This window comes from Actinomadura sp. NPDC000929, from assembly GCF_040492065.1.
GTDB lineage: Bacteria > Actinomycetota > Actinomycetes > Streptosporangiales > Streptosporangiaceae > Spirillospora > Spirillospora verrucosospora.
Map to the genome: position 1 here is coordinate 1 of NZ_JBEUPA010000014.1, position 56277 is coordinate 56277.

The window sequence follows — 56277 nt, forward strand, 5'->3', positions numbered from 1 at the left end:
GGCCGCCAGGCCGGACTCACCTTCACCGACGCCGGCGGCAACGAGCACGACACCCACCACCTGAAGGTGCCGTGGGGGTGCGGCTTCAACGGAGCGCCGACCCGCCCCGGCCGCCGAGCCCGCGGAGGAGCCGGCCTGCCCGCGCTGCGGGACGCCGCGTTCCGGCCGCTTCTGCGAGGAGGACGGGTACGACTTCGAGACCGGCACCGTCTACACCGTCGAGTTCACCCCGGCGGGCACCGCGCGCGCGGTGCCGCTGGTGCCGCAGCAGCGGGAGGGCAGCGTGCCCGTCGTCCCGCGCCCGGCCCCGGCGCCCGGCCCGCACGCGCTGGTCATCGCCGACCGCGCCTACTTCGACTTGGTGGTCGCGGAGATGGGGCCGGACGGCGGAGGGCTCGCGTTCCCGCCGTACTGCCCCGAGCGCCGCGTCCCGCTGGCCGGCCCGCAGATCCGGATCGGGCGGCGCAGCGCCTCCCGCGCGCTGCTGCCCGAGATCGACCTCAGCGCACCGCCCGAGGACCCGGGCGTCTCGCATCTGCACGCCGTCCTGCTCGCGCGGCCGGACGGCGCCTGGCACCTGATCGACCCCGGTTCGACGAACGGCACCACGGTGAACGGCGGAACGGAGCCGATCCCGGTGAACGTGCCCGTTCCGGTCGGCGACGGCGACCGCATCCACGTGGGCGCCTGGACGACCATCACGCTGTCCCTGCAGGAGGGCACGTCATGACGATGAGTCCGGCACCCCCGGCGGCTCCCGCTCCGCGTCCGCCCGCGCCGCCCGCGCCGCCTTCGGACAGGAAGCCCGCCGACCCCGGGCGCGGCGGCCGCCTGAGGACGTTCGTGCGCGGCCGGTGGCTCAAGACGATCCCGGGCCGCATCCGGGCGCACGTCGTGCTCTGCGTGGCCGCGCTCGTGGCGCTGCTGGCCGTCCTCACCGTGGCCGTCGGCAACGCGCGCGACTCCGTCGAGACGATCGGGCACGACGCCGGTCCGCAGGTCGTCGCGACCGGCACCCTGTACTTCGCGCTCAGCGACATGGACGCGCAGGTCTCCAGCATCCTGCTGATCGGCCGCGAGCACGGCCTCGGCATCGGCTACGACGAGACCCTGCGGGTGTACGAGAAGCGCCGCGGGGAGGCCGACGCGGCGGCGGTGCAGGCCGCGCAGCTCGCCGGGCGCGACCCCGCGCTGCGGCGCACCGTCCAGGAGGTGCTGGACGGCCTCGGCAAGTACGAGCGGCTCGTCGGCCAGGCCATGCAGCTCGACGCGCAGTCGAACCACGCGCCCGGCGAGACGCCGGCGCAGGTCCTGGACGCCTACCGGCAGGCCACCGACCTGATGAAGCTGCAGCTGCTGCCGAAGGCGTACAACATCACGCTCGACACCGGCGCGAACGTCCGGCAGTCGTACGAGACGAAGCGGTCGGCGGTGCTGACCGGGCGCACCTGGGTCGCCCTCACCGGACTGATCGCGCTGCTGCTGCTGGTCGCGACGCAGCTGTACCTGGTGCGGACGTTCCGGCGGGTGCTGAACCCGGCGCTGGTGCTGGCGACGCTCGGGACCGTCGTCCTCACCGCGGTCGGGGCGGGCCTGCTCACCGCCCACGCGGGGCACATCAGGACCGCCAAGGAGGACGGCTTCGACTCGATCCTCCAGCTGTCGCGGGCCCGGGCGATCAGCCACAGCGCCTTCGGGGACGAGAGCCGCTACCTCCTCGACCCCGGCCGCGCCGACACCTACGAGCAGACCTACCTCGACAAGTCGCTGTCGGTGATCTACCCCGACCTCGGCGACAGGCCGGTGAACCTGGAGAACTACTACGCGGGCCTGGAGGAGAAGGCCGGCGCGTACCGGCCCGGCCAGACCTCCCCGTTCCTCGGCTTCTTCGGGGACGAGGCGCGGACGGTGGACAGGGGCCGCGAGGGCGACGCGCTGGCCAGGACGCTCACCGCGTACCGGACCGTCCAGCGCAACGACGCGCGGATGCGGCAGCTGGCGTCGGCGGGGAACCGGGCGGGCGCGGTCGACCTGCGGATGGGCCGCACGTCCAACGCGATCCGCGACTTCGACGCCTACGACGCGGCGCTGAGCTCGCTGACCGCCGTCCACCAGGACGCGTTCGACAAGGCCATCCGGGACGCCGACGGCGGGCTGCGCGGCTGGAACGCGGTGCCGCCCGTGGCGGCCGCCGTCATCGCCGCGCTGATCATCGCGGGGGTCCGTCCCCGGCTGGCCGAGTTCCGCTGACCGAGTTCGCCTGATCAAGGAGATCAAGCCATGCGCGCGACCCGTGCCATCGCCGCCCCGGGGGCCGTCCTCGCCGCGGCGGCGCTGCTGTCGGCCTGCGGCCTCGGCGCCGAGAAGGAGCAGTCCATCGTGGACAAGGGCTCTCTCGTCATCGGCGTGAAGGAGGACCAGCCAGCCCTCGGCGTGAAGCGCCCGGACGGCACGTACGAGGGCTTCGACGTCGACGTCGCGACCTACGTCGCGGGCAAGCTGGGCGTCCCGAAGAGCCGGCTGACGTTCAGGACGACGAACTCTTCCGTCCGTGAGGACGCGCTCGCCAAGGGCGACGTCGACATGGTGGTCGCGACGTACTCGATCACGGCGAAGCGGAAGACGAAGGTCACCTTCGGCGGGCCGTACTACGTCGCCCACCAGGACACCTTCGTCCGCGCCGACGCCGCGGCGATCAGGGACGTGCGCGACCTCAAGGGCAAGCGGATCTGCGAGGTGAAGGGGTCCAACTCCTGGCGCCGCGTGATCGAGGAGCGCAAGGTGGCCGCGCGCCCGGTCACGGTGGACACCTACGGCGCCTGCATGGACGCGCTCGCCGGCGGCCGGCTCGACGCGGTGTCGACCGACGACCTGATCCTCGCCGGGTTCGCCTCCGGCCGCCCCGGACGGATGATCAACGCGCCGTTCACCGACGAGAAGTACGGCGTCGGCCTGAAGAAGGGCGACCTCAGGGGCTGCGAGGAGGTCAACCGGGCGATCACGGACATGTACCAGGACGGCACCGCGCAGCGGCTGCTGAACAGGTGGTTCGGCGGGTCGGGGCTCAAGCTGACGACCAGCGTGCCGCAGTTCGAGGGCTGTACCTGACCCCGCCGGCCGGGCCTACGGGGTGGTGGACGGGAAGGCGACGATGGCCTCCCGCAGCGTCTCGTGGATCGGGATGAACTTGTCGATCCCGGTGATGCGGAAGACCCGCTGGACGCGCGGCGGCAGCGCCACCAGCGCGAGGTGCGTGCCGTGCTCGCCGGCGCGGCGGTTCGCGGCGACGATGGCGTTCAGGCCGGTGGAGTCGCAGAACGTGACCTCGCGCATGTCGACGACCATCGGCTCGCCCGACTCGACGACCTCGAAGAGCGCCTCCTCGAAGCGCGCGCGGGACACCACGTCGATGTCGCCCTTGACGCGGACGAGCGTGCAGCGGTCGTCCCGCATCAGGCTGATGTCGAAGTCCATCGTCACCTCACGCCCCACTCCGGTGGTGGTCCCCGGCCATCTCAGGTGACTCCTCAGGATCGCGCACGCGTGCCCGCATTCCAAGTAGTTCCCGGGTTAAGGACCAGGTCGCCCGCCCGGCTCCCGGACCGTAACGAGGGCCCGGACGCCCGTCTGCTCCCCGGTCCCGACTGTACCTGACGATGCGCCCGGGGCATCCGGGTGCCTCCCGGGAGATCCGGTAAACGGGGTAATAACTTACCGAAGAGAAACTTACTTGGCGGTAAGGAATGGCCGCGAATCTCGTCCACCCGGCGTTTGACCAGGCCTTGGACCATTTATGGCCCTCTCCGGGGCGGGAAAGGAGGATGCTGACCGGGGCCCGGATCGGTGCAGAGGTTACAGTGGCTGTGGCGAAATTCGGGAGGCTGGGTGTTCTACACGTTCATGACGCGCGTGGTGCGTCCGATCCTCTGGCTGCTTTTCCGTCCGCGGGTCGTGGGCGGCGAGAACGTGCCGAGCTACGGGCCGCTCATCGTGGCGAGCAACCACCTGTCGTTCATCGACAGCTTCATCATCCCGCTGGCGGTCCCGCGCCCGGTCACCTACATCGCCAAGGCGGCCTACTTCGAGGGCGGCGGCCTCAAGAACCGCTTCGTCCGCTGGTTCCTCACCAACCTCGGCCACGTCCCGGTGCGGCGCGGCGCCCGGCGGGCCGCCATGGGCGCCCTGGAGCAGGCCGCCGAGGTGCTCGACAACGCCGGCGCGTTCGCGATCTACCCCGAGGGCACCCGCTCCCCGGACGGGCGCCTCTACCGCGGCCGGACGGGCATCGGCTGGCTCGCGCTGGAGTCCGGCGCCCGCGTCCTGCCGGTCGCGCTGGAGGGCACCGAGAAGATCCAGCCGATCGGGGCGGCGTTCCCGCGCGTGTTCGGCCCGCGCCCCACCGTGCGGATCGGACCGCCGATGGACTTCTCCCACTACAGGGACCTGCCGCCCGCCAAGGCCCGCCGCGCCATCACCGACGAGATCGTCGAGACGATCCAGAAGATGTCCGGCCAGGAGTACGCCGCGGAGTACAACGAGCGGGCCGAAAAGGGCTGACCCGCGTGTCGTCGGGGGCGGTGCGCCCCTTTCGCGCCGTAGTGTCGCCGCCATGGCGCACAGGCTCCTCCCCGTCACGCTGCTGCTGTCGACGGCCGTCGCGGCCACCGCGTGCGGCGGCGACGCCGAGCGCGCCACCCAGGTGCGCGGCACCGCCCGCGCCGAGGTGGCGGGCATCGGCTACACCTCCGCGCAGCTCGCGCAGGCGCTGCTCCAGCAGCCGTCCGGCTACCGGCGCGCGGGCGAGCCCGACTGGGGCGAGTACGGCTCGCTGAAGGCCATCCAGAACGCCTCCAGGCTCCAGCGGGAGGCCGTCCTCGACAAGCCCTCCTGCGGGAAGTCCCGTCCGGGCGGCGACGTGGCCGGCGGCGTGCCCGCGGCGCTCGTCTCCTTCGCCGGCGAGCGCGGCCTGACCGCGACCGAGACCCTCATGAGCATGCCCGCCGCCGACGCGGAGAAGCAGGTCAACGCCCGTGTCCCTCCCGGCTGCCTGAGGTTCCGCACCAGGGTCGGCTCCGCCTGGGCCGCGCACAGGGTGGCCGAGGCGCCGAAGGGGGAGATCGGCGAGGGCTCGCGCACCGTCGGCGTCGCCACCGTCGGCGGGGGCGCGAGCACCCGCACGTGGTACGTCGTGTTCCGGGGCCGCCGCTTCCTCGCCACGATCACGGTCTTCGGGCCCGGCGCCACGCGGGCCGACGCCGAACGCCTCGCGGGCGAGGCGCTGGCCCAGGCCGACCGGGTCCTGTCCTGAGCCCCGCGGCTCGCCGTCCCCGCGGCGCAGCGGATAGCGTTCGCCTTACGCGGCGCGGAGAACGGCTCCGGGCGCACCGGGCCAGGGGGTTTCCTTGATCGGTAAGGAGGGCCGGGTGACCGGCCGGATCGGGCCCGGGCTGGTCGGCGAGGTCATGATCGCGGTTCGCGGCGGCTCGGAGGCGTTCTACGCCCATCCCGTCGACCCGCGCGACGAGATCGGCGTCGGCTCGATCGTCGTCGTGGTCGAGTACCACCCGCCGCGGACGGTGTACGTGGCGCCCGCGCTGGCCCGCTGAGGCGTCCCGCCGGGCCTGGCCTGATGCGGACGTGAACTTCCGGTTCGCAGACCGAACCGGACACGCCTCCGCCGCGTCTGATGGGAAACGCGGACGGGCCTGACACTTCGGCCGGCCGCCCGACCGGAGGAGGAGGCCCGTATGCCCGTGATCGCCGTTGCGATCGGCGTCGTCGTCGCCATCATCGTGCTGATCGTGCTGTTCAAGATGGTGTGGCGGGTGGCCGAGCCGAACGAGGCCCTGATCATCTCCGGGCTGGGCGCCAAGTCCAAGCCGATCGACGGCGTGGACAGCCTCGGCTTCAAGATCGTGACCGGCAAGGGGACGTCCGTCCTGCCCGGCTTCCAGACGGCGCGCCGCCTGCGGCTCGACAGCCGCGCCGCGAACCTGGAGGTCAACTGCGTGACGCAGCAGGGCATCCCGGTCAAGGTCCGCGGCGTGGTCATCTACAAGGTCGGCGACGACTTCGTGTCGATCGCCAACGCCGCGCGGCGCTTCCTGGAGCAGCAGAACTCGATGGACGGCGCGATCCACGAGCTGTTCACCGGCCACCTGCGCTCCATCATCGGCAACCTCACCGTCGAGGACCTGATCCTCAACCGCGAGCGCCTCACCTCCGAGACCCGCGGCTCGGCCGCCGACGAGATGAGCAAGCTCGGCCTGGTCGTCGACTCCCTCCAGATCCAGGAGATCGACGACGAGACCGGCTACATCACCAACCTCGGCCGCCCGCACGCCGCCAGGGTCGCCGCCGCCGCCCGCATCGCCGAGGCCGAGCGCAACCAGGAGGCCACCGAGCGCGAGCAGGAGACCGAGCGGCAGAACGCGGCGGTCATCCGGGACACCGAGATGAAGAAGGCCGAGTACCAGGGCCAGGTGCAGCAGGCCGCGCAGCAGGCGCGCCAGGAGGTCATCCTCAAGGAGACCCGCAACGCCGAGCTGGAGGCCGAGCGCACCGAGAAGCGGCTGGAGAGCGAGATCCGCAAGCCCGCCGACGCCCGCGCCTACGAGCAGGTCAAGCTGGCCGAGGCCGAGCGCGAGGAGCGCATCTCCTACGCCCAGGCCGCCGCGACCGAGGTCCAGCTCAAGGCGCAGCGCGAGTCCGAGGCCATCCGGCTGATCGGTGAGGCCGAGGCGGACGCGACCCGCCGCCGGGGCCTGGCCGAGGCCGAGGCGATCAAGGCCCGCGCGGAGGCGCTGGCGGAGAACACCGACGCCGTCATCGCCCAGCAGCTCGCCGAGCAGTGGCCGCAGATCGTCGAGGCGGGCGCGGGCGTGTTCGGCAACGTCGACAACATGGTCGTTCTGAACGGCGCCCAGGGCGTCGAGGACATGCTCGCCAAGGCCCTCACGCTCGGCGGCACCGGCCTCGGCGTCGCCCGCCAGCTGCTCGCCGGGCTGAACTCCCCGAGCGCCCCGGCGGGAGTCAACGGCCACAACGGGACCCCGGCCGCGACCGTCCCCGTCGAGATCCCCAAGGAAGACTAGGCGCCGATGCGCGGAAGGCCCGGCCCCGCCGGGCCTTCCTGGCGTCAGCGGGGGGCCGGTCCCGCTAAGTTCGTTGCATGCCCGTGCCCCGGCTCGCCGTCTCCGTCGACCTCGTCGTGCTCACCGTCCGGGAGCAGCGCCTGTGCGCCCTGCGGTGGCGGCGCGACCGGCCGCCGTACGAGGGGGCGTGGTCGCTGCCGGGCGGGTTCATCCAGCTCGACGAGGACCTGCCGGTGGCCGCGGCCCGGCTGATGGCCGAGCGCGCGGGGCTCGCGGACGTGCGGATCCACCTGGAGCAGCTCGCCACCTACGGGTACCCGGACCGCGACCCCCGGCAGCGGGTGGTGAGCGTCGCCTACCTGGGGCTGGCGCCGGACCTGCCCGCCTCCAGCCGCGCCCAGGTGCTGTGGACGGCCGTCGACGACCTCCTCCACCACGACCGGGCCGCGTTCGACCACCGGCGGATCCTGGGCGACGGGATGGAGCGGGCGCGGGCGAAGCTGGAGTACACCTCGCTGGCGGCGGCGTTCTGCCCGCCCGAGTTCACGGTCGCGGAGCTGCGGCGCGTCTACGAGATCGTCTGGGGCACCACCCTCGACCCGCGGAACTTCCACCGGAAGGTGACCGGCGCCGACCGGTTCCTCATCCCGACCGACCAGACCACGACCCGCGACGGAGGGCGCCCCGCGCGCCTCTACCGCCGGGGCGATGCCGAGCAGTTGCGGCCGCCCATGCTGAGGCCGCGCGGATGAGCTTTTACCTGGGGTGATGTTCCGAGCAGCGCCGGACCGTTGCTAGTTTCACCCCCTATGAACGGTGACTCGCCCGAAGTGCTCGGCCTGCTCGTCCGGGACATCGGTGAGGCGGGCGTCGCGGAGATGGCCGGTTCCCCGGGCCTCGCGGCGGCCGTCGACCAGCACGTGGCCAGCCTCCGCGACGAGCTCGGCGCGCCCGGCGAACCGCCCGGCGCCGACGAGCTGATGGGCTATCTGCACGGCTTCGCGGAGGACGCCTTCAACCGGGGCTGGTGGCCGCAGGACACCCAGGACTGGGAGTTCGTCCGGATCGTGGCCGTTTGCTGGATGATGAGGAACGCTGCGTAGGCTGGGCCCATCACCCCTGTGCAATCTGGAGGACAACGGTGTCCGAGGCACCCACACCCCGCTTCCGCTCCGTTCTCGACCGCTTCGTGGCTTACAAGCCCGGCAAGGTCGTGGTGTCGCCCGAGGGGCGCTCGTTCAAGCTGTCGTCCAACGAGTCGCCGCACGGGCCGCTGCCCTCGGTCGTCGAGGCGATCGGTGAGGCGGCGCGCAACATCAACCGCTACCCGGACAACAACGCGACCGCGCTGACCGAGGCGATCGCGTCGTTCTGCGGCGTCCCCGCCGACCACGTCGCGGTGGGCTGCGGCTCCGTCGGGATGACCCAGATGCTGCTGGAGGCGGTCGCCGAGCCGGGCGCCGAGGTCGTGTACGCGTGGCGGTCGTTCGAGGCGTACCCGCTGCTGGTGTCGCTGTCGGGCGCGACGAGCGTCCAGGTGCCCCTGCGAGACGAGACCCACGACCTGCGCGCGATGGCGGACGCCATCACCGAGAAGACGCGGCTGGTCTTCGTCTGCAACCCGAACAACCCCACCGGCACCGCCGTGGGCCGCGCCGAGATCGAGGAGCTCCTCGACCGCGTTCCCGCCGACTGCCTGGTGGTCCTGGACGAGGCGTACCGCGAGTACGTCCGCGACGACGACGTCCCGGACGGCCTCACCCTCTACGGCGACCGTCCCAACCTGGCGATCCTGCGCACGTTCTCCAAGGCCTACGGCCTGGCGGGCCTGCGCATCGGCTACCTCGTCGCGCACCCGCTCGTCGCCGGCTCCATCCGCAAGACGTTCCTGCCGTTCAGCGTGAACTCCGTCGCGCAGGCCGCCGGCATCGCGTCCCTGGACGCCACCGACGAGCTGATGGAGCGCGTCGAGGGCACGGTGAAGGAGCGCGACCGCGTCCGCGCCGCCCTCCTCGCCGACGGCTGGACGGTCCCGCCCACCGAGGCGAACTTCGTGTGGCTGCGCCTCGGCGACCGCACGATGGAGTTCTCCGCCGCCTGCGACGCCCACGGCGTGAGCGTCCGCCCCTTCGACGGCGAGGGCGCCCGCGTCTCCATCGGCTCCCCCGAGGAGAACGACGCCTTCCTCACCGTCGCCAGCTCCTTCCCCCACCGCAACTGACCGTCGGCGGCGCGCCCGGCCCGGTTCGTCGGGGCCGGGAGCACGTCCTCGCTCCGGCGTCAGCCGGGCCGGGGGCCGGGGCTCCGGGCCGCGGCCGCGGCGGTCTCGACGTCGATGCCCGTGCCCGGGGCGAGGCTCTCGGCCGTCTGGAGCGCGGTGGCGAGCGCGGCCACCGCCAGCTCGACCAGCTGCCAGCGGGGGACGTCGTGGTGCGCGAGGTGGTCGATGATGAGCTCGTCGAGGTAACCGACCCACCCGCGCATGGTGCTGCGCAGGACGGGAGGGACCGGGCCGGTCGCGCCCAGTGCGCGCAGGATCCGCTCGGCGCCCTCCCAGCGCAGTTCCTCCACGAGCGCGTGGACCTCGGGGTCGGAGCCGATCCCGCCGCGCATGAGAGCGAGGTACCCGGCGGCGTTGTCGTCGATGAAGCGGATGTGGCGGTCGATCGTGGCGCGGATCCGCTCACCGGGTGACGCGCCGCCCGCCGGAGCGTCGCGAACCGCGCGCACCCGGTCGGCGGCCGCCCGGACGGTGGCCAGGTAGAGGCCCCGCTTGTTGCCGAAATGGTGGGCGATCAGCCCGTAGGCGACGCCGGCCCGCCGGGCGATCTCGCTGGTCGTGACCTCGTCGTAGGCGCGCTCGGTGAACAGCTCACCGGCGGCCCGGATGAGCGCCGCTCTTCTGTCGATGGCCGCCTCCGGTGGTTGACGTTCCGCCCTGGCGCTGCCTACGATCCCGCATTGATTGATAATCAGTCAAGGAGGGTGCGATGATCTCCGCGGCACGGATCCTGCTCACCGGCGCGTCCAGCGGCATCGGCCGCGCCCTCGCCCTCGCGCTCGCCGCCGAGGGCGCCCGGCTCGCCGTGGCCGCGCGACGGGAGGGAGAGCTGCGGGCGCTGGCGGCGGAGATCGGCGAGCGGGGGCACCCGGTGCCGACGGTGCTGGCCTGCGACCTGTCGGTGCCCGGTGCCGCCGCGGACCTGGCGGCCCGTGCGCGGGACGCCCTCGGCGGCATCGACGTCCTCGTCAGCAACGCGGGAGTGAGCCTGGTCGAGGCCCAGGCCGACCTCGGGGACGACGAGAGCGCCCGCGCGAGCTTCGAGACGAACTTCTGGTCCCCGCTGGCGCTGGCCGCCGCCGTCCTGCCCGGGATGCGCGAGGCCGGGAGCGGCACGATCGTCAACGTCACGTCGACCGTGCAGGCCGTCCCGCTGCCGCTGCTCGGCTACTACGGCGCCGCGAAGGCGGCCCTCGCGCAGGCCACCGGCTCACTCCGGCACGAACTGCGCCATACCCCGATCCGCGTGCTGGAGGTCGTGCCGGGCTCCACCGACACGCCCCTGCGGGACGTCGACCGGCTTCCCTGGCGCGCGCCGACCAGGACACCGCCGCCGGTCCCGCCGGAGTCGGTCGCCCGGGCGACCGTCCGGGCGCTGAAGAGCGGCAGGCGGCGCGTCGTGCACCCCGCCTACTCGCTCCTCCCGCTCGAACTCCCGGTCATCGGACGTCTGGTCGCCTCCGTCGCCGCCCGGCGCATCGACACCGGCGGCGTTCTCGTACCGCGGCGGTGACGAGCGGAGGGGACCGCGATACGGCCGGACGTGCCGGTACACGCTCGCGTCGCGGTCAGCCGGCCTTGGCCGGGCCGAGTTTCTCCACGATCAGGCGGTAGAGCTGGCGGGGGCGGCCCGGCTGGGGGGTGCGGTTCGGGGGGGAGCGGCCAGGCGAGGCCCTCCTCGACCAGCGTGCGCAGGAGGCGGCGGGCGGTGCGGGGCGTGACGCCGAGCATCTTGCCGGCGTTCTCCGCGTCGACGATGAGGGGCTGCTCCTGGTCGCCGAGCTTGTCGGCGAGCCGGGCCAGGATCTCCAGGCCCTTCGGCTTGGCCTGCGGCTGGGTGCGCGGCGGCGTGCGCGGTGCCGGAACGAGCGCGCGGCCGTCGCGGTCCAGCGCGAAGCCCTGCGCCCGCTGGGAGCTCTGGGAGCGCGCCAACGCGGCGCGGGCGTGGTTCTCCGCCTCGTGGGCCGTGCGGCCCATGCCGATGCCGACCTCGATGGCCAGGCCGAGCTCCTCGCGGACGCGCTCGACGAACGGCGGCGTCCGGAAGCCCTCGGTGGACGCGGTGACCGAGCCGCGCGTGGCGATGACGAGGTAGCTGTGGTCGTCGACGGGCCACACGGAGGCGTTCATCCGGTGCGCCTCCTGGAGGAGCACCCGGTGCAGGGCCAGCTTCAGCTCGTCGCGCCAGTAGCGCGGGGTGACGCGGCGCGGGGTCTCGCGGAGGGTCGGGACGTCCACCAGCACGACGACGAGCTGCGACTCCTCCAGGCGGTGGTGGGCGCCGAGGAGCGCGGCGGTCTGCAGGGAGCTGCGGATCGCGGCGCCGGTCGGCCGGACGCGGATGGTCGGGACGCCCGCCATCTCCATGCGCTCGGCGGTCGCGTGCACGCAGGTCATCGCGACGGTGGTGGCGCCGCGCCGCCAGAGCCGCTCGTGGAACGCGGCGAGTGTGCCGGGGCCCGCGGCCTCCTCGCGCAGGTGCACCTGCTCGGTGCCGAGGCTGATCTCGGAGTAGGCCTCCTCGACCTCGGCGCGGCCGAGCACGTCGATGCTGACCCGGGACGGGTCGAAGCGCTCGTCGAGGGACGCCCGCAGCAGCGCGCCCTGCAGGGCGGCGCCGTTCAGCGGCACGTACGTGGCGGGCATCGTCAGGACGCCGGCCTTGCGCGCGAAGTCGTACGGGACGGGACTGGCGAACAGGCACACGTCCACGCCCGAGCCGAGGCGCACGACCTTGTCGGCCGCCTCCTGCTCGTCGCGGTACGCGGCGGCCACCAGCCTGCTCGGTACGGGTGTGGGGCCGTGGCCCATGAGCATGACCCGTTCGACGAGGTCGTGGGGGCCCACGACCCCGATCGTGAGGTCGGGGGTGACGGACCCCGTTCGCGCCGCCGTCATCGATGATCGCTCGCTTCCCATCCGGCCTCTCGGCGGGGGCACCGCCCCGGCCATCTGATCGCGCACGTTCCGCCCAACGGTTGACTCATGGCTTGACGCCCCTGCCTTCTGACCCAGCACCCGCACTTCCCGTGCGATTCGACTTCCCGCGAACCCGCCTCCGGAAAGTGGAGGAGGGCCGTCTTGCCCGAGCTCCCACCCGCCTCGGCGAAGCGGAGAGGATCTCCTTCTAGCTGGCAGATCGGGTCAGGGCGACGCGATGTGACACCCAGACGCGAAATCGAATCAAGAGTGCGGCGAAAAAGTAACCTACGCGACCCCCTGGTCAGTAATTTGTCACCAATCGGCCAGCCTTGATCCTGCATCTTCGGATGTCCGAAGTTGAAAAACAAGACCCGAAACCATGGCGAGGGCCCCTTCCTGACGCTCCTACGTACTGGAGGGACCCCTGCGGTGTCCGTTTGGTTTACGCGGCGGCCGAAATCAGGCGACCCGATCTCGCCTGCTCCGGAAAGACGAGTGATCCGTCCAGAGCGCGTGATCGGGGGCGGTTGGTGAATTTTTACCGCGTTACGGTCCGGTCGAATCGGACCGTTCCACGCATGACTTCGCAGGTCAGAGAGTCGGCGTTCGACCGGTAAGGAAGCTCCGTCCGAGCCGTGCGTAACCGCGCGGTAACGCACGGCTCAACGGATTTGCCGGGGACCGTTACTCGGCTCGTCAGGGATCAACCAGGAGTTGGTCAGGCCCGAGGCCACATTCGGCCGATCGACCAACGGCGACCGGACGCGCGGCGCTGAGCTTCGGACGGCGCGGCGGCGCGGTTCGGATGGCGCCGCGCCGCGACGGCGCCCGGCGCTAGCCGACTTCGCGGACGATCTCGGCGCCGAGCTGGGAGAGCCGCTCGGCCGTGTGCGCGTGCCCGCGGTCGAGGTAGTAGGCGGAGGTGATGGTGGTCTCGCCCTCGGCGGCGAGGCCGGCCAGCACCAGGGCGCTGCCGCAGCGCAGGTCGTGCGCCTCGACCTCGGCGCCGCGCAGGCCGCGCGGGCCGTTGACCTTCGCGCGGTTGCCGTCCACCTCGATGTCGGCGCCCATCTTCGCCAGCTCGCCGGCCAGCTTGAACCGGCCGTCGAAGATCCGCTCGTAGATGTAGGAGGGGCCCTCGGCCAGGCAGGACACCGCCATGATCGGCGACTGCAGGTCGGTGGCGAAGCCCGGGTACTCGTCGGTGATGACGTTGATCGGGCGGAGCGTCCGGTCGCGGCGCACCTGCAGGACGGCGCCCTGCTGGTGGAACTCCACGCCCATCTGCTCCAGCTTGTCGGCGGCGACGCCGAGGTGCTCCAGCGAGGCGCCGACGAGGCTGAGGTCGCCGCCGGTGATCGCGGCGGCCATCACGAACACGCCGGCGTCGATCCGGTCGGGCATCACGGTGTGCTCGACGGCGGTCAGCTCGTCCACGCCCTCGACCGTGATGAAGCCGGTGCCGCCGCCGCTGATCCGGGCGCCCATCGCCTGGAGGATGGCGATGTTGTCCAGCACCTCCGGCTCCAGCGCCGCGTTCTTGATCAGCGTGGTGCCGTGCGCCAGCGCCGCCGCCATGATCAGGTTCTCGGTGCCGGTGTGCGAGGGGGTGTCGCAGTAGAGCGTGCCGCCGCGCAGGTCGCCGGCCTTGATGTGGATGATGCCGTCGCCGTTGTCGGCCACGTGCTCGGTGACCGTGGCGCCCATCCGCTTGAAGCCGTTGTAGTGGAAGTCCAGGTTGCGGCTGCCGAGGTTGCAGCCGCCGACGCCCTCGATGACCGCCTCGCCGAGACGGTGCAGCAGGGCGGGGACGAACAGGAACGAGCCGCGGAACCGGGACGCGATCTCGGCGGGCAGCACGGGGCTGCTCAGCGTCGAGGCGTCGATCACCAGCGTGCGCTCGGTCTCGTGCAGCTCGGCCTTGGCGCCGATGGCCCGCGCCAGCTCCACCGCCCGCCGCACGTCCTCGATGATCGGGACGTTGCGCAGCACGGTGCGTCCCCGGGAGGCCATCAGCGAGGCGCCGATCATCGGGAGGACGGCGTTCTTCGCGCCCTGGATGAAGACCGTGCCGTGCAGCTGCCGGCCGCCGCGCATGCGGTAGCGAACCTCGTGGCCCATGCTCATGCCGCCTAACTTCCTCTCGGGTGCGGTTGCGTGTGCGATCCAGTTGGGAGCACGAGGGCCGAGCGTGCCTGACGGTGTCCCCCCGCTGCCGACGCGACCCCAGTAAACCATCGGGCCGGAGGTGTGGCGTCCGGCCCGGGCCCCGCGGGCGTCAGTCTGCTCGTTGAGACTTCCGGAACACGCCAAAGGTTCGCGTTCCCTGAGGAAATTCCCCCGGCGAGCCTAGGGGCGGCGGCCCCCCGCCGCCGGGGTTTTGAAGATCATCATTCGGTGCGGGGGGCCACGACCTCGACCGGGTCGCCCACCCTGAGCGTGCCGAGGACGCGCGGGACGCAGTTCTGGCCGAACTGGATTCCGCGGTCCCGGGTGCGGTAGGAGGCGAGCGTCCGCAGCGGCTCACGGCCGCGCTCCGCGGTCCGCTGGTCGGTGGTGGTGACGACGCAGCGGGTGCACGGCTTGACCATCTCGATGACGGCCTCGCCGACGCGCAGCAGGCGCACCTCGTCCTCGCCGTAGGGGCCGAGGCCCTCGACGACGAGAGACGGGCGGAACCGGTTCATCGGGAGGGGCTCGTCCAGCCGCGCGTTGAGGTCGGCGAGGGACTCGGCCGAGATGACCAGGAGCGGGTAGCCGTCGGCGAACATGACCTCGCCGCCGCCGCGGGCCGTCGGACGCAGGCCGGTGAAGCGCACGAGGCGGCAGCCGGCGCCGAGCAGGTCGCCGAACCAGGCCGCGGCCTCGTCGCCCTGGTCGACGCCCCGGCACTGCGACCGCTGGACGGAGACCTCCCGCACCTCGCCCTCGTCCGCGGCCTTGTGGACGAGTCGCGAGGCGCCGGGGGCGTCCACCGTGAGGACCGTCCCGTCGTAGGACGGGCGCATCAGCGCCATCCGGGCGTGGTCGCGCTGGGACAGGAAGCGGCCCTCGGGGGTGACCAGCATGAACTCGCGGTCGAACGGCAGGCCGCGCGGGGTCAGCTCCGCACTGCGCAGCGCCGTCCCGCCGCCGCCCTTGAGCGGGTAGACGTTCAGCTCGGTCAGGGTCCCCTGCACGGCCCCTCCTAACTGAGAGCGGTCAGGCGGTCGAACATCGGGCCGAGGCGCGCCACGAAGCGCTCCGGGCGGCACACCTCGTCCAGGCGCTTCTCGTCCAGCGTGAGGCCGGCCTCCGCGGCGTGCGCGCGCAGCGTCTCGCGGAACGGCGTGCCGGTCTCCCAGGTCGCCATGGCGGCCTTCTGGACGAGCGGGTACGCCTCGTCGTCGCGCGACATGCCCGCCTCGACCAGCTCCAGCAGGACGGTCGAGGTGTAGATGAGGCCGCCGGTCGAGTCCAGGTTCTCCCGCATCCGCGCCTCGTCCACCACGAGCCCGGACATGAGGCGGTTCGTCAGGTTCAGCATGTAGTCGAGCGCGATGGAGGCGTCCGGCAGCGCGATCCGCTCGGTGGAGGAGTGCGAGATGTCGCGCTCGTGCCACAGCGGGATGCCCTCCAGCACCGGGACGATCTGGGCCCGCACGATCCGCGCCATCCCCGCCAGCCGCTCGGAGATGATCGGGTTCTTCTTGTGCGGCATCGCCGACGAGCCCTTCTGGCCCTTGCCGAACGGCTCCCACAGCTCCCGGACCTCGGTGCGCTGCCCGTGCCGCACCTCCAGCGCGATGGCCTCGCACACCGTCGCCATGATCGCCAGGGACGAGACCCACTCGCTGATCCCGTCGCGCAGGACGACCTGGGTCGACACGTCCGCGGCCTTCAGGCCGAGCTTGCGCGCGACGTGCAGCTCGATCGCCGGGTCGATGTTGGAGTACGTCCCGACCGCGCCGGAGATCGCCATCACGCCCACGGCCTCGCGGGCGCGCCGCAGCCGGTCGCGGGACCGGGCCATGGCGAACGCGAAGTCGGCGACGCGGTGGCCCCACACGTCCGGCTCGCCGTGGATGCCGTGCGTGCGCCCGACCCGCAGCGTCGCCCGGTGCGCCAGCGCGTGGTCGCGCAGCGTCGCGACGAGCGCGTCCGCCTTCTCCAGCAGGATGTCGGTGGCCTCGACCAGCTGCAGCGCGAGCGCCGTGTCGAGCAGGTCGGACGACGTCATGCCGAAGTGGACGAACCGCGCGGCCTCCCGCGGCTCGGTGTTGTCCGCCCACGCCGACAGGAAGGCGATGACGTCGTGCTGCGTCACGGCCTCGATGGCGTGCACGGCCTCCGGCGTCGGCGGCGGCGCCTTGCGCACCGGCTCCACCACCTCCGGCGGGATCGTGCCGGCCTCGGCGTGGGCCTCGACGACGAGGACCTCCACCTGGCACCACAGCTCGTACTTGTGCGCGTCGCTCCAGACGCGTCCCATCTCCGGAAGGGTGTAGCGCTCAATCACCCGACGATTGTCCCAGGCCGGGAACCGCCGCGTCCGGCCGGGTCGCCGCGTGCTCCAGCGCCAGCGCGGCGGCGACCACCAGGACGAGGGCGGTGATCTCGGCGGCGGCCACCCAGAGGCCCAGCGGAGTGACGGCGAGCGCGGCCGCGGCGGCGCCGAGCCGGATGCGGGACGGTCCGATGCGCACGGCCCGGCGGAACGCCGCGTCGCCCGCCAGGTAGAGCGCGACGCCGCCGGCGAGCGCGAGCGCGGGGCCGGCGTGCAGGCCGTCCCAGGCGTGCCCGACGGCCGTCCCCATGCCGGCCGCCGCGACGATGATCCCGATGACCAGCGGGATGTGGGCGTAGAAGTAGCCGAACATCGTCATCTGCGTGCGGCGCACGTCGTCGGCGGCGGCCAGCGACTCCTCGGCGCGCTCGTCGTCCCTGGCGAAGTAGCTCCACCAGACGGCCGCCGCGAGCGCCAGCCCGAGCAGCACGGCGACGACCAGGCCCGGGTCCAGGTGGGCGTGCTCGGCGCCCGCCCCGACCGCGATCACCGACTCGCCGATGGTGATCATGACGAGGAGCCCGTGCCGCTCGACGATGTGCGCGGCCCGGATGGTGAACAGCCCGCCCGCCGGCACGATGTACGGCTGGACGATCGGGACGACGAGCGCGAGCGTCCACAGCACGTACACGGCCGGCCCGTGGTCGAGGATCCCGGCGACGATGATGAGCGCCGCCGCGAGGAGGTTGGCCGGGAGGACGCGCAGGATGTTCGGGTTGTCCTGCGCGTACAGCGTCACATGGGCGAGCACCAGCACCAGGTACCCGAGGCCCCACAGCACGCCGCCGCCCTTGAACGCCGTCGGGGTGGCCAGGGCGACCATGAAGAACCCGCCCATCCCGACCAGGAGCAGCAGGCGCCGTCCCGCCGTCGTGGGGGTGAGGGTGTTGGTCAGCCAGGCGTAGCCGCCGTACATCCACCACAGGACGCCGAACATCAGCACGACCTGGGCCAGGCCCAGCGCGTTCAGTTCCTTGACCAGGACGTGGCTGAGCTGGGTCACCGCGAAGACGAACACCAGGTCGAAGAAGAGCTCCAGCGTCGTGACGCGGTAGACCTCCTCGCCCGCGGGCGAAGGTGATGCCATGCCTGACCTGCCTTGTATCTGTGTAATCAGGTAATCATGGCAGGGAGACGGCCTTCAGCGCGATGTCGGTCCGGTGGTGGGACCCGCGCAGGCCGATCCTGGACACGGCCTCGTAGGCGGCGGCCCGGGCGGCGGCGAGGTCGGGCCCGGTGCCGACGACGTTGAGGACGCGCCCGCCGCTCGCGACCGGCCGCCCCTCGCCGCCGAGCGCGGTGCCCGCGTGCAGGACGTAGGCGCCCTCGACCGCGGCGGCCTCCTCCAGGCCGGTGATCTCGTCGCCCTTCGCCGGGGCGGCCGGGTAGCCCTCGGCGGCCACGACCACCGTCACGGCCGCGCCCGGCAGCCATTCGAGGCGCAGGCTCGGGTCGAGGCCCCCGATCGCGCAGGCCTGGAGCAGCGTGGCGACGGGGGTGGCCAGCCGGTCCAGCACGACCTGGGTCTCGGGGTCGCCGAAGCGCGCGTTGAACTCCACCACCCGCACGCCCCGGGACGTCAGCGCGAGCCCGGCGTACAGGACGCCGACGTACGGGGTCTCGCGGCGGCGCAACTCGTCCACGGTGGGCTGGACGACGGTGGCCATGACCTCGTCCACCAGTCCGGGCGGCGCCCAGGGCAGCGGTGTGTACGCGCCCATCCCGCCGGTGTTCGGACCCTCGTCGCCGTCGTAGGCGCGCTTGAAGTCCTGCGCGGGCAGCAGCGGGACGGCGTGCTGCCCGTCGCACAGCGCGAAAAGGGAGACCTCGGGACCGTCCAGGTACGCCTCGACCACGACGCGGTCGCAGGCGTCGGCGTGCCGCAGCGCCTCGTCGCGGCTCTCGGTGACGACCACGCCCTTCCCGGCCGCGAGCCCGTCGTCCTTCACCACGTACGGCGGGCCGAAGGCGTCGAGCGCCTCCTCGACCTCCCCGCTCGACTCGCAGACCCGCGAGTCGGCGGTCGGCACCCCCGCCGCGGCCATGATCTCCTTGGCGAACGCCTTGGACGCCTCGATCTTCGCGGCGGCGCGGTCCGGCCCGAAGCAGGGGATGCCCGCCCTGCGCAGGGCGTCGCCGACCCCGGCCACCAGCACCGCCTCCGGCCCGATGACGACCAGGCTCACCCGGAGCCGCGCGGCCAGTTCCACCACCGCCGTGCGGTTCGTCGGATCGAGCTGGTGATTGTCCGCGATCTCTGCCGTGCCCGGATTGCCCGGGGCGCAGTGGAGGGCGGTGACGGCAGGGTCGCGGTGCAGGGCGCGGACGAGCGCATGCTCGCGGCCACCCGATCCAAGGACGAGTACTCGCACGTCGCGAGCTTACTGGTCCCCCACCCCGCGCCGGGCGCGCGTAACCCCTGCGCGAAGGGGCATGCGGCCCGGTGAGGCGGCCGTCACACCGGGACGTGTGAACCTGACCGATACGGGCGGCGTCCTACATATCGGCTGGTAGGCTGCCACGGGCTTGACCGCCCGCTGTCGAGGTGCCCGAAAGGAGGTGGTCGGGATGAGTCCTGGTGATACTTGCAGTTCGCCGGAGAACCCTCACAGTCCGAACCGGACTGTTCCACCGTCCGCCTCCATCTGGCGCCCGGCCGACGCTCTCGCGCGCTCCCTTCGCTGACCAGCCTGGGTTGAGCGCGCGCTGCGTGCGTGGCCGGCGGGTTAGGAGCACCTCCATGGCCATGACACGAGTCCGCCCCGGCCGCGTTCTGTTCAAGACGCGCGGCCGCCCCAGCGGCGTGCAGGCTCCGAACCGCGACTCCGCCGTCATCGACTGGGCCGCCTACATCGACGGCCACCGCGTCTGCACCGACACCATCCCCGACGCCGTCCGCCTCGTCCGCGACGGCCGGCTCACCCCCGAGGGCGACAGCGCCGGCTTCGTCTGGGTCGGCCTCCACGAGCCGTCCGCCGGCGAGCTCTCCGACCTCGCCGAGGTCTTCGGCCTGCACCCCCTCGCCGTCGAGGACGCCATCCACGCCCACCAGCGCCCCAAGCTCGAACGCTACGACGACGTCCACTTCGTCGTCATGAAGACCGTCGGCTACGTCTCCAGCGGCCCCGGCGGCGCCGAAGTCGTCGAGACCGGCGAGATCATGCTGTTCTGCGGCCCCGACTTCGTCGTCACCGTCCGGCACGGCGCCCACGGCGCGCTCGGCCCCGTCCGCCGCGACCTGGAGAAGGACCCCGCCCGCCTCGCCCTCGGCCCCGCCGCCGTCCTGCACGCCGTCACCGACCGCGTCGTGGACGGCTACGTCGGCGTCGCCGACGCCGTCATGGAGGACATCGACGAGGTCGAAGAGGCCGTCTTCTCCCCCGAGCGCACCGACGAGTCCCGCCGCATCTACCGGCTAAAGCGCGAGGTCATCCAGCTCAAGCGCGCCGTCGGCCCGCTCGCCGGCCCCCTGCGCAACCTGACCGGCCGCCGCTTCGTCCCCGCCGAGATCAAGGAGTACCTCCGCGACGTCGAGGACCACCTCACCCGCGTCCGCGAGCAGGTCGAGTCCTACGACGAACTCCTCAACCCCATCCTCCAGGCGCACATGACCCAGGTCACCGTCGCCGACAACAAGGACATGCGCAAGATCTCCGCCTGGGGCGCCATCTTCATGGTCCCCACCGCCATCGCCGGCGTCTACGGCATGAACTTCGACCACATGCCCGAGACCCGCTGGCAGTACGGCTACCCCATGATCCTCAGCGTCATCTCCCTCGCCTGCTTCGCCCTCTACCGAGGCTTCCGCAGAAACGGATGGCTCTGACATCGCATTTATCTCCTCCTTCGGGCCTGGCGGCCCTCCATCGTCGATAAACGCGGGCGATCGCTGGCATCGCTCCGACTCGCCTTGCGGCTCGCTGCGCGATCAGGTTTCTCGCTCCGCTCGAACCTGCCTTCGGACGCGATCGCAACCCTTGAGGTTGTTGCGGGGTTGCGGCGGTGGCTGGGCGTTGTGCGTCAGATGGCGGGGGTTGGTGTTTGGAGGGCCAGCAGGACGTCTGGGTAGTCGGTGACTATCGCGTCTGCGCCTTCGTGGATGAAGCGGGTCATGTCCTCGGGGGTGTTGACCGTCCAGACGATGACCGGGAGGGCCAGGGAGTGGGCCTGGTCTATGAGGGCGGCAGTGGTGATCTTGTGTTCGGGGGAGACGGCGGTGGCGCCCAGGGCGAAGGCGGCGGCCATCGGGTCGGCCGGGGAGTGGCCTGCGAGCCAGGCGGTTTCCGGGGCGAGGGTCTTGCGTTCCATCAGGGCGACGCGGCCCAGGTCCGGGTAGTGGCGGCGGGCCTCGGCCAGGACGCGCCAGTCGAAGGCCAGGAGCTGGGAGCGTCCGGTGCAGCCGAAGGCCTTGAGGACGGCCGCCGCGGAGGCGGTCAGGAGCTCCACCTCCTCGTCGGTCCAGGAGGGGTCCGTCTTCAGCTCGACGGAGAGCCCGACGCCCGTGGGGGCCAGCAGGGCGCACGCCTCGGCGAGCGTGGGGACGCGGGTGCCGGGCATCGGGGCGGCCGCGCAGCTGAGGCCCGCGTCGAGCGTCCGCAGCTGGGCGAGGGACAGTTCGCGGACGGGTCTGCCGACGTAGGGGTAGGCGGGGTCGTCCGGCCAGGCGGGGCCCGTGTCGGCGAGGACGGCGGGGGAGACCACCTGGTCGTGGCCGAGGACGACCACGCCGTCCGAGGACAGGCCCACGTCCAGCTCGATCACGTCGACGCCGAGGTCGAGGGCGTGGGCGAAGCCGGGCAGGGTGTTCTCCGGACGGAGGCCGCGCGCCCCGCGATGTCCGTGCACCTCGACGGAAGAGATCACCGAACGCACGCTACCGCCCGTGACCGAACGCCCAGTGAGGAACGGGTGAGCGGGAGGGAAACGCGAGGTCAGACCAGGGGCCTGAGCGAAAGGGTCTGGTCGCGGCCGGGGCCCACGCCGATCGCGGAGATCTGGGCGCCGGACATCTGCTCCAGCGCCCGGACGTACGCCTGCGCGTTGGCGGGCAGGTCCTCGAACTTCTGGGCGCCGGTGATGTCCTCCTGCCAGCCGTCCAGGTACTCCAGGACGGGCTTGGCGTGGTGGAACTCGGTCTGCGTCGTGGGCAGCTCGTCCACCCGGACGCCGTCGATCTCGTAGGCGACGCACACCGGGACCCGGTCCAGGCCGGACAGGACGTCCAGCTTGGTCAGGAAGTAGTCGGTGATGCCGTTGACGCGGGTGGCGTAGCGGGCGATCACGGCGTCGAACCAGCCGCAGCGGCGGTCGCGGCCGGTGGTCACGCCGTACTCGCCGCCGGTCGTGCGCAGGTACTCGCCCTGCTCGTCCAGCAGCTCCGTGGGGAACGGACCGGACCCGACCCGGGTCGTGTAGGCCTTGAGGATGCCGATCACGCGGGTGATCTTGGTGGGGCCGACTCCGGAGCCCGCGCAGGCGCCGCCGGCCGTGGGGCTGGACGACGTCACGAACGGGTACGTTCCGTGGTCGATGTCCAGCAGCGTGCCCTGCGCGCCCTCCAGCAGGACGACCTTGTCGTCGTCCAGCGCCTTGTTCAGGACGAGGGTGGTGTCGGCGACGAACGGCTTGAGGCGCTCGCCGTAGGCCAGGTACTCCTGGACGATCGGCCCGGTCTCGATGCGGCGGCGGTTGTAGACCTTCGTCAGGACCTGGTTCTTCTCGCGCAGGGCCAGGTCGAGCTTCTGCGTGAGGATGTTCGGGTCGAACAGGTCCTGGACGCGGATGCCCATCCGGTTGATCTTGTCGGCGTAGGTGGGGCCGATGCCGCGGCCGGTGGTGCCGATCCGGGCCTTGCCGAGGTAGCGCTCGGTGACCTTGTCGAGGGCGCGGTGGTGCGGCATGATCAGGTGCGCGTTCGCCGAGATCAGCAGCCGCTCGCAGCCGATGCCGCGGTCCCGCAGGCCGTCGATCTCCTGCAGCAGCACGGCGGGGTCGATCACCACGCCGTTGCCGATCACGGGGACGACGTCGGGCGACAGCACTCCGGACGGCAGCAGGTGCAGCGCGTAGCTCTTGTCGCCGATGACCACGGTGTGGCCCGCGTTGTTGCCGCCCTGGTAGCGGACGACGTAGTCGACGTCCCCACCGAGCAGGTCTGTCGCCTTGCCCTTGCCCTCATCTCCCCACTGGGCACCGACAAGAACGATGGCAGGCATGCCACTTTCCCTTCCCACGACGAAGGCCCCGGTCGCCGCAAGCGCGAAGGGGCCTCTTGCGATCAAAGCGTACCCGCAGGCGGGCGACAAAGAAACCGGAGGCGGCCGATGGCCGCCGGTCACCGGCCTCGGCGCGGCCAGTAGTTCTCTGCGAACAGCTTCGCGACCAGCTCGCCGCGGCTCGACACGCGCGTCTTGGCGAACACCGCCTTGACGTGGTCGCGGACGGTGTGCGGGGAGATGACCAGTTCGGCGGCGATGCCGCCGGTGGTCAGCCCGCGCGCGATCAGCTGGGTGATCTCCAGCTCGCGGGCGGACAGGCCGTACGCCTCCGCGATGACCGGCGCCATGTCGGAGCCGGCGGCCGGCTGGACGACCACGGCGGTGGGGCCGGGCGAGCCGGGGACCCCGTCCATGCAGGAGGCGTGGACGACGAGCCACTGGCCGTCGCGGGTGCGGATCCGGACGCGGGCCGCTCCGCGGTCGCGGCCGGCGGCGACGGCGCGGGCCTGCGCGGCCGTCGCGGCGAGCCAGACCGGCAGGGGCGGGCCCAGCGGGGACGGGACGGACGGGCCGTCCGGGAGCCGGGAGAGGAGGTCGCGCGCCTCGTCGTTGATCGAGAAGGGCGTGCCGGCCGGGTCGAACAGGATGAGCCCCGGGTCCTGCCCGGCGGCCCCGGCCGGCGGCCGGACGGGCCGGGCCAGCTCGCGAAGGCGGTCGGCGAGGGGCGCGGAGAGGCCCGCGACGAGGGAGACCTCCGCGGGGCCGAACGGCTCCCGGCCCTTCTCGCGGAACAGGCTGACGACGCCCCAGGGCCGGCCGCCGGTCCGCAGGACGGCGCGCAGCTCGTCTCCGATCCCCTGGCGGCCGAGCAGCCTGCGGTACTGCGCGCTGCGGGCGGGCAGTCCGCCGGTGCTCGCCACGAGCCCGGCGGCCGGGACGGGGGCGCGGGCCAGGTCGCGGTAGGGCAGCACGGTCTCCTCCAGGAGCGCGCACTCCCAGTAGGCGAAGCACTGCTCGCCCCGTCCGAGGTTCTCGACCAGCATCGGCGCGGTGATCAGCCCGGTCTCCGGGTCGGTGGCCGACCACGCGGCGGCCTGGAAGCCCAGCAGCCGTCCGAGCCGCGACGAGGCGCCCGCGAACAGGCCGCCCGCGTCCCGTGCGCGTGCGGCCCGGTGGAGGAGGGCCCGCCGTTCCCGCTGGTCGATCACCGCTCCAGTCTGCCCGCCCTGCGCGGCGGGCGGACCCCCTCAGATGGGGGATCGCGGTCCGGAGCGATCCCCTGCCCGCGGGGGATGGGGCGGGCTCGGCCGGGCGGCGAGGCTCGGCGGCATGGACATCGCGATCATCGGGGCGGGTGCGGCGGCCGTCGCGCTGCTGGACGCCCTCGACTCCTCGGACATCCGTTCCGTCACCGTGTTCGACCCCTCGCCGTCGCCCTGGCGCGGCCGTCCCTACCAGCCGGACCTGGACTCCGTGCTCGTCAACGCCCCACCGGAGATCATGTCGATCCGGCACGGGGACCGGGAGCACTACGCGCGCTGGCTGGACGGGGACGCGCACGCCGGAGCCCACACCGACGAGCGGCTCGGCCGCCCGATCCCGCCGCGCGCCGTGTACGGGCGGTACCTGGTGGACACGGCGGAGGCCGCGCTCGCCCGGTTCGCCCGGACGGAGCTGGTCGGCGCGGCGGTGACCGGGGTGTCCCTCGCGGGCCGCCCGGTCGTGCGAACGGCGGACGGACGCCGCCACCCCGCCGACCAGGTCGTCCTGTGCGTCGGCGGGGGCGTCCCTCGGGACGGCTACGGGCTGGCGGGCGCGCCCGGCTTCGTCGCCGATCCGTATCCCCTGCGGCGGACCCTCGCCGGCGTCCCGCCCCGAAAGAACGTGGCGGTCATCGGGACCGGCCTGACCGCGGTCGACATCGTGGCGTCACTGGCCGCGCGCGGGCACGCCGGCAGGATCAGCATGGTCTCGCGGAGCGGGACCCTCCCGTTCGTCTGGCAGCGTCCCCTTCCGACCGACCTCCGGTACCTGGCGCCCGATCGCCTGCGGTCCCTGGAGGGGCCGGTCCGGCTGGCGGAGTTCACCGAGCTGATCCGCATGGAACTGGCGGCTCACGGCGAGAGCTGGGACGCCCTCGCGGCCTGGATCGCCGCGGCGCCGGGACGGGACCCGGCGGCGAGCCTGCGCGAGCAGCTCGCCATGGTGGACGCGCCGCGGCTCGGCCGGCGGATCGTGCAGGAGGCCGCGCACACCGCCGGCCCGGTCGCGTGGCGGCTGCTCGCGGCGAGTGACCGGGAGCGGCTCCGCGGCCGCCACTTCCGGACGATCACGAGCGCGGCCTCGCCGATGGTGCCCCGCAATGCCGCGCTGCTGCTGGAGCTGTTCGAGGCGGGGACGCTGGAGGCGCTGTCCGGGGTCGAGAAGATCGAGGCGGGGTCCGCGTTCGAGATCACGCATGCGGCGGGCGTCCGCACCGCCGACATCGTGATCAACGCGGTCAACCCGCCGCCGCACGCGATCCCCCGGGCGGCCGAGCCGCTCGTCTCGTCGCTCCTGGCCCAGGGCGCGGTGCTGGACCCGGACGGCGGCCTCGCCGTCGACCCCGGTACGGGACGGGTCCTCGTCGGCGGACGGCCCGATCACCGCCTGCACGTGGCCGGCGACCTCGCCGGCGGCGGACCCTTCCTGGTGTCGGGCATCCCCGGCGTCGCCGCCCAGGCGTCCCGGGCGGCGCGCTCGATCGGTGGGGTCAGGAGCCGTTGAGGGCGTCGGCGGCCTCGGCGCTGCTGTCGCGGAGGAACGTCCTGCAGCGCTCGGCCTCGGAGTCTTCCCCGATGGCGGCGGCGGCCCGGGCGAGGGCGTGCAGGGCGCGCAGGAAGCCGCGGTTCGGCTCGTGCTCCCACGGGATGGGGCCGTGGCCCTTCCAGCCCGCCCGGCGCAGCTGGTCCAGCCCGCGGTGGTAGCCGGTGCGGGCGAACGCGTAGGAGTCGATGACGCTGCCCTTGGCGAAGGAGCGGTCGGCCAGCTCGGCCCACGCGCCCGGGTGGTCCGGGTGGCGCGCGGCGACCTCGAACGGGTCGACGCCCTCCTCCAGGGCCGTCCGGGCTTCGGGGTTGTCCGGAAGTTCGGTCGGAGCGGGGCCGCCGAGCAGGTTCTGGGTCATGCCGGTCATGGTAAGCGGGCGCCCCCCACCGGATTCAACCGGCCGGGGTCAGGCGGGCACGGAAAGCGGCAGGCGGAAGCGGGCGGAGCCGCCGTCCCTGGAGGAGCGGGCCGCCGGCCAGCCGCTCCGGACGAACATGAGCGCCTGCCGGTTGGTGAGGATGACGTCCGCGCCGAACTCGGTGACGCCGCGCCGTCCGGCGAGCTCGGACAGGCAGCCGACGAGGGCGCGGCCGAGGCCCCGGCGCTGCCAGGGGTCGGCGACCAGGACGGCGAGGTCGGCGCGCCAGGCCCGCGTCGCGTCGCGGACGTATTCGGCGATGCCGAGGATCTCGTCCCCGTCCAGCGCGACGAGGGCCTCGCGGTCCCAGTGGTCGAGGCCCTCCAGGAGGCCGACGTAGTGGTCGGGCAGGCGGGGCGTGCCGGAGAAGAAGCGCATGTAGAGGCTCGCGGCCGACAGGCGGTCGGACATGCGCCGGACGCGGTCGCGGTCGGTGACGCCGTACGGGCGGATCCGGACGTCGTCGAGCACGGTGTCCATCCGGGCGACGGTGCGCCCATCGAGTTGCTTCACACAACTCATTGGATCGCAGAAAGTTGTGTGAAGCAACCTCGGCGCGCGTTCTCAGGTCGCCGGACGGCGGCCGAGGAAGGCGACGAGACGGTCGCCGGGCGTCGCGTGCGGGCCGGGGTCCACCGGGTCGCCGAACAGCGGCAGGCGGCCGCAGGGCGGCGCCAGGGTCCGCCACACGTCCAGGAGATCGGTGGCCAGGTCCGGAGGAATGGGCCGCGCCGCGCCGGTCGCCTGCGCCACGTCCCAGCCGTGCACGGCCGCCTCCAGAGCCCCCGCGCCGACCACCGCCTCCACGGGGAGGCAGCGGTCGCCGATCGCCGCCGTCCCCGCGGCGCCGTCCGGGCGGCGGGAGGAGGCCATGGTGTGGCGCAGCACCCGGACGGCGTGGACGCGCAGCGCCGAGACCGGGTCGCCGGCCGGTTCGACCGGGGCCGGACGGATGCCGACCCGGCCCGCGGCCAAGCCCTCGTGCACCGCCGCAAGGGAGTCGCCGATGTGCAGCAGCAGCGTGTTGAGATTCCATGCCGCGCACGGCGTCGGGTGCGTGAGCATCGGCCGCGCGACGTGCTGGACGGTGGTCAGGAGATAACCGATCGAGCGCTCCAGGATGCACGCGTCGGATCGCAGGGGCGCCGATGCGCCGGTCGCCTCACGCATTCGGCTCCTCACCTCGCCGGGATGATCACATGTACAGACCCGCGCGGCGGCGAGAAATCATCGGCGGCCGTTGCCGGTCCACCTCGTGAGGGGGCGGTGAAAAGCGCGGCGTCGCCGTTTACGAGGGAAGACGCACGATCCGCAGGAATGCGGGGAGGACCCAGGGCCGCCGGCCCCGGATGACGACCTTGCGGCTCAGCACCGCCCGCGCCCTGCCGATCCGTCCGAACAGCATCAGGTTGAGCGCCGTCGGGTCGAAGAAGAGCCGCACGTCGGGGCGGCCGTCCGGCTCCTCCACGGTGACGAACCCGTCGGTCATCGCCATCACCACGGGGGCGGTGTGGTCGGAGCGGAACTCGACGGAGATCCGCCCGGCGGGCGCGGGGCCGTGGCCGTCCAGCAGCCGTCCGTACCCGTACTCGGTCACCCCGACGAGGAACATCTCGAAGAAGGGGGCCGCCTCCCGCGACGGGACGTGCCAGGGCCTGCGCAGGGGCCGGGCCATGTCCCGCCCGTGGATCTGGAGCTCGTTGAGGAGATGCGCCAGCAGCCCGCCGAGCGGGACGCGCGAGCCGCCCAGCCAGGGCAGCGCCGTCGTCGGATCCGCGTCCCGCGTCGCCGTCAGGATCCGGTCGACATCGCGGACCAGGAGGTCGGCGAGCGCCCGCGGATCGCGCTCGGGGAAAAGGCGCAGCAATTCCTCGTTCGCGGCGTCGACCGTATCGACGATCGTGCTCCGGACGAGTTCATCGGGCACGGCCAGGGGATCGTCGCACCCGGCGGGATCGACCATCTGGTGATAGAACCGCGCGAGAGTGGCGACGTGCGCCGCCGTATCGGTGACGGTCCAGGTGGCGGTGGCATTCGCGTCGGAACCGGGCGAGGTCAGCAGCTCGGCGAACCGGTCGCCGGTCTCGCGCAGAAACGTCCGGGTCGCCGCCCAGTTCTCTTCCGTAAGCCGAACCACCATGGCCAGATGGTCGCAATTTCCGTCGAGCCCGGCAAGCTTTCAAAAAGGGGGACCGAATTCCGCGAAACGGCCAGTAACTCCGGCGGCCCGGGTCAGGCCGCCGCCGCCCGCGCGGCGGTGAACGCGGCCCATGCCAGGCATTCCAGCAGGCGGGCGTCCGCACCGTCGTCGCGGCGGAACTCCGCGATGACCGCCGGGCCGACCCGGTGCGAGGCGAGCGCGGTCAGCAGCACGAGCCGTCCGGCGGGACGGTCCGCCGCCGGAAGCCCGGCCACGGCCGCGTCGATCCGCGCGGGCTCCGCCGTGCGCCCGTCCCACCCGGCGAGCTCGGCGGCCAGCAGATCCCGGACCGGCGCCGGCACCACCCGCTCGCCCGCCCGGTCGATGACGGCCGACGCGCGCGCGAGCGCATCGGCGATCACCTCGTTGCCCGCCGTCCAGGGCGGCGCGCCGGACGCCGGCGCGGCCGGCAGCAGGTCGAGGGAGTCGCCCGGCGCGGGCCGGGCGCGCGAGCTCGCGGCCATCAGGCGGCCCACCACCCGGCTGATCGCGCCGTGCGCCCGTGCCGGGGCCCTCGGGGGGAACGGCGAGTCGCCCAGGAAGATGTTGACCATCCGGTTGTAGTAGTGGAAGGCGAAGGCGGTGCCGACGATCTCGGGCGCCTGCTCGGGCGGGAACGGGCGCCCGGGCGCCCCGGGCGTGCCGAACCGCTCGCCCCACTCGGCGATCGCGCGGATGCGCGGGTCGCCCACCTCGCCGAGCCTGCCCGCGGCGATCGCGGCGGCGTCGCGCCCGCGCACGAGCCCGTGCAGCGTGGTGCTGTGCGCCGCCACGCAGTAGGGGCAGGAGTTGCCGAGCGACACCGCCGCGGCGGCGGCCTCCTTGGCCGCGCGGTCGGCCTCCCCCGGCACGACCAGGGTCTCGCGCAGCATCGTCCACACGGCGGCGAGCAGGTCGGGGACGGGGGAGTGCAGGATCACCGGCGGCGCGAGGATGCCGAAGTCCCGTTCGAGCTGGCCGTAGACCCGCGCGACCAGCCCCCGGGCGGCCGCGTGCCGGACGACTGAGACGTGCGCGACCTGCGCTTCCGCCCCGCGCCGCGCCGCCCGGACCAGACTGCTGTTCATCGCCGAACCACGCCCTGCCGTCCTCGGTGCGCGCCTGGGCTCGGATGGTACCGACGGAGGCCGGAAAGCACAGCCGCCCCCGCGACGGCCGCGAGCACTCCGGGAGCATCTCGGGCCGTCCGGAAAGGGACCGCCATGACGGGAGACCGGCTCGGGGGCGTCCGGCGGAACTAGGGCCTGGCTCGAAGGGGGCCCGGACTCCGGAACACGGCCTAGGCGCTCGGGCCTGGGCGGGGGGCGACGTCGGCGGGGCCGAGGTGCGCGCCGCAGGAGCCGCACGTGAACGCGGGGGTCAGCGCGCCGTCGCAGCCCCGGTGCCCGATGATCAGCGGCGGGCCCTCCGGCGCGTAGTGGCGGTCGCCCCACATCATCAGGGTCATGACCGCGGGCCACAGCTCCACGCCCTTGCGGGTCAGCCGGTACTCGTGCCGCTCCGGCCGCTGCTGGTACGGGACGCGGCGCATGATGCCCTCGTCGCAGAGCCGGTTGAGCCGGTCGGTGAGGACGTTGCGGGCCACGCCCAGGGCCTGCTGGAAGTCGTCGAAGCGCCGCACGCCCTGGAACGCGCTGCGGATCACCAGCATCGTCCAGCGGTCGCCGACGACCTCCAGCGAGCGGGCGACCGAGCAGTTCTGCGAGTCGTACGTGCGGGGCAGTGCCACGCTTCGGAGCCTACCCGCGTTTCGTCAGGCAACGGGCATGGCCGGGGGCCCTGCGGCCCCCGGCCCGCTCCGCTACTTCAGCTTCTGGCCGGCGGACTGGAGGTTCTCGGCGGCCTGGACGATGCGGGCGGCCATCGCGGCCTCCGCCGCCTTGCCCCATGAGCGCGGGTCGTACTGCTTCTTGTTGCCGACCTCGCCGTCGACCTTCAGCACGCCGTCGTAGTTGCGGAACATGTGATCGGCGACCGGGCGGGTGAAGGCGTACTGGGTGTCGGTGTCGATGTTCATCTTGACGACGCCGTACGACACCGCCTCCCGGATCTCCTCCAGCGTGGAGCCCGAGCCGCCGTGGAACACCAGGTCGAACGGCTTGTCCTTGCCGTACTTGGCGGCGACCGCGTCCTGGATCTCCTTGAGCACCGCGGGACGCAGCTTGACCGAGCCCGGCTTGTAGACGCCGTGCACGTTCCCGAACGTCGCGGCCAGGATGTAGCGGCCCTTCTCGCCCACGCCGACGGCCTCGGCGGTCGCGAGCGCGTCGCCGGGCGTCGTGTAGAGCTTCTCGTTGATCTCGTTGGCGACGCCGTCCTCCTCGCCGCCCACGACCCCGATCTCCATCTCCATGATGATCCGGGCCTTGGCGCACTCCTCCAGGAGTTCGGCGGCGATCCGCAGGTTCTCGTGCAGCTCGACGGCGGACCCGTCCCACATGTGCGACTGGAACAGCGGCTCCTCGCCGCGCGCCACCCGCTCCTGCGAGATCTTCACCAGCGGCCGCATGAAGCCGTCCAGCTTGTCCTTCGGGCAGTGGTCGGTGTGCAGGGCGATGTTCACCGGGTACTTGGCCGCCACGACCCGGGCGTACTCCGCCAGCGCGGTCGCGCCCGTGACCATGTCCTTCACCGTGGAGCCGGACAGGTACTCGGCTCCTCCGGTGGACACCTGCACGATGCCGTCGCTCTCGGCCTCCGCGAAACCGCGCAGCGCGGCGTTCAGCGTCTGGCTGGACGTCACGTTGATCGCGGGGAAGGCGAAGCCGTCGCGCTTCGCACGGTCGAGCATCTCCGCGTAGACCTCGGGCGTTGCGATGGGCATTGTCAGCGTCCTTTCATACGCAGGGTGCCGCCGGGCATCCGGCCGGGCGGTAGCTCCCGGACGTCCGCGTACCCAGTGACTGCCCAGGTCACGCGGTTTCCGGGTCGGGCATGCCGTCCGCGCCCAGTATCTCGCCTAATCGGAGCGTGGGGAAAGGTACGCTCGCTGTGTGGATCTCACTGCCCTTCCCCTTGACATCACCGAGTGGCTGCACCCGACCGCATGGCTGCAGCTTTTCGGCACATTCGCGACGATCGGCGTGCTCGCCATCATCTTCGCGGAGACCGGCCTGCTGATCGGCTGCATCCTTCCGGGCGACTCGCTGCTGTTCACGGCGGGGATCCTCACGGCGGTCTCGACCGTCAACGGCCAGGACTTCCAGCCGCTGTCGCTGCCCTGGCTGCTGATCGGCGGGCCGGTGGCGGCGATCGCCGGCGCCCAGCTCGGCCACTTCCTCGGCGCCCGCTACGGCCGCAAGCTCTTCGACCGGCCGGACTCGCGCATCTTCAAACAGGAGTGGGTGGAGAAGGCCGAGTACTACTTCAACCGGTTCGGCCCCGCGAAGGCGGTGGTCCTTGCCCGGTTCATCCCGATTGTCCGGACGTTCCTCAACCCGCTCGCCGGGATGCTGGGCATGGACGCGAAGAAGTTCTTCGTCTGGAACGCGATCGGCGGCATCGTCTGGACGGACGCGCTGTTCCTCCTCGGCCACTTCCTCGGGTCCGAAGTGCCCGACGTTGAGAAATACATCCTCCCGGGCGTAGCGGTCATCCTGGTTCTCTCGGTCATTCCGATCATTCGGGAGGTCCTGAAGGGGCGCAAAGCGGACCACGGTCCGAATAAGAATGGTCCGGAAGAGTCCCGTCCGTCGCTCAGCGGTGACAGTTATCGCTAACCTCCCCATGTGGGACGTCACCGGTCGGACCCTAGGGGTCTCGCGCGCATACTGATCGCGGCCTTGGCCGTGATGGCCGCCTTGGCCCTGCTCATCGTCGGGGGCATGGCCCTGGTCAACGCGATCATGAGCGAGCCCGACAAGAAGGGACCCGCGACGGGTGCATCGCCATCGGGTGACGGCGGGCGGACGACGCCGAGCAGCAACGAGACCACGACCTCGCCGACGGCGCCGCTCCCCCTGGTGATCCGCGTGACCGGCCAGCCGACGACCGTCGTGGTCCGGGTGGCCGACGCCGGCGGCAAGGTGCTCGCCAACAGCACGCTCAACACCGGCGACACCCTCCAGTTCAAGGAGGCGCCCCTGCAGGTCGTCGCCCTCAACGGCGGCTCCCTGCAGGTCGCGATCTACGGCAAGGTCCAGCCGCGCGAGCCGAACGGCCAGCGCGCCCAGTGGCTCGTCAAGGCCCGCTAGCCGAGACCGAGGTCGGCGACCTCGTAGGGGTGCCGGTACTCCAGGCCCTCCTCGGCGATCCGGCCGGCCGCGCCGCGCTCCAGGATCGTCGCGACCGCCACCACCTCCGCCCCCGCCTCGCGCAGCGCCTCCACCGCCGTGAGGACGGAGCCTCCGGTGGTCGAGGTGTCCTCCACGGCGAGGACCCGGCGCCCCGCCACGTCCGGCCCCTCGATCCGGCGCTGCAGCCCGTGGGCCTTGCCCGCCTTGCGGACGACGAACGCGTCCAGGGCCCGGCCGCGGGCCGCCGCCGCGTGCAGCATCGCGGCGGCCACCGGGTCCGCCCCGAGCGTCAGCCCGCCCACGGCCTCGTAGTCGAGGTCCGCGGTCGCGTCCAGCATGACCCGTCCCACGAGCGGGGCCGCGGCCCCGTCCAGCGTCACCCGGCGCAGGTCCACGTACCAGGACGCCCGCTTCCCCGAGGACAGCACGAAGTCGCCGTGCACCACGGCCTTGTCCTTGATCTTCTGCAGCAGCTCATCACGATCGCTCACGTGCAGAACCCTATTGACCCTGCGTACGCGCTCCGTCCCCGCCGTGTACGGTTCGCGGGGTGACACCCGGAACCGTCGTCCTGCTGCACGCCCCCGGCGCCACCGCGGCCTCCTGGGGCGACCTTCCCGAGATGCTCCGCTCGTACGGCCTGGACGTCGTGGCGCCGGACGTCCCGGACGACTCCGGCCCCCGCTACATCGCCCGCGTCTCGCTCACCATCACCGCGACCGCCCCGGTGCCGCCGCTCGTCCTCGTGGCGCACGGGGCCGCCGGCCCCCTGCTGCCCGGCATCGGCCTGGCGCAGCGCGCCGCCCACCGCGCCGTGGGCGGCTACGTGTTCGTCGACGCCGATCTGCCCCGCCCGGCCCGGCACGACCACGACGCCCCGCAGGACGACCTCCCCACGGCCCCAGATTGGCCGGAGGCGCCCTGCGGGTACCTCCGGACCCATGCGGACCGCTCCGCATCCCCGGAGCACGACCAGGCCGTCAGAGAGGCTCGGCTACGCGGCTGGCCCGTGACCGAACACGAACCCCCCACCGCCGCCGCCCAATCCCTGAGCGAACTCATAGCCCGCTTGTGAGGAAGCCTGAACGGGGCGGCTCGTGACAGGGCCCTGAGTTACCCGTTCTTCAGAAGGTCGTCGAGGAGGGCGTCGTAGTCGTCTTCGCTTCGGCCCAGGTCGATGCGGGCTCGGTAGCGGAGGCGCAGGAGGGCCTCAAGACTGTCCTCGGCCAAGGCGACGTCGTCCGGGCCGGGGGTGAGGGAGTCGGCGTCCGGGGACGGCGCCTCGTCGGGGCCGCCGCCCATGCCCGTGCCCACGGCGCGGTCGCGGAGTTCGAGGACGACGTCGGCCCCGCTGGTGGCCCACTCGTGGGCACCGGTGGCGTCGCCCTGGGCGTAGAGCACCTCGGCTACGGCGCGGTACACCTCGGGGTCGCGCGGCTTGTCGGCGCGGATCTGGTCGACCAGGGCGCGGGCCTCGTCCCCGCGGCCCAGCTCGAAGAGCGCGTCGGCGAGGTAGGCGCGCGGGTCGCCGTAGGTCTCGCCGCCGTCCTCCATGGCCCGGCGGTACAGCTCGGCGGCCCGGGCGTGGTCGCCGGCGTGCTGCCACTGCTCGCCCGCCCGCAGCAGGACGTTGGCGCGTGAGACTCCGCCGGACACCGACTCGGCCAGCTCGGACAGCCTGCGGGCCGCCGAGATGTGATCGCCGGTGCGCAGGGTGTCGAACTCCAGGTCGTCGAGATCGTCTTCCGTCACATGCGTCACGGTTCAACGCTACCCGGCGCCGCCCGGCCGAAGCGGGCGAATCGATGATGATCGTGGAATACCGGGGCTAACGACGTCAGGTCACCTGCGGGAACGTTCGAGCGCGTCCCAGAAGCCGCGGCGCAGGGCGTGGCGGACCTCGTCGTGCAGCAGGAAGTCTATGGGCAGCGAGGAGCCCTGCAGGAGCCGGGCCTCGAGGTCGGACGGCATGCGCGGCTTGCGGGCGAGGACCGCCTCCAGCCACAGCGCGGGGGCGTCGCGGGCGACGGACTCGCCGAAGTCCTGGCCTTCCTGGTGGGCGGCCTTGACGGCGTCCGAGAGGGTCGGGGTCTGCTGCACCGGGACGGGGGAGATCTGCTGCGGGCCGGTGTAGGGGCCGTGCTGGCCGCCGGACGGCGACGGCTGCGGCTGGAGCGTCTGCGGGGGAGGCGGCGGGGAGGGCGCCGGGATGGGGGACGAGGTGTACTGCGGGCTGGGGGCCGGCGGCGCGGGCGGAGACGGGGCCTGCGTCGAGGACGGCCCGGCCGGGGCGGGATTCGGCGGGAGCGGCAGCCCGCCGGTGCCGTAGGACGATCCGGCGAGCCCGCCGCCCGTGCCGCCGGGCAGCGGCATGGGCCCGGTGCCGATGCCGTGCCCGCCGGTCGGGGAGGACCCGCCGCCCAGCCCGCCGGTCATGGCCGGGCCGAGGTCGCGGACCGCCGGGGCCGGCGAAGGGGCGGGCGCGGGGGCCGGGGTCGCGGGCGGGATGCTCAGCGGGGACGCGGGCGGCGGCCCGTTGCCGGCGGGGCTCTGGAGCGGGCCGAGCGAGGAGGCGTGCCCGTTCGTGCTTCCGTGCCCGTTGGACAGCGGGCTCGTCCCGAGCGAGGAGCCCCCGTCGACGCCGGTGAGCAGGTTGACGTAGGGGCGCAGGTGGCTGGAGCCGATCTCGATGAGGTCGTCGCACTCCTGGCGCAGCACCCGGGAGATCGTCCAGTTGCCGTCGACGGCGACGTGCACGACCGTGACGCGGACGCCGAGGTCCTGCGCGTCCGCGACGACCTGGGCGAGGTCCTCGTCGCCGCTGACCAGGACGGCGTCGGCGAGCGCCGAGTTGCGGGCCAGGGCCATCAGGTCGCGGTGGATCTCGGTGTCGACGCCCTCGCGGCGGCCGGGGCGGATGCGGCCGAGCCGCAGCTTGAGGCCCGGCAGGTCGGCCAGCGCGTCGTGCTCGGGGTTGCGGCGCCCCTCGACCGTCGCCTCGTACCAGTAGCAGCGCAGCAGCGGCATGCCGGTGCGCTCCCTGGCGAGGTTGCCGAGGAGTTGCAGGAGGCCGCCGAAGTCCCACGAGACGGTCTCGCGATGGCGCGTGCCGTGTACCGCCATGGCACCGTCCGCCAGCAGGTAGCCGGCGTCCACGAACAGGGCGCAGCGATCCATGCGGCACCGCCCTTCCTCAACACGGGAGCTCACAGCGTGCCCATTTCGGCGTAGCGACCCCGGGCGCTTATAGCGTAGTGAAGCCCGTCTGCCCGGTAGGCCGTTACGGCGATTCGCCACTCTTTCATGGCAAGCCGCCGGTTGGCGACTCCTCGGTAACAAGGATTCGGGAGCCGCGGCGGACGCTACCAGCCCTTCAGGCTCCGTCCGGCCCTTCCGAAGGATCTTTACGGGAAGAATCAGATGGCGGGGTCAGTGCAGGCGTGCCCGCGACCCTCACTTCAACCCGGGAGGGCGGCCGTGACCGCGGGCATCGCCGTGGGAGGCGGCGCGGTGCCGTATGAAGCGGATGTCGCCGCCTGGCGTGTCGAGGTCCAGGTGGACGCGCACCTCGACCGGCAGCAGCGGCACCCGCACTTCGATGTGGACCAGCAGGCCTCCAGGGCGTTCGACGGGACTGGGCGGGGGCGGGGCGGGCTCGGAAGGCCTGCCGACGTGCGGCGGTCTCACCCGAGGCTTCGGCGCCGGGCGGGGCGGCGTGGCCCGGGGTGCGGCCGCCGGCCGGACGGGGGCCTGCTTCTTCGCGAGCGGCTTCGCCGCCGGCGGCCTGACCGCGGGCGGTTTCGCGGCGGGCGGCCGGACGGCGGGCGGGGCGACCGGCTCGGCGGCGGCGGGCGGCGGTGTGCGAGGCGGGGGGACGGGCCGGTCGTCGGACACGAGCGTCAGGGCGAGCGCCACCGCGCAGGCGGCGGCCACCACGGACCCCGCGAGCACCTGCTGGCGGCCTTTGGGCAGATGCCGTGCCCACAGGAGGAAGCCGCCTTTGGACGCCAGGTAGGCGGTGCCCGCCGAGCCCAGGACGAGCGGCCCGATGACGTCGCGCAGTGCCGTGTTCACCTGCGCCAGTTCCGTGTGGAGGCCCTTGCAGCGCTTGCAGCCGTCCAGATGGCGCCCGACCCGGCGGGAGTCGCGGCCCGGCAGCGCGTCGCGAACGTAGGCGCCGAGCTTGTCCAGGACGGGACGGCACGCGTCGCCGGGGTCGAGGCCGTCGAGGTGCATCTGGAGGTAGGCCTGCCGCAGCCCCTCGCGGGCCCGGTAGGCGAGCGCGGCGGCGCCGTTCGCGGTCAGGCCGAGGATCGGGGCGACGTCGGCGGGCTTCTCGTCCTCGACCTCGGTGTGCCAGAGGACGGTCTGCCACCGCTCGGGCAGCGACAGGAAGGCCCGCGCGACCATCGAGCGTTCCAGCCTCTCGACCGCGGGGTCGTCGAAGGGCTCCTCGACCTCGTACGCCTCGATGTCGCCGGTGTGGTGGACGCGCCGGTCGGCGCGCTGCCGGTCGTAGACCGTCCGCCGGACGGCCGTGAGCAGGTAGGGCCGGAAGCCGGAGTCGGGCCCGCCGCCGCGCCTGAGCACGGAGAGGACCTTGGCGAACGCGTCCTGGACGGCGTCCTCGGCGGCGTCGCGCCCGGCCAGATGGCCGGCGAGCCCGCGCGCGGCGGGCAGGTGCCGCTGGTAGAGCGTGCCGTAGGCGGCGTCGTCGCCCTCGCGGGTCCGGGAGATGAGTGCGGCATCGCTCGGCTCGGCGCCGCCGGGCGCCGCCACCTCGTCCCCTGGTCCCATGCTTGCTCATTGTGACTGATTGACCACCTGTTGTCGCTCATTTTGGTCACAGATATCTGCGGGAGCCGCGTCATAGCCGGGACACGGCGCCGTTGGAGGGGTGTGGACGGCGTCTGGGCGGGGTCGTCCACGCGGCGGGTGCGTTCGTTTCATCGAGGGGGTGAAACGAACGCACCCGTCCGTCACGTGATCTCGGTGCGCCCCATCTCGGACATCGTGCCGCTGGTCCCGGGCGTCTCCCACCGCACGCCGCAGGCGCTTCCGGACAGCTCGACGGTGGCGATGGCGTTGTCGAACCAGGGGCCGTTCGTCATCCGCCACCGGATCGGCGGCGCGGGCACCTTCGCCAGCCTCGCCAGGACGCGGAACGGCCGGCCGGCGGCCCGCGAGTAGGCGATGCGGTTCGCCCACCGGAACTTGCCCTCCAGCGGGTTGCGCAGGGGCGAGCAGACGATCTGGGTGATCTTCGACTGGGTGGCGGGCGTGGTGATCCGCGCCAGGTAGGAGTAGTGGATGTCGCCGGACAGGAACGAGATGCTCGCCGGCGCGGGTCCGCGCTCCCCGCGGCCGACGGCGACGACGCCGGCGGCGACGGCGCGGAACGACCTCTCGAACGCGGCCCAGTGCTCCAGGTCGGCGGCCTGGCGGATCTTCTCGCCGACCGCCGCGCCGCGCCTGCCCCACGCGCCCTCGGCCACGGCCTCGTTCCACGACTCGGCGTGGTGGATGGCCATGGGAAGCAGGAAGGGGAGCGAGCTGGCGATGAGGAGGTGGTCCATGCCGCCCTGGCACTGGCCGTCCAGCCAGTCGAACTCCTCGTCGTCGAGCATGCCGCGCCGGTCGTCGGTGAGGAGGCGGGAGCACCGGCTGTCGACGACGATCAGGCGCGTGCCGGCCCAGTCGTGGGCGTAGCTCCAGCGCGTGGTCTCGGGCTGCTTGTCGGCCTTCTCGGCGAACGCGTCGAGGACGGCGCCCGCGTCGCCGGTCTCGTCGGAGGCGGCCCGGACGGCCGCGAAGACGGGGTCGGACGCCCGGTCCTGAGGCGACATGTTCCCGAGGTGCTGGTAGATCCAGTACGACCCGATGCCGCCGGTGATGCGCGCCTTCCACCAGGGCTGGGACCACATCTCCCGGCGCCAGGTGTACGAGGTGTTCCAGTCGTCGCGGATGTCGTGGTCATCGAAGATCGTGAAGGTGGGGACGGTGGACAGCAGCCACCGGACGGCCGGGTCGTCGTGCCAGGCGAGCTTGTAGAGCTGGGTGTAGTCCTCGTAGTCGGCGACCTCGTCGTCCGGCGGCGAGCCGGGGGCGCGGCGGCCGCTGATGAACTCGCGCATCTGGGGGGTCAGCTCGTCGGCGTACACCTGGTCGCCGACCATGAGCAGGACGTCCGGCCAGACGGCGTCCTCCCCGCCGGTCCGGAGCCTGTCGGCGAACGCGGTGAGGGCGTCGTGCCCGTACTCCTCCACGGTCCCGGGCGAGCGGCGGCAGGAGCCGAAGGAGATGCGCAGCTCGCCGTGCTCGCGCAGCGTCCTGATGTGGGACGGGGGGAACCCGGCGCCGGCCTCGGGCCAGACGGTCTCGCCGTCCGCCTCCACCTCGTACGGGATCCGCGCCCCCGGCTCCAGCCCGTCGATCTCGACGACGGCGTAGTGGTGGCCGTGCGCCGTGAAGGTGCGGGCGGCGGCGTCCACCCCCTGCTCCCGGTTGACGACCCTGACCTCGCACGGACGATCGGTCTCCACCCAGATCGTCGCGGTGCGGTGACTCACGTGCCGGAGGTGGGGGCCGAGTACCAAAGCGGTCATAGAACGCCTCTCTAGCGGACGGGCGCCGATGTGTCCACAGCGCGGCCGGCCCGCGCCCGCACCGGAGGTCAGCGGGAGCCCAGGACCTCGGCCTCCTTCTCGGGGGGCAGACCGACCACGGGACGGTCGGGACGCTGCGGAGCGCTGCCGCCTATCGACCGGAGCCAGGCCCAGGTGTCCGCGACCGTTTCCTGGACGGGCCTGCACCGCAGCCCCGCGGCGAGAGCCTTGCCGACATTGCCCCGGTGCAGGGTGTCGTACGCCTCCCCGGGCGGGAGCCAGACGGGAAGGTCGGTCCACGGCTCGATGCCCGCTTCCAGAATCGCTTCGGGGGCCGTCCAGACGAGATTCGCCTCCGCCCCCGTCATGTCGACGCAGGACTGGAGCAGTTCCTCCATCGTCGTGTGGCCGGGTGGGCTGACCAGGTCGTAGGGGCCGCCGAGCCCGCGTGCGACGGCGTCCAGGGTCCAGACGGCGAGGTCCCGCACGTCGATGTACTGCAGGCCGGCGTCGCGCGGGCCGGGCGCCAGGACGTCGCCGCCCCGTGCCATGCGCGTCAGCCACCAGGGCAGCCGCCCGATGTTCTCGTACGGGCCCAGGATGAGGCCCGCCCGGACCAGGAGGGCGTTGTCCCCGTAGACGTCGAGCGCCGCGAGTTCCCCTCCGCGCTTCGCCTCCGCGTAGTCGACGTCGCCGTCGTCTGGGGAGCCGTCCACGACCTCGGCTTCTTCGCCGAGCCCGGACGGTTCCGGATACCGGTACACCGAGCGGCTGGAGATGTAGGCGTACCGCGTGACGCGTCCATCGAGCAGGCGCGCTGTATTCCGGACGACGAACGGTGCGGCGGACCAGGTGTCGATGACGGCGTCCCACTCTCCGTCCTCAAGCGCCTTGAGACCGCCCTCCGCGGTGCGGTCGCCGTGCAGCGAGACGACTCCCTGGGGCGGCTCGTGGCGCCCTCTGTGGAAGACCGTGACGTCCCAGCCGCGGGCAAGAGCCTCTTCGGTGATCGCCCGTCCGACGAACTCCGTCCCGCCCAGCATCAGAAGCCTCATGGAAGAACTCTGCCTTCCGTACCGGCCGGGTGTCGAAATCGGGTGGGCCCGAGTGTCGACAGAGTGACGGCCCCCGGCGACGAGTTTCGGAGCCGGCGAGGGTCACCACCTACAGGAGGAGGAACGATGCACTACCTGATGCTGATCTGCGGGGTCGAGGAGCAGGAGATGAGCCCCGCCGAGCAGGACGCGATGATCGCCGACACCGAGGCGTGGGTGAAGGAGATGGACGGCCGCGGCGTCCGGAGGTTCGGCGACCGGCTGCGCCTCACCGACACCGCGACCACCGTGCGCGTGCGGGACGGCGAGACGCTGCTGTCGGACGGGCCGTTCGCCGAGACCAAGGAGCAGATCCTCGGCTTCGACCTGATCGACTGCGCCGACCTGGAGGAGGCGCTCGACGTCGCGTCCCGGCACCCGTCGGCGCGGCGCGGCTCGATCGAGGTGCGGCCGCTCTGGCCGTTCGGGGAGGAGTGACGGAGACAGCAGTGACGGACGCGGGACGTGCGGTCGCGGCGGCCTTCCGCGAGGAGTGGGGCCGGGTCGTCGCGACCCTCATCCGCATGACGGGCGACTGGGACCTCGCCGAGGAGTGCGCCCAGGAGGCGTTCGCGCGCGCCCTCGAACGCTGGCCGGACGACGGGGTGCCGCGCCGGCCGGGCGCCTGGCTGACCACGACGGCCCGCAACCACGCGCTGAACCGGATCCGGCGCGGCGCGACGGAGACCGCGAAGCTCAGGGAGCTGGGGACGATGGCGGACGCGGAGGAGGGGCCGGACCCGGGCGGCCTGCCCGACGACCGGCTCCGGCTGGTCTTCACCTGCTGCCATCCGGCGCTGCCGGTCGAGGCCCGCGTGGCGCTCACGCTGCGCACGGTCCTCGGCCTGACCACCGGGGAGATCGCGCGGGCGTTCCTGGTCGCCGAGCCCGCGATGGCGCAGCGCCTCGTCCGGGCCAAGCGGAAGATCCGCCAGGCGGGCATCCCGTACCGGGTGCCGCCCGCGCACCTGCTGCCGGAGCGTACGGCGGCGGTCCTCGGCGTCGTGTACCTGCTGTTCAACGAGGGGTACGCGGCGACCGAGGGCACCGACCCGGTGCGCGCCGGCCTGTGCGCGGAGGCGATCCGCCTCGCCCGGCTCCTGCGCGGCCTGGCCCCGGACGACCCGGAGGTCGCCGGGCTCCTCGCGCTCCTGCTGCTCCAGCACTCGCGGCACGCCGCGCGGACGGACGGGGCCGGCGACCTGGTCGCCCTGGAGGACCAGGACCGGAGCCGCTGGGACCGCGCGGCGATCGCCGAGGGCGCCGCGCTCGTTGACGAGGCCCTCCGCCGGGGCGAGCCCGGCCCCTACCAGGTGCAGGCGGCCATCGCCGCGTGCCATGGCGCCGCGCGCACGGCGGGCGAGACCGACTGGCCGCAGATCGCCGCCCTGTACGGAAGGCTCGAAGCGATGGTGTCCGGGCCCGTCGTCCGGCTCAACCGGGCCGTCGCGGTGGCGATGGCGGACGGGCCCCTGGCGGGCCTGGCGCTGGCCGACCGCATCGAGGGACTGGACGGCTACCACCTGTTCCACGCCACCCGCGCGGACCTCCTGCGCCGCCTGGGCCGGTCCGAGGAGGCCGCCGCGGCCTACCGGGAGGCGCTCGCGCTGGCCCGCGCCGACGCCGACCGCCGGTACCTGGCCCGCCGCCTTGGCGAGGTCCGGCGCACGGGCTGACGCGGTTGCGGACGACCCCCAACCGGCGGGGTGGTGGGAACCGATTCCGGGGGCGACGCCTCACACCGACCCTGACCGCCCGGCATACCGGGCGGTATTTATACCCCATACATGATTGTCTCGAGAAAATTGCGGATAAGTCTTGCGAGCGGCAATGTTCTGGCTATGGTCGAGTCCTTGCAACTCTCATTCGGTGGGGAAATGGGCTTGGGCATTGACGGGTGCCTCGCGTCGATGATGACCATTCCGGGGGCGCGGCGGGTCACGCTGGTCGACTGCGCCAGCGGGCTCGCCGTGGCGGCGGCCGGCCGGGAGGACGTCCTCGACCAGCACGAGGACGCCGCCGGCGCGACCGACGTGGTGCGGGCGGTGCTGGCGTCGCCGGCGCTCAGCGCCACCGCGGCGGGGGACGACGTCGAGGAGATCATTGTCTGCGGAACGGACGGATATCATTTGCTGGCCCTTACCGGAGCGAATCTCGACGGACATCTGTTCGTCCATTTACTGCTCGACCGGGAAAGGGGCAACATCGCGCTCGCCCGGCTCCGCGTGCGCGATCTCCTCGGCGAGATCACGGGCGGATGACATGGCGGACGCGAACGCGGGATGGGTCGCCGGGGCCCTGGCGGCCCTGGAACGGGAGAAGGCCACCGGCCTGCTGCGGGTGGGCGGCGACGGCGCGTTCCACGTCGACCGCGGGGCCGTCACCCTCGCCGAGAGCCGGCACACGCCGGGCCTCGGCGACCTCCCGGACGGGCCCGACCGGGAACTGGCCGGTCTGCTGGCGATGTTCGACGCCGCCTGCCTCCTCCTCGCCTCGCGGGCCGAGCCGGCGTTCACCGAGGGACCGCCGAGCGGCGGCCCCCGGCGGGTCACCGTGGCGACGCTCGTCCACGAGCAGCGCCGCCGCCGCGCCCTCCTCGACGCCGCCTGGCCCGACGGGAGCGTCGACGTCGCTCCGGTGGTGCCGGTCCGGCGCGTCCGGAGGCAGCGCGTCATCCTGACCGGCCTCCAGGCGGAGATCCTGCTCAACGCCGACGGCAATCGGACCCCTGCCCAACTGGCCCGCGAGCTCGGGCGGACGGTGTTCGCGTGCCTGCTCGCCGTGCGGGGGCTCGCCGCGGCGTCGCTGGTGCGGACCGGCCCGCCGGACGGGCCCGGCGCCCCGCCCGTCCGCGAGGAGGTCCCCGCCGACTGGGCGCCCGCGGACCACGACCTGCTCGTCCGGCTCCACGCGGCGCTGGTGGAGTTCGGCTGACCGTGCTGGGGACCGAGTGGCTCACTTGATCGAAAGGCTGGCGAAGGTGGCGAAACGAGCGGGGGCCGGCCCGGCGGGCGCACCGGGCACGCCGGGCGCACCGGCCGCGGGGGCCGCGGCGGTGCGCGCGACGGAGCAGGCGGTGGCGGCGGAGCTGAGGTCGCTGCGGACCCGTGTCCCGCGGCTCGACGGGAGCCTCGTGGCCTCGGTGGACGGGCTGCTCATCGCGCACGACCTGCCCGGGGCCGTCGAGCCCGCCGGCATGGCGGCCGTGACGGCGACGGGCCTGTCCCTCGCCCACCGGATCGCGCAGACCGCGCACGGCGGCGCCTTCCACGAGGTCGTGATCCGCGGCGTGGACGGCTACGTGGTCATCTACGCCGCCGGACCCACCGCGTCCCTCACCGTCCTCGCCGACCCGGACGTCAACGTGGGCCGCCTCCATCTGGAGTCGCGGCCCGCCGCCCGCGCCATCGCCGCCCACCTCACGGGCGCGCGCCGCCCCTGACGGCGCGGCGCCACGCAACGAAGCGCACGACAACGAAGCGCACACGACAAGGAAAGGGAGCACCATGTCCAACCTCGATCTCGCGCTCAAGGACATGATGACGATCGACGGGGCCATCGGCGTCGCCGTCGTCGACTACAACAGCGGGATGGCCCTCGGCCAGCTCGGCAGTTCCAAGGCCCTCGACCTGCAGGTCGCGGCCGCCGGAAACACCGAGGTGGTGCGCGCCAAGCTCCGCACGATGGACCAGCTCGGCATCAAGGAGGAGATCGAGGACATCCTCATCAGCATCTCCAGCCAGTACCACGTCATCCGGCCGGTCACCGGCCGCAAGGGCAAGGGGCTGTTCCTCTACATGGCGCTCGACCGCGCCCGCGGCAACCTGGCGCTCGCCCGCCACCGCCTCCGCGAGATCGAGGAGAACCTCGAGGTCTGACGGAACGCGAAGGCGGCCCGGGGAAAAGGATCCCCGGGCCGCCTTCGCGCGGTCACTTCGTCATCTTCAGGCCGCTCGACGGCTGGACGGTCAGGCGGTCGGCGGCCTCGTCGAGGTCGACGACCACCTCGTCCCCGTCGCGGACCTCACCGGACAGCAGCTCGCGGGCGAGCTGGTCGCCGATCGCCGTCTGCACCAGCCGGCGCAGCGGCCGCGCGCCGTACAGCGGGTCGTAGCCGGTCAGCGCCAGCCACTCGCGGGCCGCGGGCGTGACCCGCAGCGTGAGCTGCCGGTCGGCGAGGCGGTCGGCCAGCCGGTCCACCTGGAGGTCGACGATCCGGGTCAGCTCGTCGGTCGACAGGGCGTCGAACAGGATCACGTCGTCCAGGCGGTTGAGGAACTCCGGCTTGAACGAGTTCCGGACGGCGTTCCACACCGCCTCCCGCTTGGCCCCGTTCTCCAGCGTCGGGTCGACGAGGAACTGCGACCCGATGTTGGAGGTGAGGATCAGGATCGTGTTGCGGAAGTCGACCGTGCGGCCCTGGCCGTCGGTGAGGCGGCCGTCGTCCAGCACCTGCAGCAGGATGTCGAAGACCTCCGGGTGCGCCTTCTCCACCTCGTCCAGCAGGACCACCGAGTACGGGCGGCGCCGGACGGCCTCGGTGAGCTGGCCGCCCTCCTCGTAGCCGATGTATCCGGGCGGCGCGCCGACCAGGCGGGCGACGCTGTGCTTCTCGGAGTACTCGCTCATGTCGATGCGGGTCATCGCCCGCTCGTCGTCGAACAGGAACTCCGCGAGGGCCTTCGCCAGCTCCGTCTTGCCGACGCCCGTCGGGCCGAGGAACAGGAACGAGCCGGTCGGCCGGTCGGGGTCGGAGATGCCCGCGCGGGCGCGGCGCACCGCGTCCGACACCGTGCGGACCGCGGTCTCCTGGCCGATCAGCCGCCTGCCGAGCTCGTCCTCCATGCGCAGCAGCTTCGCGGTCTCGCCTTCGAGCAGCCGCCCCGCCGGGATGCCCGTCCAGGACGCGACCACGTCGGCGACGTCGTCCGGGCCGACCTCCTCCTTGACCATCGTGTCGCGGGTCTCGGTCGCCTCCGACGCCTCCTCCAGCTGCTTCTCCAGCGCCGGGATCTCGCCGTAGACGAGCCGCGAGGACGTCTCCAGGTCGCCGTCGCGCTCGGCCCGCGCGGCCTCGCCGCGCAGCTGGTCGATCCGCTCCTTGATCTCGCCGACCCGGTTCAGCTCCGCCTTCTCCCGCTCCCAGCGGGCGTTCAGGCCGCTCAGCTGCTCCTGCCGGTCGGCGAGGTCGGCGCGGAGCCGTTCGAGGCGCTGCCGGGACGCCTCGTCGGTCTCCTTCTCCAGGTTCATCTGCTCCATCTTCAGCCGGTCGACGGCGCGCTGCAGCTCGTCGACCTCGACCGGCCGGGAGTCGATCTCCATGCGCAGCCGGGACGCGGCCTCGTCCACCAGGTCGATCGCCTTGTCCGGCAGGAACCGGGAGGTGATGTAGCGGTCGGACAGCGTCGCCGCCGCCACCATCGCCGAGTCGTTGATCTGCACCTTGTGGTGCGCCTCGTACCGGCCCTTCAGCCCGCGCAGGATCGCGATCGTGTCCTCGACGGTCGGCTCCCCGACGAACACCTGCTGGAACCGGCGCTCCAGGGCGGCGTCCTTCTCGATCCGCTCCCGGTACTCGTCCAGCGTCGTCGCGCCGATCATCCGCAGCTCGCCGCGGGCCAGCATCGGCTTCAGCATGTTGCCGGCGTCCATCGCGCCCTCGGCCGCGCCCGCGCCGACGACGGTGTGCAGCTCGTCGATGAACGTGACGACCTGCCCCTCGCTCTTCCTGATCTCGTTGAGGACGGCCTTCAGCCGCTCCTCGAACTCGCCGCGGTACTTCGCGCCCGCGACCATCGCGCCGAGGTCCAGCGAGACCAGCCGCTTGCCGCGCAGCGACTCGGGGACGTCGCCCGCGATGATCCGCTGGGCCAGGCCCTCCACCACGGCCGTCTTGCCGACGCCGGGCTCGCCGATCAGCACCGGGTTGTTCTTCGTCCGGCGCGACAGCACCTGGATCACCCGGCGGATCTCCGGGTCGCGGCCGATGACCGGGTCGAGCCGGCCGTCGCGGGCCGCCGCCGTCAGGTCGACGCCGTACTTCTCCAGCGACTGGTAGGTGCCCTCGGGGTTCTCGCTGGTGACGCGGGCGTGGCCGCGCACCTTCTCGAACGCCTCCAGCAGCGCCTCGGGCGTCGCGCCGAACTCCTTCAGCAGGCCCGCCGCCGGACCGCCGTCCGCCGCCAGCCCGACCAGCAGGTGCTCGGTCGAGACGTACTCGTCCTCCAGCTGCTGCGCCCGGTTGGCCGCCGTGTTGACCGACCGCTGGAGCTGGCCGGACAGCCGCGGCGTCGCCACCGTCGACCCCTGCGCCTTCGGCATCGCCGCGAGCTGCTCCTCCGCCCGCCGCCGGATCACCTGCCAGTCGGCGCCGACCGCCTCCAGCAGCGGCACCGCCGTCCCGTCCGGCAGCCCGATCAGGGCCACCAGCAGGTGCTGCGGGTCCACCTCGGGGTGCCCCTCGGCCGCCGCCCTGCGGACCGCGATCGACAGCGCCTCCTGGCTCTTCTGCGTCAGCTTGTAGTCCATCGCCCCACCCCGTGCTCTTCCTTCCGGGGCAACCCCCAGACCCCCGACACTGCCTTTGTTCAGTCCGAGTCGCGCTCGTGCCACACCACGACGCTCGTGCGCCTGATGGGCACGAGGTCGGCGCCGGGAGTGCCGCCCGGCTCCCCGTGCCGCCGCTGCTGCGCGAGCCGCGCCGCGACCGCCCGGGTCGATTCGAGTTCGTTCGCGAGGTCCTCCAGCGCCGCGTGCGCCTTGCCGAGCTCCTCGCGGAGCCGCACGTTGTCGCGCTGCAGCTCCAGGATGTGCTTGATGCCGGACAGGTTGACGCCCTCCTCCTGGGAGAGCCGCTGGATCTCCCGGAGCATCACGATGTCCCGCATCGAGTAGCGGCGTCCCCGGCCCGCCGTCCGGCCGGGGGACACCAGGCCCATCCGGTCGTAGGTGCGCAGCGTCTGCGGGTGCAGTCCGGACAGCTGCGCCGCCACGGAGATCACGTAGACCGGAGTGTCGTCGCCGAAGGGATCCATGAAGATCACTCCTGTCTGGCCTGCTGGAGGAGGTCCGCGCGCAGGTCCTCGCCGGCGCCCGCCGTCCGGAGCCGGTCGAGCGCCTCGCGCGCCTGCTCGTCGAGCTTCTGCGGGACGTGCACGTCGACCGTGACCAGCAGGTCGCCCTTCGTGCCGTCGCGCCGCGGCGCGCCCCGGCCCTTCACGCGGAACTTGCGGCCGTTCGGGGTGCCCTCGGGCAGCTTCAGCGTGACGGGCTGCCCCTGGAAGGTCGGCACCCGGATCTCGCCGCCGAGCGCCGCCTCGGGGAACGTCACCGGGACGGTCAGCGTCAGGTTGTCGCCGCTGCGCCCGAACACCTGGTGCGGCAGCACCTTGATGTTCACGTACAGGTCGCCGGCCGGGCCGCCGTTCTCGCCGGGCGCGCCCTTGCCCTTCAGCCGGATCTTCTGCCCGTCCGCGACGCCCGCCGGGATGCGGGCCTGGATGGTCCGCGTGCCGGTCGCGCGGCCGCTGCCGTGGCAGATCGGGCACGGGTCGTCCACGACGAGGCCCCGTCCGCGGCACTCCTTGCACGGCTCCTGGAAGCCGAAGTTGCCGAGGTTGCGGGTCTCGTGCCCGGTGCCCTCGCAGCTCGGGCACACCCGCGGCACGGTGCCGGCCTTGGCGCCCGTCCCGCGGCAGCCGTCGCAGGCCGCCTCGCTGGTCAGCTTGATCGGAACGGTGACGCCGTTCATCGCGCGGCCGAACGACAGGGTCACCTCGGTCTCGACGTCCGCGCCGCGCCGCGCGCGCCGCGTCCCCGCCGTGCGGGTGCCACCGCCGCCGCGGCCGCCGAACAGGCCGCCGAACAGGTCGCCGATGCGCTCTCCGGCGCCGCCCGGCTGCGTCCCGCCGGTCTGGCCGAACAGGTCGCCGAGGTCGAACCCGAATCCGCCGCCCTGCTGGCCGCGGAAGCCGCCCGGCATCGAGCGCACCGCGTCGTACTCCTTGCGGCGCTTCTCGTCCGACAGGACGTCGTAGGCCTCCGAGACCTCCTTGAAGCGGTCCTCGGCCTCGGCGTCGCCCTTGTTGGCGTCCGGGTGGTACTTGCGCGCCAGCTTCCGGTAGGACTTCTTGATCTCCTCCTGCGAGGCCGACTTCGCGACACCGAGGACCTTGTAGTAGTCCTTCTCCAGGTAGTCCTTGGTGCTCACGGCGCCCCGCCTTCTGCTATCGCCACATGCCACATGTCTTCGGGCCCCTGCGGGGCCCGCCCTCGCGGGCGGGCCCCATGGGGATCATTCGCTCGTTTCGTCGTCCGCCTCGTCCGGCCCGCCGCCGGACTCCCCGGCTCCGGAGTCCGGAGCGGGGTCGGCCACCGCCACGCGGGCGGGCCGCAGGACCCGCTCGCCGATCCGATAGCCGGGCTGCAGGACGTCGGTGACGCTCGTCTCGGTCACCTCGGCCGAGTGCGAGTGCATCAGCGCCTCGTGCACGACCGGGTCGAAGGGCTCGCCCTTCTCCCCGTACCGCTCCAGGCCGAGCTTGCCGGTGACCGCCTCGAGGCTCTCCGCGACGGACTTGAAGCCGCCGGTGAGCTCCTCGTGCTCCCGGGCGCGGCCGATGTCGTCCAGCACCGGGAGCAGCTCGGACAGCACCTGCCCGAGGGCCTGCTCGCGGACGGCGACCCGGTCGCGCTCGACGCGCTTGCGGTAGTTGTCGTACTCCGCCTTCAGGCGCTGGAGGTCGGCGAGCCGCTCCGCCAGCTGGGTCTTCAGCGAGGAGTCCTCCTCGCCCGTGGCCTTGGCGCCGGCCCCGTCCACCGGGGCCTCCGGGGCCGCGGGGGTCTCCCCCGCCTGCGCCCGGACCTCCCCCGTCTCGGGATCGATGCGCCGCTTGTCGCGGATCACCGGGCCCTCCTTCTCCTCGCCCCCGTTGGGAGAGGACGTCACGACGCACCACCCTTCTGGGGGACGCCCCCCAGACCCCCGGGGTGGAGGGCCGAAGATCCTCGCTTCGCTGCGGTCATCGGCCCTCCTCCTTCGGCTTGTCCTCGTCGACGATCTCGGCGTCGACGACCTCGTCGTCCTGCGGCTGGCCGCCCCGGGCGCCGGCCGTCGGCCCGTGGTCCTCGGCGCCGGCCTGGGCGCCCTCGGGGTTCTGCGCGTACATCGCGGCGCCCATCTTCTGGCTCACCTGCGCGAGCTTCTCGGCGCTGCCCTTGATCGCGTCGACGTCGGTGCCCTCCAGGGCCTTCTTGACCTCGGCGACCGCGTCGTTCACCTCGGTCTTCAGCTCCGCGGGGACCTTCTCGTCGTTCTCCCGCAGGAACTTCTCGGTCGAGTACGCGAGGGTGTCGGCCTGGTTGCGGACCTCGGCCTCCTCCTTGCGCCGGCGGTCCTCCTCGGCGTACTGCTCGGCGTCGCGCATCATCTTCTCGATGTCGTCCTTGGGCAGCGCGCTGCCGCCCGTGATGACCATCGACTGCTCGCGGCCGGTGCCCTGGTCCTTCGCGCTGACGTTCACGATGCCGTTGGCGTCGATGTCGAAGGTGACCTCGATCTGCGGGACGCCGCGCGGCGCCGGCGGCAGACCGGTGAGCTGGAAGGTGCCGAGCTTCTTGTTGTACGCGGCGATCTCGCGCTCGCCCTGGTAGACCTGGATCTCCACGGACGGCTGGTTGTCGTCGGCGGTGGTGAACGTCTCCGACCGCTTGGTCGGGATCGTGGTGTTCCGCTCGATGATCTTGGTGAAGATGCCGCCCTTGGTCTCGATGCCGAGGCTCAGCGGGGTCACGTCCAGCAGCAGGACGTCCTTGACCTCGCCCTTGAGCACGCCGGCCTGGAGGCTGGCGCCGATCGCGACGACCTCGTCGGGGTTGACGCCCTTGTTCGGCTCCTTGCCGCCGGTCAGCTCCTTGACCAGCTCGGAGACCGCGGGCATCCGGGTGGAGCCGCCGACCAGGACGACCTGGTTGATCTCGCTCACCGAGATGCCGGCGTCCTTCAGCACCTGCTGGAACGGCGCCTTGGTGCGCTCCAGGAGGTCGGAGGTCATCCGCTGGAACTCGGCGCGGGTGAGCTTCTCGTCCAGGTGCAGCGGGCCCTCGGCGGACGCGGTGATGTAGGGCAGGTTGATCTGCGTCTCGGACGAGCCGGACAGCTCGATCTTGGCCTTCTCCGCGGCCTCGCGGAGCCGCTGCAGCGCCATCTTGTCCTTGGACAGGTCGACGCCGTTGGCGTTCTTGAAGCGCTCGACCAGCCAGTCGACGACCTTGTTGTCCCAGTCGTCGCCGCCCAGGTGGTTGTCGCCGCTGGTGGCCTTCACCTCGACCACGCCGTCGCCGACCTCCAGCAGGGACACGTCGAACGTGCCGCCGCCGAGGTCGAACACCAGGATGGTGGCCTCGTTCTCCTTCTCCAGGTGGTAGGCCAGCGCCGCCGAGGTCGGCTCGTTGATGATGCGCAGGACGTTCAGGCCCGCGATCTGGCCGGCCTCCTTGGTGGCCTGGCGCTGGTGGTCGGAGAAGTAGGCGGGGACGGTGATGACCGCGTCGGTGACCGTCTCGCCCAGGTAGGACTCGGCGTCCCGCTTGAGCTTCTGCAGCACGAACGCGCTGATCTGCTGCGGGTTGAAGTCCTTGTCGTCGATCTTGGTCTTCCAGTCGGTGCCCATCTCGCGCTTGACCGACCGGATCGTCCTGTCGACGTTGGTCACCGCCTGGCGCTTGGCGACCTCGCCGACCAGGACCTCGCCGTTCTTGGCGAAGGCGACGACGGACGGCGTGGTCCGCGACCCCTCCGCGTTCGCGATGACGGTGGGCTCGCCGCCCTCCAGGATCGCGACGACCGAGTTGGTCGTCCCGAGGTCGATGCCGACCGCACGTGCCATGTTTCTCGTCCTCCGTCGTATCCGGTGGTATCGCAGCCCCGGTCGCCCCCGAGGCGCGGCCGGTTGAGTCTTCTGCCCGCTAGGTTGCCCGGCGATCTCATCCTTGTCAAATGACTTGAGTCGGCCGGACTCAACTTTGCTGACGACCTCTACAACAGGACGAGTGAGCGCCCTATTCCGGTTCCCGGCGCGGCCCCGCGGGCGCCCGCGCCGGCCGTGAACTCGATCGGCCTCTGCGGGTGATCAACATCGACCGTCCCATCGCGGGACGGCGATGGCAGAGGAGACTCGATGACCCACAGACGCCGGAGCCGGGCCCTGCTCGGCCTCCTGACGGCGGCCGGGGCGCTGGCCGCCGTCCCGCCGCCCGCGCACGCCGCGCCGAGCCCCTCGGGCGGCCTGGACACCCGCGGTTCCTGGAAGGTGACCCTGCTGACCGGGGACGTGGTCGCCGTCCGGACGGTCAGGGGCAGGCCCCCGCTCGTCTCGGTGACCCCCGCACCCGGGCGGGAGAAGCGCGCGTTCCGCAAGGAGATCCGCCCGGACGGGCACGTCGTGGTCGTCCCGATCGACGTCGCCGGGCTGGTCGGCCGGCTGATCGACCCCGAGCTGTTCGACGTGACCGCCCTGGTCGCGCAGGGCTACGACGACGCCCGCAGCAAGGACCTGCCGCTGATCGTCCAGCGCGACAAGGACGCGCGCTCCCTGTCGGCGCTCGGAGGGACGCTCGACAAGACGCGGGACCTGCCGAGCATCGGCGCCGTCGCCGTGCGGCAGTCCAAGAGCGACGCGAGCGCCCTCGGCAGGACGCTGGCCGGGATGCGAGGCCCCTCCCTGAAGGCGACGGGCGGGATCCGGCACATCTGGCTGGACGGCAAGGTCAAGGCGAACACCGCCCCGACCGCCCCCGCCGCCGGGCGGCTCGACCGCAACCTGCGGCAGGTCGGCGCGCCGGAGGCCTGGCGCGCCGGATACACCGGCAAGGGCGCGAAGGTCGCCGTCCTGGACACGGGCGTGGACGCCGGGCACCCCGACCTCAAGGGACGCATCGCCGAGACGAGGAACTTCTCCGAGTCGGCCGGCACCGCCGACCGGTTCGGGCACGGCACGCACGTCGCCTCGACCGTCGCCGGGACGGGCGCCGCCTCGGAGGGGCGGCGCAAGGGCGTCGCCCCGGACGCGGACCTGCTGATCGGCAAGGTCCTCGACGACGAGGGCTCCGGCACCGACTCCAGCGTGATCGCCGGAATGGAGTGGGCGGCGCCGCGCGCCGACGTCGTCAACATGAGCCTCGGCGGCGCCCCCACCGACGGCGCGGACCCCCTCTCGCTGGCCCTGAACGACCTGACGAAGCGGCACGGGACGCTGTTCGTCGTCGCGGCGGGCAACGACGGCCTGGTCGGGTCGGTCGGTTCGCCCGGCACGGCCGACGCCGCGCTGACCGTCGGGGCGGTCGACGCCCGCGACCGGCTCGCGGAGTTCTCCAGCCGGGGGCCGCGCGGCCACGCCGCCAAACCGGAGATCGTCGCGCCGGGCGTCGACATCGTCGCGGCCCGCGCCGAGGGCACCGCCATGGGCACCCCGACCGGGGCGGCCTACACGAAGTCGTCCGGGACGTCGATGGCCACGCCGCACGTCGCCGGCGCCGCCGCGCTGCTCGCGGCGAGGCACCCGGACTGGGGGCCGGCCCGCCTCAAGGCCGCCCTCGTCGGGACGGCCGACCCCGTGACCGGCGGCGACGCCTACGAGCGCGGCGCCGGACGCCTCGACGTCGGGGAGGCCGCGAAGAGCCCCGTCCTCGCCGCGCAGAGCATCGTCGATCTCGGCACGTCCCGGTTCCCCGAGCACGGCGCGCTGTCGACGAAGCTCGGCTGGACGTCCCAGTCGTCCGGCCCCGTCCGCCTGCGGTTGAGCGTGAAGGTCGTCGACCGCCGCGGGCACGCGGCGGACGGCGCGGCGAGCGTCCCGGCGGCCGTGGACGTCCCGGCGGGCGGCGCCGGCGAGGCCCCGCTGACCGTGAACGCGGCCGAACTCGCCGACCGTCCCGGCCTGTACACGGCCGTGGTGACGGCGAAGGGCGGCGGCGCCGTCCTCGAAACGCCCGTGACGTTCTACGTCGAGCCCCCGTCGCACGACCTCACGATCAGGGCCACGCCGCTGCCCGGCACCGACCCCGCGAACTTCTCCGCCTCCGCGACGGTGGTCGATCTGGCCGACATGGCGCTGTTCTCCGAGTGGGTCGACGCCACCGGAACGGCGAAGGTCCGCGTCCCCGACGGCCGCTACGCGGTCCTCGGCAACGTGGACGACTTCGGCGACTGGCGTTCGGCTCTCGCCGGCGACCCCGAGGTGGTCGTCGGAGGGCCCGCGACCGTCACGCTCGACGGCGCTGCCGCCGTGCGGGTCGGCGCGCGCGTCGAGGGCGTCGAGACCGAGCAGACGATGATGTCCGCGGACATGGTCCGCGACGCCGGCCAGGGGCTGTGGTGGTTCAGCGCCTATTCCTTCGATCCCGCGAACGCGCCCGTGTACGCCCAGCCGATGGGCGGCGTCCAGACCGGGACGTTCAGCGCGTACACCAACCACCGGCTGACCGCGCCCGGCACGGTCTACGACGTCGTCCACCCGCTGGGCGGCGGAATCCCCGCCGACCCGACGCACGTGGTCACCGGCGCCGAGCTCAAGCGGATGGCCCGCGTCGACCAGGAGTTCGCCGCCTTCGACGGGGACCCGGGCATCCCCATGAGCGAGAAGCGCTACGGCATCAGCCCGGAGGGCCTGCTGACCTTCGACGCGGCCGGCGACGTCAAGCCCGGGACGTCCCGGACCGACTACGTCTCGACCGTCCCCGGCATGCTGTGGGGCGACGAGGGGTTCGTCAAGTTCGGTGAGGAGTTCTGGGTGGACCAAGGGCCCTTCGGCAAGCTGGAGCCGGGCGAGCGGGTCTCCGCCCGCTGGGGCCTCCAGCCGTTGCGCCCCGGACCCTACTCGGGCACCGGCGTCACGCCCAGCGGCTGCGCCCGGTACCCCGCTGCCCGCACCGGGCAGAGCATGCGCGTCGCGCTCGTCGACCTCCAGACCCGCCCGGACGGGTTCGACTGCGCCATGCACGAGGTGAAGGGGCACATGGCGCTGTTCGCCGGCGACCAGAAGGTGGGCGAGAAGGACGGCCCGTTCGGGGAGTTCACCGTCCCGTCCGGCGAGGCGGACTACCGGCTGACATACGACAACGACGCGTCGGCGATCCTCCCGGTGTCGACCCGCACGTCGACGTCCTGGACGTTCCGCTCCCGCGAGCCGCGCGGCGGCAGGAGCGCCAACCTCCCGCTCCTGCTCGTCGACTACGACCTGAACCTCGACCTGCGCAACCAGCCGTCCGGTGAGCCCGCCGTGTTCACCGTCGCGCGGATGGCGGGCTCCGGCCGGGCCGAGGTCACCGGGCTGCGCTTCCGGACGTCCGTTGACGACGGCGGGACCTGGCAGGACGTCCAGGTAAGGCCGCTCGGCGGCGGGCGGTTCGCCGCGCCGCTCCCGGCGCCCGTCAAGGGGCAGGCCGTCTCGCTGCGCGTCACCGCGCAGGACGCGGGCGGCAGCGGCGTCGACCAGCGCGTCATCCGCGCCTACCGCGTCCGGTAGCCGCGCCGCGAAAGGGCCGAACGCGCCCCTCGTCCGGTCGTCCGGGCGGGGGGCGCGTGCGCGTGAAGGGTGATCGGGGGATCGGTTGAGAGCGGGGTGACCGAGCACTCCCCCCGACGACGAGGATCACTCCATGGCCCACCACCACCCGCCGGACCCCGGGTCCCGGTCCGGTGCGGAGCCGGGCGCGTCCGGCTCCGACGCCTCGGACGCGGCGGCGATCGTCCGGTCGCGGCGCGAGCCCGCCGCGTTCGCGGAGATCTTCCACCGGCACTTCTCCGCGATCCACGGGTACGCGGCGCGGCGCCTCGGCGTCGACGCGGCGGACGACATCGCCGCCGAGACCTTCCTCGCCGCGTTCAACAAGCGCGGCCGTTTCGACCCCGACAGGGGGACGGTCCGCCCGTGGCTGTACGGGATCGCGACGCGGCTGATCGGGCTGCACCGGCGCGCGGAGGGCCGCCGCTACCGGGCGCTGGCGCGCACCCCCGCCGAGCACGTCCAGGACGGCCACGAGGACCGGGTCACGGCGCGCGTCACCGCCGGCGGGGCGGGCGCGGACCTCGCCGACGCGCTGGCCCGGCTGCCGCGCGGCGACCGCGACGTCCTGCTGCTGGTGGCGCTGGCCGACCTGACCTACGAGGAGGTCGGCCAGGCGCTCGGCCTCAAGACGGGCACCGTCGCGTCCCGCCTGCACCGCGCCCGGCGCCGCCTGAGGGAGTCGCTCGGCGGAACCCATCCCGCGCTGATCGTTGAGGAGACGCCCGCGTGAACGAGATCGACATGAACGAGACGGCCCGGGTCCGGCGGCTGCTGGGGGAGCCGCCGCCCCCGTCGGCGGAGGCGTCGGCGCGGGCGCTGGCCCGGCTGGAGGAGGCGATGGCGCCGGGCGGGAGGCACCTCCGGCCCTCCAGGGCGGGGCGGCGGCGCTTCGGCTGGCCGCTCCACCTGGGCGCGGGGCTCGTCGCGGCCGGGGCGGCGGCGGCCGTCGCCATCGTGGCCACCGGCCAGGGCTCCCCGGGTTCGCCGCCGGACGCGCCGCCCGCCTCCGTCGACCTGGGCAGGCAGGCGGTGCTGGTGGCGGCGGACAGGGCCGCCGAGCAGCCGACCGGCAACTACTGGTCCGCGGAGAGGCTCAGCGGTCAGGCCTACGTGGTGCGGGCGCGGACGGGAACGTACGCGATCTTCGGCGCGCACGACGAGACGTTCAACTGGACCGGCGCGAAGAAGGGGATGGGCGAGGCGTACTACAGCCGCGACCTGCCGGCGCGTCCGCAGACCCCGGCGGACGAGGCGCTGTGGCGCAAGGCCGGGTCACCGTCGAACATCCGCGT

General features: G+C 72.9%; 54 protein-coding genes and 2 pseudogenes (1 of these 56 only partly in view). 25 read left to right on the top strand and 31 right to left on the bottom strand.

Annotated elements, in window-relative coordinates:
* Positions 1-207, bottom strand: a 207-nt coding sequence (locus tag ABWI04_RS07835) for a hypothetical protein (protein ID WP_353831910.1), incomplete at its 3' end; no start/stop codon positions are given.
* A 43-nt stretch (positions 208-250) separates the two neighbouring features.
* On the opposite strand from ABWI04_RS07835, the gene ABWI04_RS07840 reads away from it, so the two are divergent.
* From ABWI04_RS07840 to ABWI04_RS07850, 3 genes are read left to right on the top strand one after another with little or no spacing between them, the layout of a single operon-like run.
* Positions 251-730: an FHA domain-containing protein gene (locus tag ABWI04_RS07840; RefSeq protein WP_353831911.1), complete on the top strand. Its 480-nt coding sequence runs from the start codon at positions 251-253 to the stop codon at positions 728-730.
* Positions 727-2250 carry a GlnX family signal transduction membrane protein gene (locus tag ABWI04_RS07845; protein WP_353831912.1) on the top strand — a complete coding sequence of 508 codons (1524 nt, stop codon included), beginning with the start codon at positions 727-729 and terminating at the stop codon, positions 2248-2250. Before ABWI04_RS07840 ends, ABWI04_RS07845 begins: the two co-directional genes overlap by 4 nt.
* 30 nt (positions 2251-2280) lie before the next feature.
* Entirely contained in the window at positions 2281-3108 is an 828-nt protein-coding gene (locus ABWI04_RS07850) for a glutamate ABC transporter substrate-binding protein (protein ID WP_353831913.1), read from the top strand.
* 15 nt (positions 3109-3123) lie between these two features.
* Here ABWI04_RS07850 and ABWI04_RS07855 read toward each other — a convergent pair whose 3' ends face one another.
* The gene (locus tag ABWI04_RS07855) at positions 3124-3474 is read right to left on the bottom strand and encodes an STAS domain-containing protein (RefSeq protein ID WP_345171416.1); all 351 of its coding nucleotides are present in this window, start codon (positions 3472-3474) and stop codon (positions 3124-3126) included.
* A gap of 411 nt (positions 3475-3885) precedes the next feature.
* On the opposite strand from ABWI04_RS07855, the gene ABWI04_RS07860 reads away from it, so the two are divergent.
* The 7 genes from ABWI04_RS07860 (at position 3886) to hisC (ending at position 9315) form a co-directional block, all read left to right on the top strand.
* On the top strand, positions 3886-4557 hold the full coding sequence (locus tag ABWI04_RS07860) for a lysophospholipid acyltransferase family protein (RefSeq protein ID WP_345171414.1): 672 nt from the start codon (positions 3886-3888) through the stop codon (positions 4555-4557).
* Between the two features lie 52 nt (positions 4558-4609).
* On the top strand, positions 4610-5308 hold the full coding sequence (locus ABWI04_RS07865) for a hypothetical protein (RefSeq protein WP_345171412.1): 699 nt from the start codon (positions 4610-4612) through the stop codon (positions 5306-5308).
* A 115-nt stretch (positions 5309-5423) separates the two neighbouring features.
* Positions 5424-5606 carry an NfeD C-terminal domain-containing protein gene (locus ABWI04_RS07870; protein ID WP_345171410.1) on the top strand — a complete coding sequence of 61 codons (183 nt, stop codon included), beginning with the start codon at positions 5424-5426 and terminating at the stop codon, positions 5604-5606.
* Between the two features lie 141 nt (positions 5607-5747).
* Positions 5748-7094: an SPFH domain-containing protein gene (locus ABWI04_RS07875; RefSeq protein ID WP_353831914.1), complete on the top strand. Its 1347-nt coding sequence runs from the start codon at positions 5748-5750 to the stop codon at positions 7092-7094.
* Positions 7095-7171: 77 nt separating this feature from the next.
* On the top strand, positions 7172-7846 hold the full coding sequence (locus tag ABWI04_RS07880; RefSeq protein WP_179831702.1) for an NUDIX hydrolase: 675 nt from the start codon (positions 7172-7174) through the stop codon (positions 7844-7846).
* Between the two features lie 57 nt (positions 7847-7903).
* On the top strand, positions 7904-8197 hold the full coding sequence (locus ABWI04_RS07885) for a DUF6401 family natural product biosynthesis protein (RefSeq protein WP_345171405.1): 294 nt from the start codon (positions 7904-7906) through the stop codon (positions 8195-8197).
* A 38-nt stretch (positions 8198-8235) separates the two neighbouring features.
* Positions 8236-9315 carry a histidinol-phosphate transaminase gene (hisC, locus tag ABWI04_RS07890; RefSeq protein ID WP_353831915.1) on the top strand — a complete coding sequence of 360 codons (1080 nt, stop codon included), beginning with the start codon at positions 8236-8238 and terminating at the stop codon, positions 9313-9315.
* 59 nt (positions 9316-9374) lie between these two features.
* Here the strand turns inward: hisC and ABWI04_RS07895 are convergent, their stop codons facing one another.
* Positions 9375-9824 (bottom strand): hypothetical protein, encoded by a 450-nt coding sequence (locus ABWI04_RS07895; protein ID WP_345171401.1) that lies wholly within the window; start codon positions 9822-9824, stop codon positions 9375-9377.
* Positions 9825-9860: 36 nt separating this feature from the next.
* A pseudogene (locus ABWI04_RS07900) lies at positions 9861-10070 on the bottom strand (helix-turn-helix domain-containing protein); the annotation flags it as partial.
* Between the two features lie 14 nt (positions 10071-10084).
* On the opposite strand from ABWI04_RS07900, the gene ABWI04_RS07905 reads away from it, so the two are divergent.
* Entirely contained in the window at positions 10085-10888 is an 804-nt protein-coding gene (locus ABWI04_RS07905; protein WP_353831916.1) for an SDR family NAD(P)-dependent oxidoreductase, read from the top strand.
* Positions 10889-10943: 55 nt separating this feature from the next.
* Here the strand turns inward: ABWI04_RS07905 and ABWI04_RS07910 are convergent.
* The 6 genes and pseudogenes from ABWI04_RS07910 to purD all read right to left on the bottom strand — a co-directional run bounded on the left by ABWI04_RS07910 (position 10944) and on the right by purD (position 19215).
* Positions 10944-12192 (bottom strand): annotated as a pseudogene (locus tag ABWI04_RS07910) (transcriptional regulator).
* A 939-nt stretch (positions 12193-13131) separates the two neighbouring features.
* Positions 13132-14418, bottom strand: coding sequence for a UDP-N-acetylglucosamine 1-carboxyvinyltransferase (gene murA / locus ABWI04_RS07915; protein WP_179838279.1), 1287 nt, complete (start codon positions 14416-14418; stop codon positions 13132-13134).
* 269 nt (positions 14419-14687) lie between these two features.
* Complete coding sequence (locus ABWI04_RS07920; protein WP_345171395.1) at positions 14688-15476, bottom strand: MOSC domain-containing protein; 789 nt, start codon at positions 15474-15476, stop codon at positions 14688-14690.
* Between the two features lie 8 nt (positions 15477-15484).
* On the bottom strand, positions 15485-16795 hold the full coding sequence (gene purB / locus ABWI04_RS07925; RefSeq protein WP_353831917.1) for an adenylosuccinate lyase: 1311 nt from the start codon (positions 16793-16795) through the stop codon (positions 15485-15487).
* A complete protein-coding gene (locus tag ABWI04_RS07930) occupies positions 16788-17930 on the bottom strand; it encodes a low temperature requirement protein A (RefSeq protein ID WP_345171391.1) in 1143 nt (380 codons plus the stop codon). The genes purB and ABWI04_RS07930 overlap by 8 nt, the downstream gene beginning before the upstream one ends.
* A 34-nt stretch (positions 17931-17964) precedes the next feature.
* Positions 17965-19215, bottom strand: coding sequence for a phosphoribosylamine--glycine ligase (gene purD / locus ABWI04_RS07935; protein ID WP_353831918.1), 1251 nt, complete (start codon positions 19213-19215; stop codon positions 17965-17967).
* A gap of 368 nt (positions 19216-19583) precedes the next feature.
* On the opposite strand from purD, the gene ABWI04_RS07940 reads away from it, so the two are divergent.
* The gene (locus ABWI04_RS07940) at positions 19584-20669 is read left to right on the top strand and encodes a magnesium and cobalt transport protein CorA (RefSeq protein ID WP_345171387.1); all 1086 of its coding nucleotides are present in this window, start codon (positions 19584-19586) and stop codon (positions 20667-20669) included.
* Positions 20670-20863: 194 nt separating this feature from the next.
* Here ABWI04_RS07940 and ABWI04_RS07945 read toward each other — a convergent pair whose 3' ends face one another.
* The 3 genes from ABWI04_RS07945 to ABWI04_RS07955 all read right to left on the bottom strand — a co-directional run bounded on the left by ABWI04_RS07945 (position 20864) and on the right by ABWI04_RS07955 (position 24269).
* Positions 20864-21706 carry a glycerophosphodiester phosphodiesterase family protein gene (locus ABWI04_RS07945; protein ID WP_353831919.1) on the bottom strand — a complete coding sequence of 281 codons (843 nt, stop codon included), beginning with the start codon at positions 21704-21706 and terminating at the stop codon, positions 20864-20866.
* A gap of 68 nt (positions 21707-21774) precedes the next feature.
* A complete protein-coding gene (locus tag ABWI04_RS07950; protein WP_353831920.1) occupies positions 21775-23058 on the bottom strand; it encodes an adenylosuccinate synthase in 1284 nt (427 codons plus the stop codon).
* Positions 23059-23177: 119 nt separating this feature from the next.
* Positions 23178-24269 carry a response regulator transcription factor gene (locus tag ABWI04_RS07955; RefSeq protein WP_353831921.1) on the bottom strand — a complete coding sequence of 364 codons (1092 nt, stop codon included), beginning with the start codon at positions 24267-24269 and terminating at the stop codon, positions 23178-23180.
* Positions 24270-24390: 121 nt separating this feature from the next.
* On the opposite strand from ABWI04_RS07955, the gene ABWI04_RS07960 reads away from it, so the two are divergent.
* Entirely contained in the window at positions 24391-25827 is a 1437-nt protein-coding gene (locus ABWI04_RS07960; RefSeq protein ID WP_353831922.1) for an FAD/NAD(P)-binding protein, read from the top strand.
* Here ABWI04_RS07960 and ABWI04_RS07965 read toward each other — a convergent pair.
* The 7 genes from ABWI04_RS07965 to fbaA all read right to left on the bottom strand — a co-directional run bounded on the left by ABWI04_RS07965 (position 25814) and on the right by fbaA (position 31311).
* Complete coding sequence (locus tag ABWI04_RS07965) at positions 25814-26236, bottom strand: DUF3151 domain-containing protein (protein WP_345171377.1); 423 nt, start codon at positions 26234-26236, stop codon at positions 25814-25816. The two genes, ABWI04_RS07960 and ABWI04_RS07965, sit on opposite strands and share 14 nt — an antisense overlap.
* 39 nt (positions 26237-26275) lie before the next feature.
* Positions 26276-26800: a GNAT family N-acetyltransferase gene (locus ABWI04_RS07970; protein WP_378188085.1), complete on the bottom strand. Its 525-nt coding sequence runs from the start codon at positions 26798-26800 to the stop codon at positions 26276-26278.
* 51 nt (positions 26801-26851) lie between these two features.
* Positions 26852-27457, bottom strand: a complete 606-nt coding sequence (locus ABWI04_RS07975; protein WP_353831923.1) for a TIGR03086 family metal-binding protein — start codon at positions 27455-27457, stop codon at positions 26852-26854.
* Between the two features lie 118 nt (positions 27458-27575).
* Entirely contained in the window at positions 27576-28427 is an 852-nt protein-coding gene (locus ABWI04_RS07980) for a maleylpyruvate isomerase N-terminal domain-containing protein (protein WP_345171371.1), read from the bottom strand.
* Positions 28428-28519: 92 nt separating this feature from the next.
* On the bottom strand, positions 28520-29554 hold the full coding sequence (locus ABWI04_RS07985; RefSeq protein WP_353831924.1) for a carboxymuconolactone decarboxylase family protein: 1035 nt from the start codon (positions 29552-29554) through the stop codon (positions 28520-28522).
* Between the two features lie 212 nt (positions 29555-29766).
* Positions 29767-30216, bottom strand: coding sequence for a winged helix-turn-helix transcriptional regulator (locus tag ABWI04_RS07990; protein ID WP_345171368.1), 450 nt, complete (start codon positions 30214-30216; stop codon positions 29767-29769).
* A 72-nt stretch (positions 30217-30288) separates the two neighbouring features.
* Positions 30289-31311 carry a class II fructose-bisphosphate aldolase gene (gene fbaA, locus ABWI04_RS07995; protein ID WP_345171366.1) on the bottom strand — a complete coding sequence of 341 codons (1023 nt, stop codon included), beginning with the start codon at positions 31309-31311 and terminating at the stop codon, positions 30289-30291.
* Between the two features lie 169 nt (positions 31312-31480).
* On the opposite strand from fbaA, the gene ABWI04_RS08000 reads away from it, so the two are divergent.
* Both ABWI04_RS08000 and ABWI04_RS08005 read left to right on the top strand, forming a co-directional pair.
* Positions 31481-32206: a DedA family protein gene (locus ABWI04_RS08000; RefSeq protein ID WP_345171364.1), complete on the top strand. Its 726-nt coding sequence runs from the start codon at positions 31481-31483 to the stop codon at positions 32204-32206.
* A 72-nt stretch (positions 32207-32278) separates the two neighbouring features.
* Entirely contained in the window at positions 32279-32680 is a 402-nt protein-coding gene (locus tag ABWI04_RS08005) for a RodZ domain-containing protein (protein ID WP_345171829.1), read from the top strand.
* Here the strand turns inward: ABWI04_RS08005 and pyrE are convergent.
* The gene (pyrE, locus tag ABWI04_RS08010; RefSeq protein ID WP_345171362.1) at positions 32677-33213 is read right to left on the bottom strand and encodes an orotate phosphoribosyltransferase; all 537 of its coding nucleotides are present in this window, start codon (positions 33211-33213) and stop codon (positions 32677-32679) included. The two genes, ABWI04_RS08005 and pyrE, sit on opposite strands and share 4 nt — an antisense overlap.
* A gap of 59 nt (positions 33214-33272) precedes the next feature.
* Here pyrE and ABWI04_RS08015 point away from each other — a divergent pair, with 59 nt between their 5' ends.
* Positions 33273-33797, top strand: coding sequence for a lipase family protein (locus tag ABWI04_RS08015; RefSeq protein ID WP_345171360.1), 525 nt, complete (start codon positions 33273-33275; stop codon positions 33795-33797).
* Between the two features lie 38 nt (positions 33798-33835).
* Here ABWI04_RS08015 and ABWI04_RS08020 read toward each other — a convergent pair whose 3' ends face one another.
* The 5 genes from ABWI04_RS08020 to ABWI04_RS08040 form a co-directional block, all read right to left on the bottom strand.
* Positions 33836-34483: a tetratricopeptide repeat protein gene (locus tag ABWI04_RS08020; RefSeq protein ID WP_353831925.1), complete on the bottom strand. Its 648-nt coding sequence runs from the start codon at positions 34481-34483 to the stop codon at positions 33836-33838.
* A gap of 81 nt (positions 34484-34564) precedes the next feature.
* Entirely contained in the window at positions 34565-35899 is a 1335-nt protein-coding gene (locus ABWI04_RS08025) for an NYN domain-containing protein (RefSeq protein ID WP_353831926.1), read from the bottom strand.
* Between the two features lie 276 nt (positions 35900-36175).
* Positions 36176-37519, bottom strand: coding sequence for a sigma-70 family RNA polymerase sigma factor (locus ABWI04_RS08030; protein ID WP_353831927.1), 1344 nt, complete (start codon positions 37517-37519; stop codon positions 36176-36178).
* A 182-nt stretch (positions 37520-37701) separates the two neighbouring features.
* On the bottom strand, positions 37702-39327 hold the full coding sequence (locus ABWI04_RS08035) for a DUF7800 domain-containing protein (protein WP_353831928.1): 1626 nt from the start codon (positions 39325-39327) through the stop codon (positions 37702-37704).
* Between the two features lie 68 nt (positions 39328-39395).
* On the bottom strand, positions 39396-40382 hold the full coding sequence (locus ABWI04_RS08040) for an NAD-dependent epimerase/dehydratase family protein (protein WP_353831929.1): 987 nt from the start codon (positions 40380-40382) through the stop codon (positions 39396-39398).
* Between the two features lie 126 nt (positions 40383-40508).
* Between ABWI04_RS08040 and ABWI04_RS08045 the strand changes: the two genes are divergently transcribed.
* The 6 genes from ABWI04_RS08045 (at position 40509) to ABWI04_RS08070 (ending at position 44299) form a co-directional block, all read left to right on the top strand.
* Entirely contained in the window at positions 40509-40859 is a 351-nt protein-coding gene (locus ABWI04_RS08045; protein ID WP_345171348.1) for a YciI family protein, read from the top strand.
* Positions 40856-42097, top strand: a complete 1242-nt coding sequence (locus ABWI04_RS08050; RefSeq protein ID WP_353831930.1) for an RNA polymerase sigma factor — start codon at positions 40856-40858, stop codon at positions 42095-42097. The genes ABWI04_RS08045 and ABWI04_RS08050 overlap by 4 nt, the downstream gene beginning before the upstream one ends.
* A gap of 165 nt (positions 42098-42262) precedes the next feature.
* Complete coding sequence (locus tag ABWI04_RS08055; protein ID WP_345171344.1) at positions 42263-42682, top strand: hypothetical protein; 420 nt, start codon at positions 42263-42265, stop codon at positions 42680-42682.
* Position 42683: 1 nt separating this feature from the next.
* Positions 42684-43355 (top strand): hypothetical protein, encoded by a 672-nt coding sequence (locus tag ABWI04_RS08060; RefSeq protein WP_353831931.1) that lies wholly within the window; start codon positions 42684-42686, stop codon positions 43353-43355.
* 46 nt (positions 43356-43401) lie between these two features.
* Complete coding sequence (locus tag ABWI04_RS08065) at positions 43402-43863, top strand: roadblock/LC7 domain-containing protein (RefSeq protein WP_345171340.1); 462 nt, start codon at positions 43402-43404, stop codon at positions 43861-43863.
* Positions 43864-43927: 64 nt separating this feature from the next.
* On the top strand, positions 43928-44299 hold the full coding sequence (locus ABWI04_RS08070; protein ID WP_345171338.1) for a hypothetical protein: 372 nt from the start codon (positions 43928-43930) through the stop codon (positions 44297-44299).
* Positions 44300-44351: 52 nt separating this feature from the next.
* Here the strand turns inward: ABWI04_RS08070 and clpB are convergent, their stop codons facing one another.
* The 5 genes from clpB to dnaK all read right to left on the bottom strand — a co-directional run bounded on the left by clpB (position 44352) and on the right by dnaK (position 51307).
* Positions 44352-46949, bottom strand: coding sequence for an ATP-dependent chaperone ClpB (clpB, locus tag ABWI04_RS08075; RefSeq protein WP_345171336.1), 2598 nt, complete (start codon positions 46947-46949; stop codon positions 44352-44354).
* A 59-nt stretch (positions 46950-47008) separates the two neighbouring features.
* Entirely contained in the window at positions 47009-47455 is a 447-nt protein-coding gene (locus tag ABWI04_RS08080; RefSeq protein WP_345171334.1) for a heat shock protein transcriptional repressor HspR, read from the bottom strand.
* Positions 47456-47460: 5 nt separating this feature from the next.
* A complete protein-coding gene (gene dnaJ / locus ABWI04_RS08085) occupies positions 47461-48630 on the bottom strand; it encodes a molecular chaperone DnaJ (RefSeq protein WP_345171332.1) in 1170 nt (389 codons plus the stop codon).
* 84 nt (positions 48631-48714) lie between these two features.
* Positions 48715-49368, bottom strand: a complete 654-nt coding sequence (grpE, locus tag ABWI04_RS08090) for a nucleotide exchange factor GrpE (RefSeq protein WP_345171330.1) — start codon at positions 49366-49368, stop codon at positions 48715-48717.
* A 73-nt stretch (positions 49369-49441) separates the two neighbouring features.
* On the bottom strand, positions 49442-51307 hold the full coding sequence (dnaK, locus tag ABWI04_RS08095; protein ID WP_353831932.1) for a molecular chaperone DnaK: 1866 nt from the start codon (positions 51305-51307) through the stop codon (positions 49442-49444).
* A 291-nt stretch (positions 51308-51598) separates the two neighbouring features.
* On the opposite strand from dnaK, the gene ABWI04_RS08100 reads away from it, so the two are divergent.
* The 3 genes from ABWI04_RS08100 to ABWI04_RS08110 all read left to right on the top strand — a co-directional run.
* Positions 51599-54943, top strand: coding sequence for a S8 family serine peptidase (locus ABWI04_RS08100; protein WP_353831933.1), 3345 nt, complete (start codon positions 51599-51601; stop codon positions 54941-54943).
* Positions 54944-55076: 133 nt separating this feature from the next.
* Positions 55077-55715: an RNA polymerase sigma factor gene (locus ABWI04_RS08105; RefSeq protein WP_345171324.1), complete on the top strand. Its 639-nt coding sequence runs from the start codon at positions 55077-55079 to the stop codon at positions 55713-55715.
* Positions 55712-56277: the start of a CU044_5270 family protein gene (locus ABWI04_RS08110; protein ID WP_353831934.1), read on the top strand. The gene runs 667 nt beyond the window's last position; the window shows 566 of its 1233 coding nt (coding positions 1-566); it begins with the start codon at positions 55712-55714; its stop codon lies beyond the right edge, outside the window. The genes ABWI04_RS08105 and ABWI04_RS08110 overlap by 4 nt, the downstream gene beginning before the upstream one ends.

Bases quoted from the DNA above. Each gene is read 5' to 3' on its own strand.
- ABWI04_RS07940 (WP_345171387.1), top strand. From the start codon at position 19,584: ATGGCCATGACACGAGTCCGCCCCGGCCGCGTTCTGTTCAAGACGCGC.
- ABWI04_RS08030 (WP_353831927.1), bottom strand. From the start codon at position 37,519: ATGGGACCAGGGGACGAGGTGGCGGCGCCCGGCGGCGCCGAGCCGAGC.
- ABWI04_RS07850 (WP_353831913.1), top strand. From the start codon at position 2,281: ATGCGCGCGACCCGTGCCATCGCCGCCCCGGGGGCCGTCCTCGCCGCG.
- ABWI04_RS07965 (WP_345171377.1), bottom strand. From the start codon at position 26,236: ATGACCGGCATGACCCAGAACCTGCTCGGCGGCCCCGCTCCGACCGAA.
- ABWI04_RS08055 (WP_345171344.1), top strand. From the start codon at position 42,263: ATGGTCGAGTCCTTGCAACTCTCATTCGGTGGGGAAATGGGCTTGGGC.
- ABWI04_RS08025 (WP_353831926.1), bottom strand. From the start codon at position 35,899: ATGGATCGCTGCGCCCTGTTCGTGGACGCCGGCTACCTGCTGGCGGAC.
- ABWI04_RS07865 (WP_345171412.1), top strand. From the start codon at position 4,610: ATGGCGCACAGGCTCCTCCCCGTCACGCTGCTGCTGTCGACGGCCGTC.
- murA (WP_179838279.1), bottom strand. From the start codon at position 14,418: ATGGGCCACGAGGTTCGCTACCGCATGCGCGGCGGCCGGCAGCTGCAC.
- ABWI04_RS07885 (WP_345171405.1), top strand. From the start codon at position 7,904: ATGAACGGTGACTCGCCCGAAGTGCTCGGCCTGCTCGTCCGGGACATC.
- ABWI04_RS08005 (WP_345171829.1), top strand. From the start codon at position 32,279: ATGGCCGCCTTGGCCCTGCTCATCGTCGGGGGCATGGCCCTGGTCAAC.
- ABWI04_RS07975 (WP_353831923.1), bottom strand. From the start codon at position 27,457: ATGCGTGAGGCGACCGGCGCATCGGCGCCCCTGCGATCCGACGCGTGC.
- clpB (WP_345171336.1), bottom strand. From the start codon at position 46,949: ATGGACTACAAGCTGACGCAGAAGAGCCAGGAGGCGCTGTCGATCGCG.
- ABWI04_RS08060 (WP_353831931.1), top strand. From the start codon at position 42,684: ATGGCGGACGCGAACGCGGGATGGGTCGCCGGGGCCCTGGCGGCCCTG.
- ABWI04_RS07985 (WP_353831924.1), bottom strand. From the start codon at position 29,554: ATGAACAGCAGTCTGGTCCGGGCGGCGCGGCGCGGGGCGGAAGCGCAG.
- ABWI04_RS07880 (WP_179831702.1), top strand. From the start codon at position 7,172: ATGCCCGTGCCCCGGCTCGCCGTCTCCGTCGACCTCGTCGTGCTCACC.
- ABWI04_RS08070 (WP_345171338.1), top strand. From the start codon at position 43,928: ATGTCCAACCTCGATCTCGCGCTCAAGGACATGATGACGATCGACGGG.
- ABWI04_RS08035 (WP_353831928.1), bottom strand. From the start codon at position 39,327: ATGACCGCTTTGGTACTCGGCCCCCACCTCCGGCACGTGAGTCACCGC.
- ABWI04_RS08080 (WP_345171334.1), bottom strand. From the start codon at position 47,455: ATGGATCCCTTCGGCGACGACACTCCGGTCTACGTGATCTCCGTGGCG.
- ABWI04_RS07950 (WP_353831920.1), bottom strand. From the start codon at position 23,058: ATGCCTGCCATCGTTCTTGTCGGTGCCCAGTGGGGAGATGAGGGCAAG.
- ABWI04_RS07845 (WP_353831912.1), top strand. From the start codon at position 727: ATGACGATGAGTCCGGCACCCCCGGCGGCTCCCGCTCCGCGTCCGCCC.
- ABWI04_RS07960 (WP_353831922.1), top strand. From the start codon at position 24,391: ATGGACATCGCGATCATCGGGGCGGGTGCGGCGGCCGTCGCGCTGCTG.
- ABWI04_RS07930 (WP_345171391.1), bottom strand. From the start codon at position 17,930: ATGGCATCACCTTCGCCCGCGGGCGAGGAGGTCTACCGCGTCACGACG.
- ABWI04_RS07855 (WP_345171416.1), bottom strand. From the start codon at position 3,474: ATGGACTTCGACATCAGCCTGATGCGGGACGACCGCTGCACGCTCGTC.
- fbaA (WP_345171366.1), bottom strand. From the start codon at position 31,311: ATGCCCATCGCAACGCCCGAGGTCTACGCGGAGATGCTCGACCGTGCG.
- ABWI04_RS07980 (WP_345171371.1), bottom strand. From the start codon at position 28,427: ATGGTGGTTCGGCTTACGGAAGAGAACTGGGCGGCGACCCGGACGTTT.
- ABWI04_RS07905 (WP_353831916.1), top strand. From the start codon at position 10,085: ATGATCTCCGCGGCACGGATCCTGCTCACCGGCGCGTCCAGCGGCATC.
- dnaK (WP_353831932.1), bottom strand. From the start codon at position 51,307: ATGGCACGTGCGGTCGGCATCGACCTCGGGACGACCAACTCGGTCGTC.
- ABWI04_RS08040 (WP_353831929.1), bottom strand. From the start codon at position 40,382: ATGAGGCTTCTGATGCTGGGCGGGACGGAGTTCGTCGGACGGGCGATC.
- ABWI04_RS08045 (WP_345171348.1), top strand. From the start codon at position 40,509: ATGCACTACCTGATGCTGATCTGCGGGGTCGAGGAGCAGGAGATGAGC.
- ABWI04_RS08100 (WP_353831933.1), top strand. From the start codon at position 51,599: ATGACCCACAGACGCCGGAGCCGGGCCCTGCTCGGCCTCCTGACGGCG.
- ABWI04_RS07875 (WP_353831914.1), top strand. From the start codon at position 5,748: ATGCCCGTGATCGCCGTTGCGATCGGCGTCGTCGTCGCCATCATCGTG.
- ABWI04_RS08105 (WP_345171324.1), top strand. From the start codon at position 55,077: ATGGCCCACCACCACCCGCCGGACCCCGGGTCCCGGTCCGGTGCGGAG.